This window comes from Streptococcus cristatus (assembly GCF_001588905.1).
In the GTDB taxonomy this organism is placed as follows: Bacteria; Bacillota; Bacilli; order Lactobacillales; family Streptococcaceae; genus Streptococcus; species Streptococcus cristatus_N.
This window is the reverse complement of sequence record NZ_LAWH01000018.1, coordinates 1-51,505: the sequence shown is the minus strand read 5'-3', so window position 1 is coordinate 51,505 and position 51,505 is coordinate 1. Positions and strand designations below refer to the sequence as shown.

The following is a 51,505-nucleotide window of genomic DNA, read 5'->3' as shown; positions in this document are numbered from 1 at the left end:
ATTACCGATTTCTGTCCCACTCTCTTTCTGAGCGACTGATGATTAGATATTTACCAAAGGCGTTGCAGTATCAGGAGAAGTATCGAAGACCTGGAAATCATGCCCCACTGGCAAGTCAGCTTGAGCTAGTTGATTGACCATGGTCATATGAGCCAGCTCCTTAATATTATTTTCCTTGCTCAAATGCCCCAGATAGATGCGCTTAGTGCGATTGCCAAGTGTGCGAATCATGGTTTCCGCACCATCTTCATTGGATAAGTGTCCCAAGTCAGACAGGATGCGCTGTTTCAGGCTCCACGGGTAGGCACCGCTCCGAAGAATCTCGATATCATGGTTGCTCTCGATCAAATAAGCATCCGCATTCTCAATCACTCCAGCCATGCGATCGCTGACATAGCCCGTATCCGTCAGCATGACAAAGCTCTTTCCATCCTTCATAAAGCGATAAAACTGGGGAGCAGCCGCATCGTGGCTAACTCCAAAACTTTCGACATCTAAATCGCCAAAAGTCTTCATCTTACCCATTTCAAAGATATGCTTCTGACTGGCATCCAACTTGCCCAAGTCCTTTTCCATCGCTCGCCAGGTTGCTTCGTTGGCATAAATGTCTAGATTGTACTTACGCGCCAAAACCCCTACACCATGGATGTGATCCTTGTGCTCATGGGTGACTAAAATAGCATCTAAATCCTCTGGTTTGCGATCTATTTCACTTAAAAGGCTCGTAATTTTTTTCCCTGATAGACCAGCATCGACAAGCAGGCGTTTTTGGTCTGTTTCCAGATAAAAGCAATTGCCGCTCGAGCCTGATGCCAGAATACTATATTGAAATCCCTTAGTCATGTTCACTTTCTACATTCTCTTCATTTTCCCAGTCATCTACACGGACAGCATCGTTATCATATGGAAGAACAATGGTAAAGGTAGAACCCTTTCCGTACTCGCTCTTGGCCCAGATAAAGCCATGATGCTGCTTGATAATTTCTTTAGCAATAGCCAGACCCAAGCCCGTTCCTCCCTGGGCTCGACTGCGGGCCTTATCCACCCGATAGAAACGATCAAAAATCTTTGGCAGATCCTGCTTGGGAATGCCCAAACCTTCATCCGAAATTGAAAGAATCAACTGAACATCTGTTGTTCTCACAGAAACTGTAATCGTCCCACCATCAGGCGAATACTTGATGGCATTGTTCATGATATTATCAATCACCTGGGTCATCTTATCCGTATCAATCTCTACCCAAATCGGCGTAATTGAATAATCTCTGATAATCTCATATTTTTTGGTCTCATCCTGATTTTTAATCTTATCAAAACGGTTGAGGATATAGGTGATAAAGGCTGTAAAATTGGTCAGCTCAACGTCCAGATGGCTGGTATTATTATCAATCCGCGATAAGCTAAGCAAGTCCGTCACCATCCGCATCATTCGGTTTGTCTCGGTTAGTGAAACCTTGACAAATTCCGGTGCAACAGGCTCTGACAGAGCACCATCATCCAAGGCTTCCAGATAGGATTTTACACTGGTTAGAGGCGTCCGCAATTCATGGCTAACATTGGAAACGAAAAGCCGACGCTCCCGTTCTTCCTTGTCCTGCTCCGTTGTATCATGTAGCACTGCTACCAGCCCTGATATAAAGCCTGACTCCCGTCTGATCAAGGCAAATCGAACCCGCAGGCTTACATATTCACCATTTTCATCTTGAGAATCAATGGTCAATTCTGGAACCTTGGTGATCAATTCGCGTAGATCGTACTCATCAGCAATATCCAGCAAATCTAAAATACTGGTATTAAGGACATCATCACGTTTGACACCCAATTGCTTGGTTGCCATGTCATTGATGGTAATAATCTGCCCTCGACGATTGGTCGCAAGCACCCCATCCGTCATATAAGACAAAATACTGGATAGACGCTTGGTTTCTTGCTCCAAATTTTCATGCGTCAGGCGGATGACTTCAGAGAGATCATTGATGGAATTGGTCATGTCCGTGATTTCAGGACTGCCCTGCATATCTAAAACTTCTGAATAATCTCCTGCAATCAATCCCTTGATCTTTTGGTTTAACTGCACCAGCTTTTGAGTATCTCGTCGATTTTCCAGTAGCAAAAGAGCCACGACGATGATAAAGCCGACAACAATCAGTGAAAAGACAAAGTCAGGAGAAAGCACGAATTCTTTTAGTGTTTCAATCATTATTTCTTATGTAATAACCGACACCGCGGCGAGTCAGGATATACTCCGGACGGCTTGGAGTATCTTCGATTTTTTCGCGCAGACGGCGAATGGTCACATCGACTGTCCGCACATCTCCAAAGTAATCATAGCCCCAGACGGTTTCCAGCAAGTGCTCACGCGTCATAACCTGACCAACATGGGTCGCCAAATGGTGCAAGAGTTCAAATTCACGATGGGTTAATTCCAATTCTTTCCCATGTTTTTTCACCACAAAAGCATCTGGAAGAATCTGCAAATCCCCAATAAACAGTTCCTTTGGACTGCTCTCATCTACATGACTATCTGGAATTAATTCAGAACGGCGCAACAAGGCCTTGACCCGAGCCAGCAATTCACGATTTGAAAAGGGCTTGGTCACATAGTCGTCTGCTCCGATTTCCAGACCAATTACCTTATCAAATTCACTATCTTTGGCCGAAAGTACAATAATCGGTACATTGCTGGTCTTGCGAATGGTCCGAGCAACATCCAGTCCGTCCACTTCTGGCAACATCAAATCCAGAATCAAGATATCCGGCTGCTCTGCTTCAAACATTTCTAGAGCTTCCTTACCATCAAAGGCTGTCAGTACTTCATAGCCTTCCTTAGCCATGTTAAACTTTATAATGTCCGAGATTGGTTTCTCGTCATCTACAACTAATATTTTTTTCATTTTTTACCTTCATATCTATACAATTTTTAAGCTTAGACATCTATTGTTTTTGTATCTGTCCTACTGCTTCATAAGCACTATTATATCAAATTTTCCTTAAAAAATACTATTTTCGCACACTATATTCCAACATTCTTATAGAAATTTCAACTCAACTCTCTTTCTCCCAAAAATCTCAGTCAAGGATGAGGAATCCTCACTAAAATCCTTGATTTTTTTCACTTTTTCTGCAAAAATAGAGGCATAGAAAGAAGGTTGAACTATGACAAAAATCAATCAAATCATCACTTATCTTGAAAATGAAAAGCAGGATGTGGCTGTAATCTCCGATCCTGTAACCATTCATTACCTGACAGGCTTTTACAGCGATCCACATGAACGCCAAATGTTCCTATTCGTCTACACTGACCATGAGCCACTCCTTTTCGTACCAGCACTGGAGGTTGAGCGTGCTTCTTCTACCGTAGACTTTCAGGTTGTAGGCTATGTCGATTCTGAAAACCCTTGGGAAAAGATCAAGGCTTCCCTACCATCTCAAACCTTCAAGCAAGTAGCGGTCGAGTTTGATAATCTGATTTTGACTAAGTATCACGGCCTGCGTACTGTTTTTAATGGGGCTGAATTTGTCAATCTGACCCCTTACATTAACCGCCTGCGCTTGATCAAGTCGGCTGATGAAATCCAGAAAATGCTAGTAGCCGGCCAATATGCTGACAAGGCTGTCAATATCGGTTTTGACAATATTTTACTAGAAAATACTGAAACAGACATCATCGCTCAAATCGACTTTGCCATCAAGCGAGAAGGCTACGAAATGAGCTTTGAAACTATGGTTCTGACAGGCAACAACGCAGCCAATCCGCACGGCATTCCCGGAGCCAATAAAATCGAAAACAATGCCCTTCTTCTCTTTGACCTTGGCTGCATGGTCAATGGCTACGCCAGCGATATGACACGGACCGTCGCTGTCGGCCAGCCAGATCAGTTCAAAAAAGATATCTACTATCTGACTCTGGAAGCCCAACAAGCTGCACTTGATTTTATCAAACCAGGCGTCACAGCTCATGAAGTAGACCGCGCTGCTCGTGAGGTCATCGAAAAAGCTGGCTATGGCGAATATTTCAACCACCGCCTCGGCCACGGTATCGGTATGGATGTCCACGAATTTCCATCTATCATGGAGGGCAACGATATGGTCATCGAAGAAGGCATGTGCTTCTCTGTCGAGCCTGGCATTTACATCCCTGGCAAGGTCGGCGTCCGCATCGAGGACTGCGGCTATGTTACCAAGAATGGCTTTGAACTTTTCACTGAGACCAGCAAGGACTTGCTGTATTTTGATTAGAATAACAGAAAAGCACCGAACGGTGCTTTTTTAGTCTATCAATAGTTTAAAATAGCCATCCTCTTGTTTTCTCCCCCGCCTCTAGTTTCAACAGGAAGGCTTTTTTATCAAGGCCACCGGCATAACCGGTCAGTTTGCCGTCGCTTCCGACAATCCGGTGACAGGGAATCAGAAGGGAAATGGGATTATGGCCAATGGCACCACCGACTGCTCTTGCAGAGCCAATTTTCCCATACTCAGCCTGCAATTCCCGCAAAATATCTGAATAGGTAGCCGTTTGTCCATAGGGAATCTTCTGCAGTACTGTCAGAACCTTGCTTCTGAACTCCGTCACTTGAGGTGCCAATGGAATTTCATTTATTGCGGGATTTTCTCCCTTAAAATAAGCATCCAGCCAAGCAGAGACGCGTCGGCTGACTTCTGTCTCTTCCTCCTGTGCTTGCTCCAAATCGTAGCCTGCTCCAAAATATTTCTGGCCCTCAAACCAAAGTCCCAACAAGGCATTTGCGTCTGTCAAGATAAGAATCCGGCCAATCGGTGATGCATAATAAGTCTTGTACATATTTTTTCTTTCTTTTAGCTTATTGATATGCCTTATTATACCACTCTTGTCTTAACTTTTGCCACAATCCCATCTGGGTCTGTGACTTCTAGCTCTTGGGAGCTAATCCATCGGGCTGGTGCCTGCAAGTCCAGAGCATTTTCATAAATAGCTACTAAGTCTTCTTTTCCTTCTACTTGCGCTTCAAAATAGGCTAGTCCCATTTGCTTCGGTTGGCGATGATTCAAGTGAGAACCTCCCCATTCATTGACCGCTAAATGATGATGGTAGTTTCCGGATGCCAGCCAGCTAGCAGAAGGTACAGAAAATTTATCCTCTAAGCCTAGAAGCTTTTGGTAAAAATGACTGGCTGCTCTGCTATTTTTCACAGACAGGTGGACATGGCCCATACGAGTGCCTTCAGCAATACTAAACGGCTTGACTTCCTGACCCAGTTCATAGATTTCTTGAGCCGCTAGCGCTTCCGTCACTCCGATAATGCGGCCATCTTCACGAATATCCCAATCAGCCTGAGGCTTGTCCCGATAAAGCTCAATGCCATTGCCTTCTGGGTCCTCCAGATAAATGGCTTCACTATAACCGTGATCCGCTCCTCCAACCATAGGAACTTTATTTTCTGATAAATGCTTAAGGATATCTGCCAAAGCTTGACGACTTGGAAGCAAAAGCGCCAAATGATAAAGACCGTAAGCCGACTTGACGGGCTGTCGGTCACTGGTTGCTAAAAGCCTCACCAGCACTTGTCCGCCCCTGCCCAAAGCCACTTGTCCGTCCTGCTCTTCCAAAAGTTCCAAGCCTAAAACACGCTGATAAAAATCCCTTTGTCTTGCTAGGTCAGCCACATAAAGCGCCACCTCTCCTAGATAAATCTTGCTTTGATATTCAAAAGTCATGTACTTTCTCCTCTCTTAAATTTAAAATTTCAGCAGTGCTCCTGCTCAATCTTTTTTATTTTCCCAACACAGAGAGAGGTTCCTTGATTCGGTTTTCCACATCTCTATTTGCCCCGAAAGCTTATTTTATATTGTAATTATTTATATTACATCTATTACTATAGCACATCCTAATGTAATGTAAATAATTACATCTTGAAAAATTCTTAACAAAAAAAACAATCCGCTCACTAGGAAACAGATTGTTCTTTAATTTCTTTCTCGGTCGCTGCGACAACTTCATCGAGGCTGGTTTGAGCCAACTCAGCTTCCATGGCTGCCTGAATAGCTTCCAAGCGGTCATCCAAAACATTGTGAATGTTCTTGCCGATAGGACAGTCTGGATTGGGCTTGTCATGAAAACTAAAGAGCTGACCGCTCTTGCCCAGACATTCAACGGCACTATAGACGTCCAAAAGGCTAATGTCTTTCAAATCTTTGGCAATCCCTGCTCCTCCAGTCCCACGAGCAACGGTAATCATCCCGGCATTCTTGAGCTGGGACAGGGTCTTGCGGATAATGACCGGGTTGACGCCCACACTGCCAGCAAGGATATCACTTGTCAGTTTTCGTTTTTCCCCCTCCAAAGCCAGGACAATCAGCATATGAGTGGCAATGGTAAAACGGCTAGAAATCTGCATTTTTTCTCCTCCCTCATCATCTTCTCTCACTATTATATATCAAAAATGGTGTAACTTCAAGAGTTACGACTAGATTTTAAGAAAGCTGCAATCTCATCTGCATAGCCTTCCCGCTCACTGATTTCTCGCAGCAGGTCGTGATTGTGGGTATGGTGGATACCATTGACCAAACTTTCTCGATAAATCTCATAGTAAGGCAAGTGGAGCTCCCGAGCCAATCTCAGCTCCTGCTCCACATCATAAGCCACGCGCCGAAGGTCGACATCAGCCAGACCCGTCTCATCTATCTCTAAAATGGCATACTGGGCTCGCAAGTCCTGACGCAAAGCTGAATCAAGAAAGAATGGCTGACCAATAGATCCTGGATTGATAATCAGCTGGCCCTTAGTCCCATAACGGAGAAACTGTTGGTGAATATGACCATAAACAGCGACAGCGCAGTCATTTCCTTCAAAAAGTCGGTCGAAATCGCTCTGCTCGCCAATATGAATCAGCTCCCGTCCCCAATTCTTATCTGGCAGATGGTGGCTGACCGCAATCTTCAATCCCTCTACTTCTGTCAAGATTTGCAGAGGAAGTTCTTGCATGCGGTCAATCTCTTCAGGACGGATTTCCTCTAGGACAAAATGACAGAGCCGGGTCAGGTAGAGATGGCTAGGACGATCCAAATCCAGCTTTTGATGCAGGGCATGCCAGAGACTGTCTTCCCAATTCCCTCTAACCTGAAGGCTGATGGGCAGCTGCTCCATCCTATCTAGGATATTTCTGCGACCGGTTCCTGGCAGGAGCAAGTCCCCCAAAAACCAATAATCTGTCACCTGCTGGCTTTCCGCATCCGCCAGTACTGCTTCCAAGGCTGTGCTATTTCCATGCACATCGGATAATAAGGCAATTTTTCGTGTCATCGTATATCTTTCTCTTTCTTTACAAGGAATATTATATCAAAGTTCAAAAAAACTTCCACCCATCAAGTGAGTGAAAGTTTTGAAATGTTTTTATAAATTAATCAACAGATTTGAGTGCTTCCAGCATATCCACCCGTCTGAGGCGGTAGTTGACAAAGAAGCCAAGCAAGGTCAGGATAAGAGTCACTGCTGTTAGAGGAAACAGATAGACTGAGGGACTTACTTGAGGGGTTAAGCTGATAATGCTAGGCGCAACATTCTCAATCAAAAAACGATGCAGGAAGAAACCACCTAAAAGCCCAACTGCCATCCCAATCACTGAAAGAATAATGGTCTCTCGATAGATATAGAGGGTTACTTCTTTATTATGGAAGCCCAAAACCTTGATAGTGGACAGCTCGCGAATCCGCTCGGCCACATTGATATTTGTCAAATTATAGAGAATGACGACTGCTAAAAGAATGGAAATCAGGACTAAAATCATCATCGTATTATTAAGAGAATTAGCTAAAACATTGAACTGCTCCACCATGCTAGCATTTTGGGAGACACTCTTGACAACCTTGAGGCTCATGAATTCATTGGCCTTGTCCACAATATTTTTGCTGGAAGAGTCCTTGAGCCGCACTAGATAAGCATTTTTCTCTGGCTTTTTCCCGTAAATCTTCTGGTAGTCAGTTGCCTTCATAAAGGCAAAATGGCCAAAATGATTCTCATTGACTGCTGTGAGCTTGACAGACTTGCCACCCAGCTCTATACTGCCACTGGGGCTAGCTCCAGCTATACGGGCCAATTTATCCGAAACAACTACACCGTCCTTGAGACTCAGCTTTTGCTGGTTGTCAGGACTTTCCAGAGAAATAAAATGTTCAAAATTTTCCTTGTCCGTAACCATTAAAGTGACTGACTCTGTCTCTTTTTTCCCTTTGTATTCCTCTGTCAAGGTTTCACTATAGATCTCCTGATAATCAGCAATCGAGTCATCTGCCAACATCTTTTTCAGCTTGTCTTGCTCAGCTTGATTCTCCCCAGGATTGACAGCAACAATCAAGTCGTATCGCAGAATCTCCTCAAACTGACGTTTGGGAATACCACCAATAGAAGATTGGAGTCCTAGACCGGCAAAGAGCAGGGCAACAGACCCCGCCACACCAAAGATGGTCATGAACATCCGCTGCTTATAGCGAAAGATATTGCGTGCTGTGACCTTCTGAGTAAAGCTAAGACGTCGCCAGATAAAGGGCAGTTTTTCCAAGAAAATCTTGGAGCCCTTGACCGGTGGCTTGGGCAAAAGCAAGTGGGCTGCTTCTTCTGTTAGCTCCCGTCTTGCTACCAAATAGGCAGGGAGAACGCTAGAAAGAAGGGAAAGCCCAAGAGCCAGCAAACTATAGGAAACGTAAAAATAAGCATGATTGCTGGAAATCACCATCCCTCTGGTAATGATAGAAGAAATCACTCCAGACAAGAAATAATGTCCCAGCAGAATCCCTATGAGGGTACCTAGACTCCCCGCCACCAAACCGTAAAGGGCAAACTTGCGAATGATATCTCGGCTATGATAGCCTAGAGCCTTGAAGACGCCTGCATTTGTTCGCTCCTCATCGACAAAGCGAGTCATGGTGGTAAAGGTCACCATAGCTGCCACCAAATAGAGCACCACTGGGAAGATATTACCAATCGACGCAATACTATTCATGGAGTTTTTATACATATGATAGCCATTCCCACCTGGCAGGGACTTGCGGTCATAACTATGATAGGCCGGCTCTTTCAAACGACTCAGGTTTGCCTTAGCGTCAGCTAGCTTGTCCTTGCTAGCTGATAAGTCTTTCTCTGCCTTTGCTAGCTCTGCTTTTTTCTGATTGAGCTGGGACTCAGCTTCCTGGATCTGCTGCTGGCTCTGGCTGAGCTGGGCAGGAGGGAGGATAGAAGCGGCTTGGGCTGCTTCTAGCTAGTTTTTTTGCTGGTCCAGCTGACTCTGAGCTTGCTCTAATTGTTTTTTACCTTGGGTCAGCTCACTCTCAGCCTGGCCAATCTTATCTTGGCCCTCCTGAATGGTGCTTTTGGCATCTGCCTCTAAGCGCTTAAACCGGGCTGCTCCATTATCCGCTAAGCTCTTGTCCAAAGCAGTTTGGTGCTGCTCCAAACGCTCCTGATAGCTTGCAGAGAAAGGATCCAGCTTTTCTAAATCATGATAGCGCAAGCGGGCAATACTGTACACATCTGTTTTAAAGGCTTTGGGGCTGACTACAGCATAGGCTGATAAAGCCCCGCTGCCACTAGTCGCATTGCCCAGATTTCTATCAGACCAGAGCTCTGCTGAGTTGACAAATCCCACGACCTTATAGGTCTTGTTTTTCAGAACTGACCGACTGCCTGCTTTTTCGGTCAGATGGATCTCCTGACCAAGCTTATATTTCTTAGACCAAAAGCTAGCCAAGGCAATTTCTTGCTCTTTCTTGGGAAGACGACCAGAGGTCACTTGAAAGTTTGAAATATCTTTGGTATCTGAGAATACTCGGAGAGCCTCTTCGTCTACGGTGACATCTGTCAGATAGCCAAATTCGATATCCGCTCCTTTGATATCTGCCAGCTCTTTCTGATCCTCCGCATCCAATCCATAATCCGCCATAACGGCCAAGTCCATGGTTCGCTGCTCTTTCAAGTAATCTGTTGCTGTTCTGCGCATATTGGGAGGAGCGACCTTGAGCCCCACAAGGGCTAAAGAGCCCAGCATCATGAGGATTAAAATAGATAGGAAACGTCCTTTAGAGCTAGTGAAGGAGCGCAGAATATCTTTCCAATAAATCTTTCTCTTCATATCAATACTCCAATGTACTTATATCCTGTGGCTCTTCATTGACTGTAATACTTTTGACTCTCGCGTCGTGCATACGGATGACCCGGTCAGAAATGGGAGCCAAGGCAGCATTGTGGGTCACGATAATCACTGTCGCTCCTTGATTGCGAGACATGTCCTGTAAGATTTGCAGCACTTGCTTGACAGTATTGTAGTCCAGAGCCCCTGTCGGCTCATCGCAGAGCAAAATTTTGGGATTTTTTGCCACCGCCCTAGCGATAGACACCCGCTGCTGCTCCCCGCCTGATAACTGCGCAGGAAAGTTATTGAGGCGATTTTCCATACCAACCGCAGTTAGAACGGTCACTGGATCTTGAGCATCCTTGACAATTTCAGAAGCTAATTCCACATTTTCCTTGGCCGTCAGATTGGGCACCAAATTGTAAAATTGAAAGACAAAGCCCACATCATTACGACGATAGTCCGTCAGCTGGTGGGAATTGTAGTCAGCAATATTCTGACCGTCTATCAGAATGTCTCCCTCATCATTGGTATCCATACCTCCGAGGATATTGAGCACCGTAGATTTGCCTGCACCAGAAGCACCTAGGATAATGACCAGTTCCCCCTTTTCAATCTCAAAAGAAATATCATGATTAGCGACAATTTCTGCCTCACCTACCTGATAACGTTTAAAGCTATGTTTCATTTCAATGTAAGCCATATCGTTTCTTTCCTTTTCAAAGCTCTTTCCCTTAAATCAACAATGTGTTGATTCTAAATCACAGATATTATATAATGAGCTTAGACAAAAAGCAATAATCAAAAATCAACAAAGTGTTGATTTAAGTGAAAAGGAAGAAAAAATGGTCCAGAAACGAAAAACTAGTACCAAGGAAGACATCAAAGAAGCCTTGATTCAGCTACTATCTGAGGAAAGGTTTGATACTATCTCCATCAGCAAACTCTGCAAGCGGGCTGGGATTAACCGCGGCACCTTCTACCTCCACTACCAAGATAAATATCAGATGGTTGATAGTCTCAAAAAAGAAATTATTTCCCAACTTTCTAGTTATAGCATGTTTGAAGCGGAGAACGAATATCCCAAAAAATTAATGATAGCCAAATTTCATATACTGCGTGCTAATGAACGTCTGATCAATGCCCTGACCAGAAGCCATTATATTGACTTTCGCGGGGCTATTCGGGAATTCATAACCACTATCATTCTGAGCGACAAGCAAAAAGCTGCTACCCAGCGTTTTTTAGAGGAGAACTTCCACATTCCTCAGAAATACGCCTTGGAAATCTTCCTATCCAGTGTCGAGGGGATTATTTCTCTTTGGATAGCCGGCGGAGCTCAGGAAGAACCCGAAGAAATTACGCAAATGATCCTAGCTACCTACAATTATGATTATTGGAAGTCATAACCAGCACTCCACTTTTATAGATGAAAACTCAAAAAGGCGCAGAGTAATCTGTGCCTTTTCTTAAAACATTTCTGGTGAGCAAATGGCTTTTTAAGGATGCCCACTTAGATAGAGGCAGCAAAATCCTGTCCTATTTCACCATGTCTGGATCGTAATCATAAAATCCTGAATCGAGGAAGCGATTCTTCGGATGCAATTTGTGAAGTAGCTCATCTAGCAAGAAAGCTTGGTCATGGCTAAATTCACCTTTTTCAATCAGATCTCTTGCCTGAACAAAGAGCTTAGCAATCTCAACAAAATTCTGGCCAGGAGTATAGAGACCTTCCAACTTCCAATGAGTAAAGCCGTGGTCAACCAATTCTGTCAACTTGGTCATCAAGTCCAAGTCATTATTAGCAAAAATGTGAGTCCCATGCTTGTCCTCAAAGATCGAATAATGGCTCTGAGGATCGCTCGGTTCCGCAAGAAAGAGATCCCTCTCTCTTGATTTTTCATCATCGATGTGTGTAAAGTTATAATAATTTTGCAAAAGCGGACGTTTAGAGTGGTGGATAACGCTCGCACCATAAACTAGGACTTCTGCTGGAATTTCAAGAATTTCTGGCATTTTAAAGAGTTCTGCCGATGGAATTTCCCGCGCTAAAACAGCTTCCGACACCCCAGCATTCTTGCCCCAAAAATTAATCTGGCGGCTGCTGGTAACCATGGTCGAAGCATCATAAATCGTTTTTAGCTTATAGCCATCCCGCTGCAAGACGTAGAATACACCTGCATCCCCAACGGTGATATAGTCTACCTCAATCTCCTGTAGAAAATCCAAATAAGGCTTGATCTGGTCCATCATGTCCTGATGCATCAAAGCATTGACGGCAACGGTCATTTCTTTTCCTGCCTGATGAACCATTTGAGAAATACGATTTAATTCGTCATAAGTGAAGTTATGCGGTAAACGAAGACCGTATTTTTCCTCACCGACATAAATACGATCTACTCCTGCTTCCAATAAGGCTTGAACTTGTTCTATACTTTCAGCTGTTGCTGTAATAATTATCTTTTTCATATCATTATTATACCAAAAAATTAGGAATTATGATTTCTTAATTCGATTTTATTCGTTTTGTAACTATCTTGTAATATATCTAATCATAGAAACATGATAGAATGATAAGGTACTACTAGGAGAGAGACAATGGCTGTAAGAGATTTTAAACAGTTTGAATCAGCGCCCCTGCATGATTCGACAGAACAAACTAAGGAAATATCCTATCAAGAATACCTGCCCCAAGCAGAATCGGCATCACAATTACGTGAGCTATTTTTCTTTATAAATATTGCTTTATTCTGTATTTTGACAGTCTTTTTTAGCTTTATTTTTTTGTCTGCAAAATTGAGCACCTTTCTATCTTTCTCACTTGCTATTGTCCTAAGTCTTATGATTATTCAAGGATATCGCACTGTTCGAAGAAAGAAACATTGATTGTCTACGAATTAAATCAAACGAGATCGAAAGATCTCGTTTTTCTTTTCTTTACCAAGCGTAATTTGGTTCCTGACAAGCACACATAGCTGCCAACAATTCTTCTGGAGTTACCTTTTTTAGCCCTCCATAGACTGGATCCTGAACGGTGTAGGACGGATCAATGTAATAAACTGCAAGGACATCACTGCCGTCTGCTGATAATTCATAGCCTGTCCCCACAACATTGTGTTCACCCTTGTGACCTGGGTAGATGGAGGCATTATCAATCGTATAGTAGAGCGGATAGCCATCATCAATATTCTTGCGCAGGCGCTCCTTAAAAAGACGCATATCCTCAGAATTCGGGGCGCTACTAGTCACTGTAGCAAGATGATAGCCTGCTTGGCCTGCTGGCACTTCCGCATAACCAAATAAATATTGATTTAAGACACGGATAGCATTGACATTATGGGTGCCGAAAGTCTCATCGGTCCCCATCGCTCGTGCCAATTCTTCCTGACTAGCCTGAACGCCCCTGTATGCTAAAATCATACTGACAGAGGTCGGTGCGCAAGTATTCCAAGCTCGCTGGATCTGCATAGGAACTTCCAGGCGCTTTCTGATTGGAGAAGACGTTTCTTTGCTAGAAGGCTGCGTCTCCTCCTCTCTGACCTTTTCACTGGTCTGACTGGAACTTTCCGACTCCGCAGAAGCAGAACTCTGACTCGGGCTAGATTGATTAGCACTAGCTTGACTACTGCTAGCTGTTTTCGAGCGGGCTTGACTCGTGCTCGAAGCTTTAGAAGAGTCAGTGCTTCCAGACTGAGGGGACTCTGAAGCTTTCTGCCGAGAACAGGCTAGTAAGCAGCAGCATAAACCAAGCAAGGCAAGTACTTTTAGATTTTTCATACCAACCCCCCCTTTTATTTATATGATAACGCTTTCTTTGCCAAAAATCAAGTTGGCCGAGGAGAAACTAAATAGTAGTAATTTTTGCTTCCTATACCACTGCAGCAAAGCTCCAATTCGAACAAAAAATGAGGCTTGGACTCTTTTGTCCCAGCCTCATCTTGTATATCTAGTTTGAATTTACTTATCTTCTAAATCAATGATGATTTCTTCTGAAGGGGCTTTTTCTCCTTCTTCCACCACGATATCTGAAATTTCTTCTTCAAGAATTTCCTCTTCTTTTTCAAACTTTTCTTTGATTTCTTGGAATTTATCCTGCGAATAGTCTACTACTGACTTGGTCGTATCCTTAACAGACTCCAATACTGTTTCAGCAGTAATTTCGCCATTTTCAACCTTTTCCTTGGTTTGGTTGATGGCCTTGACAGCCTGATCTGAAAAGTCCTTTACTGATTGGACAACGGCTTCGTGAGTCTTATCTGGATCTTCACGATAGTCAACAACAAAATCTTGAACTTTTTCAGTAATTTCTTTGCCTTTTTTGCTGGTTAGAAAGTACGCTGCAGCTGCACCAGACACAGCACCTAATAAAAGTGATGAAATTTTTCCCATAGTAAACCTACTTTCTTATTTTTTGAATAATTTTGTAAACAAACGAAGGGCCGTTAGACCTGCTGTTGTTTTGGCTGTCGTGCTTCCTGCTGCGACTGCTTTTTTTCCTAAAACACGCGCCTGATCGTTTAAATCAGATACTGATTCGGATAGGTCTGCCACCGCATTGAAAAGCGGATCAATCGTTGCTACTTTGTGGTTGATATCATCTGTCAACACATTGACTTTGGCAATCAAATCATTGGTTTGATGTAGGGTGACATTAACATCAGAAGTCAACACTTTGATCGTATTTTCTGTCTCATCCAGCATTTTTGCAGCCTTATCACCGAGAGTTTTGACGGTGAGGGTCATGTAGATTAGAAAGACAATCAAAGCGACAGCAACTAAAGTATAAGCAATTTCAAGCATAATATTCTCCTCTCATTCTTGATAATAGGGGGCTTGTTTTTTTCTTTGGTAAACCATAATGCCGATGCCGAGTAAAATCAGAGCTGCAGACAGCCACTGAGATACACGCACACCCAAGAACATGAGACTGTCGGTCCGCATACCCTCGATAATCATCCGGCCAAAACCGTACCAAATCAGGTAAAAGGCTGCCAATTCTCCCTGACGGAAGAATTTAGGGCGGCGGCGTAAAATCAGCAGTAGGGCAAAGCCAAGTAAATTCCAAAGGGATTCGTATAAGAAAGTTGGCTGGCGATAAGCACCATCTATGTACATATTATTGCGGATGAAGGACGGCAGATAATTAAGATTTTTGACCACCGCTCCATAGGCTTCTTGGTTAAAGAAATTACCCCAACGGCCGATGCTCTGAGCGATCAAGACGCTAGGTGCTGCAATATCCAAGAAATCAACAGGATTGATTAGCCTTCTCTGAGAAAAGAAATAAAGGACAAGGGCTCCAGTAATCAAACCACCGTAAATGGCTAAACCACCATTCCATATCTGAAAAATCTCAATCAGAGAATGCTTGCCATAATAAGACCATTCAAAAATCACATAGTAGAGTCGCGCTCCAAGGATGGCCAAGGGAAAGGCAATCAGAATGAAATCAAGAATATCATCTGGAATCATCTTTTTGCGTGGCGCTTCCTTCATAGCCAAGTAAACGGCTAAAATCAAGCCAGTGACAATGCAGATCGCATACCAACGAATACTAAAGGGACCGACTGAAAAAGCTACTGGATCAAGCATCTTTCACCTCATTCTGGCTAATCAGATTAGTCAGTCGTTCTTCAAAAATCTTGGTGGCATCAAAGCCCATTTCCTTAGCACGATAGTTCATAGCTGCAGCTTCGATCACCACAGAGATGTTGCGTCCTGTCTTAACTGGGATACGAATCCGAGGAATTCTGACACCGGAAACTTCCAGTTCTTCTGCATTATTGCCCAGACGGTCAAAGGTCTTATTGGTATCATAATTTTCCAGATAGACGGCAATCTGTACCTGTGAAGAATCCTTAACCGCACTAGCTCCGTAAAGGCTCATCACATCGATAATGCCGACACCGCGAATTTCCAATAGATGACGAAGAATCTCAGCAGGCTCTCCCCAGAGAGTCATTTCATCCTTGGCAAAGATATCAACCCGGTCATCCGCCACTAACCGATGGCCACGCTTGACTAACTCAAGACCAGTTTCACTTTTACCAATACCACTGTCTCCTTGAATCAGCACGCCCATTCCGTAGATATCCATCAATACGCCATGGACACTGGTTCTGACCGCCAAACGCGAGTCAAGGAAACTAGAAATTTCCCCTGATAAACGGCTGGTTGATGTGCGGCTGGTAAGAATCGCGATTTGCTTTTCTTCAGCTGCTCGCCGCATTTCTTCAGGAATCTCTAGTTCACGCGCCACAATGACAACTGGCGTTTCTGGTTGAAACATTTTCAGAAGGACTTGATGACGGTTGTGAGACGTCATCTTCATCAGATAAGACCACTCCTTCATCCCAATCAGCTGAATCCGTTCTGGCGTGTAGTAGTCAAAATAGCCGGTCATTTCAAGGCCCGGCCGCGAAATATCCGATGTCGAAATCTCCTTTTCTAAGAGGTCATCGCTGCCGTAAACGATGCGTAAACGGACTTTTTCAATCAAATCTTTGACCTTTACAGACATTCCCTGCTCCCTTCAAATTTATCTTTCTCTATTATAGCAAATTTTTACCCTAAAAGAGTTTTTAAGATTGGAAATTAAGCAGGATTTTTCCCTAGATGCTTGTGAAAACATCTCCCAACCAGCAAAAAGGCCAGTCAAAACAACTAGCCTATCCATCTTTGGAGAATTCTTTTTTGATTTTGAAAGCAAGGATGGCTCTCGATAAAGACTGGTATTTCACTTAGAGGTAGCCAGAGATGGGCATCGGTTTCGCCTACCTGATAGCGGACTTGACTCTTGTCCCCAGACACTACCGCTTCATAGAAGTCAAAGTGGCACTGGTCTTCAACAGAGCACACCTGCTCCAACAGTCTCATACTGTCGGGAACCAAGCCTGTTTCTTCTTCTAATTCACGTAGTGCAGCTGTCTGGCTATCTTCTCCAGCCAATACACTGCCTCCTGCTCCAAACTCGTAGTAGCCAGGATAGAGACTTTTATTTGCTGACCGCCGCATAATGAGAATTTCGCCATCCTGATGGCGAACCAAGACATTGACACAGAGATGAAACTGCCCTTCAGGAATCTTTTCTCCTCGAACCAGGAGATGGGGGAGCTGATTTCGATTCGAGTCATAGGCATTCCAAACTTCTGTCATATTTCCTCCTTGGATAGGTCATTCGTATTTCGGCATCAGCTTCCAGATTCCGTCAGCTGTGCTTCCCTAGATTCTCTCTTTTCGTTTCTTCTACATCTAGCAAAAATTCGGGAACACTCCCCGAATTTCTCTATTTTATAATTACCAAAACCAGCCGTCATTGTCATTGATTGGCTCGGCATCTTTCATTTTGCGAGGGCCCGTTCCATACATTTCCGCTTCCACATCTTCCTTGTAAGGCATCACGACAGCCAACAAAATATAAATCAAAATGCCCAAACCAAAATTAAAAACTGTAAAGATGATGAATAAAAAGCGTAACAGGCCAAGATCAAAGTTAAATTTATCAGCCAATCCCGACAAAACTCCTGAAATCACTCGGTTTCTTCTTAATTTATAAAACTTAGTTTTCATGATGATGACCTCAACTCTCATTCTTTCTTCCATTTTATCATAGCGAGAGAACAAAAAAATCAGCCCGAAGGCTGATTCTGCATCTATTCGTTTTTAGTTCGCTGAGCCTCTGTTCGTTTTCTCTTGTAGGAAGGATAGTTTTCCTCTACAACGACCGCAACGATATTTTTGAAGATTGACCCTGCGTCTGCGACGAATAAGTGCTCCACAGCTCAAGCATTCATAAATGAGAAAGGATTGCGAGTCGGACAAGGATGGAGCATAGCGCAGACCGTCAACTTGCTTAAGGAGGTCTTTAAAATCTCTATCTCCATGGCGGTAACCTTTGCCCTGATAATAGAGATGATAGTGGACCAACTCATGGCGGACAATTTTTCGAAAAGTTTCAAGTCCAAAAGTTTCATAAATTTTCGGATTGAAATCTAGATGACCATCTTTTGGAAAGAAGCGTCCTCCAGTCGTCCGGAGACGCTTGTTCCAATAAGCCTGGTGGTGAAATTCCCAGCCAAAATCTTCCAGCGAAACCTGCTTGACGTAGTTAGTTAGATTCATCTGGTGCTATCAGAGAGAGGTTGACCTTCTCCCGCTCCACATCTAGCTTATCCACCCAAACAGTAACTAAATCGCCAACAGACAGGACTTGACTTGGATGCTTGATAAAGTTTTTACTGATTTTAGAAATATGGATAAGTCCGTCTTCGTGGATACCGATATCCACAAAGGCTCCGAAATCGACGACATTTCGGACGACACCTTCCAGCTTTTGACCGATGCGCAGGTCCTTGATATCCAAGACATCCTGCCGCAGAACTGGCGCGTCAAAGGAATCACGCAAATCCCGGCCAGGCTTGAGCAGATCCGCAATAATGTCTTTGAGGGTTTCTTCTCCCAAGCCTAGCTCTGTAGCCAAACTAGCAGTCTGAACAGCCTTTAATTTAGCTTGAGCTGCTTCATCCAAACTACTGATTTCCAGACGCTTAAAGAGCTCCTCCACCGCCTTATAGGACTCTGGGTGAACGCCAGTATTATCTAGCAAGTTATCACTTTCAGGAATTCGCAGGAAGCCAGCTGCCTGTTCAAAGGCTTTTGCACCCAGACGCGGCACTTTCTTGATGGCCTCGCGAGACCGAATCAAACCTTCGGTTTCCCGGTATTTGACTATATTTTCCGAAATCGTTTTATTGAGACCAGCTACATGGGCCAGCAGGGCAGGACTGGCGGTGTTGATATTGACTCCGACTTGGTTAACCACGGTATCCACGACAAAGTCCAGACTTTCAGACAGTTTTTTCTGGCTGACATCATGCTGGTACTGACCAACTCCGATAGACTTAGGATCTATCTTGACCAGCTCTGCCAATGGATCTTGCAGACGGCGGGCGATGGAAATAGCTGAGCGCTTTTCAACAGTTAAATCTGGAAATTCATGACGAGCCAGTTCACTAGCAGAGTAGACAGATGCTCCGCTCTCATTGACGATGACATAGCTGACATTTGGATGAGATTTCAAAACTTCTGCTACAAAGGCTTCGCTTTCTCGGCTAGCCGTTCCGTTTCCGATGGCAATGATTTCCACACCGAACCGCTCAATCAGCTCTGACAGTTCCTTCTTGGAAGCTTCAATCTGAGCTGGCTTTGCTGGCGCTACTGGATAGATGACATGAGTCGTCAGCATTTTTCCTGTCGCATCGACAACAGCTAGCTTGGCTCCTGTCCGAAAGGCTGGGTCAAAGCCCAGTACTACGCGACCTTTGAGAGGAGCAATCAGGAGGAGATGACGGAGATTATCTGAGAAGAGCTGAATCGCTCCATCCTCAGCAACCTCTGTCAGCTCGGTCCGAATACGGCGCTCCATGGCTGGAATGATTTTCTTTTTGACCGCTTGCTGGATAGCTTCAAGAATATAGGTATTTTTCACCTTGAAACGTACTTCAAAGAAGCGCAGGATTTTCTCAAGATTATGTTCAAAACCAACCTTGAGAATACCTAGCTTCTCACCACGGTTAAGAGCCAGAGTACGGTAGCCTTGCATAGTCGCTACTTTTTCGGAAAAATCATAATAAATCTGGAAGACCTGCCTTTCATCCAAATCACCGTCTTTGAGACTGGATACGATAGAAGAATTGGTCTGCATCTCATGGTAGGTCCAAGCCCGCAGCTTGGTATCTTCGGAAATCGCCTCAGTCAGAATATCCACTGCTCCAGCCAGAGCAGCTTCTGCTGTCGGAAAGGCTTCACTAGTCAGTTTCTCAGCTTCTTCCTGCAAATTAGCCGCATCCTGTAAGATGAGGCGGGCCAAAGGAAAGAGACCTGCTTCACGGGCAATAGTAGCCTTGGTGCGGCGCTTCTCCTTATAAGGCAGATAAAGTTCTTCCACATCGGCCAGCTTTTCAGCAGCCTCAATCTCAGAGCGAAGCGCATCCGTTAGTTTACCCTGCTCCTCAATCTTGGCTAAGACCGTCGATTTACGCTCTGCCAAGGCAGTCATGCTTTTATCCAGGTCAATGATTTCCTTAATTTCGACCTCATCTAGATTTCCTGTCATTTCCTTACGGTAACGAGCAATAAAAGGAATGGTATTTCCCTCAGCGGTCAGTTCTAAGACCTGTGATACTTGTTTTTCTTTAAGGCCCAATTTCTGGGCAATTTTTTCAATATTTATATTTTCCATAACGCTTCTATTATATCATAATATGAAGCTGAAAAATCTATAAAGACTAGTTTAATCCATCTTTTTCTTGCTAGGATGAGTCTGCTGTCTCTGGTCAATCATGGCTGAAAATATCATTTTTTTTCTTTTGGTAGTATAATAGAATTATTATTTTAGAAATGAGGTGCTTTTATGGCTGTTAAATTTACCAAAACAGACGATTTAGACAAGATGTTCGAGGAGTTTGCCACTCTGCCCAAGCTTGAAAAAGTAGAATTTCCAGATGACAAAAAGAAAAAAGAAGCGCAAGAAAAGGCTAAAAAAGCATGAGCTTCTTTTCTAACCTTCCTTCCAGCGTCTTACAGGCTGGAGCCATCTTTCTCTCCATTATCATTGAGGCCCTGCCTTTTGTCCTGATCGGAAGTATTATTTCCGGCTTTATCGAGGTGTATCTCACGCCAGACAGGGTTTATCACTTCCTGCCCAAGAACAAATGGGCTCGGATTTTCTTTGGAAGCTTGATCGGCGTCGTCTTTCCCTCCTGTGAGTGCGGAATTGTTCCTATTATTAACCGCTTCTTGGAAAAGAAAGTTCCCAGTTACACAGCTGTGCCTTTTCTGGTCACAGCTCCAGTCATCAACCCTATCGTGCTCTTTGCGACCTACTCAGCCTTTGGTAATTCCTTCCGAATGGCTCTGCTGCGTGCTTTAGGTTCTATGATAGTAGCCATTATTTTAGGGATTTTTCTGGGCTTCTTTGCAGAAAGTAATATTCAAAAAGAAAATCGCAAGGCTGTTCATGAGCATGACTTTTCACATCTCAGCAAAGGACAAAAGGTTTTTCAGGTCTTTGTGCAGGCCATTGACGAATTTTTCGATACAGGCCGCTATCTGGTCTTTGGCTGTCTCTTTGCTAGCCTAGTCCAAGTCCATGTGCCAACTAGAATCCTGACTTCTATCAGCTCGACACCGGCTGTTGCCATTCTCCTGCTCATGCTGCTGTCCTTCCTGCTCTCGCTTTGCAGCGAAGCTGATGCTTTCATCGGCAGCTCCTTGATTGCAAGCTTCGGCTTAGCACCAGTCTTAGCTTTCTTGGTCATTGGGCCTATGCTAGATGTCAAGAATCTGCTGATGATGAAAAACTACTTTAAGACACGCTTTATCTGGCAATTTATCAGCCTGGTTACCGTCGTCGTCTTTCTTTACTCTTGGCTTGTGGGGGTGGTGCTATGATTCGATTTTTAATCTTAGTCGGCTACTTTGAGATCACCATGTATCTGCAGCTGACGGGCAAGCTCAACCAATACATCAATCTCCACTATTCCTATCTGGCCTATCTATCTATGATTCTATCCTTTATCTTGGCAGTCGTGCAGCTCATTATTTGGATGAAGAAGATGGAGGTCCACAGTCATTTAAGTACTCGCTGGGCTAAGTTAGGCAGCGTGCTGCTCCTTGTCATTCCGCTCTTTGTGGGAATTTTCTTTCCAACCGTTACCTTGGATTCGACAACAGTTTCTGCTAAAGGTTTTCATTTCCCGCTGGCTGAGGGAAATTCAACTGCTATTCAGCAGGACGAAGGCACAACCAGCCAATACCTGAAGCCAGACACCAGCACCTACTTTACCAAAGGGGCTTACGAAAAAGAAATGCGGGCAGCCGCCAAGAAATATGTCAAGCAAGATACCATTCAGGTCACAACCGAAAATTACATGGAGGTCATGGAGGTCATCTATGACTATCCCGACGAGTTTGTGGGCAAGACGCTGGAGTTCACTGGCTTTGTCTACAACGACCCCAGCGACCAGAAGAGTCAATTTCTCTTTCGCTTCGGTATCATCCATTGTATCGCCGACTCAGGTGTCTATGGCCTCTTGACGACTGGAAATACCCAGCGTTTCGAGAATAATACCTGGATTCATGCCAAGGGGAAACTTGCCATGCACTACCATAAAAGTCTGGGGCAAAGCCTACCAACTTTAGAAGTTGAAAGCTTTGATAAGGTGGAAAAACCGGACAATCCTTACGTTTATCGAGTCTTTTAGAGCCAAGCACCTATGAAAATCCATTTTCATGGGTGTTTCTTTTATCTGCCATTCTCTACCCTTTACTCAGTTGCTCTGACCGACTTTTCTAAATTAGAAGAGACTTGATGAAGCTCGCTCTCTAATTTTTTCTCTCTTATCTTGGAAAATCATGCTACAATAATACTATCTCATTTGAAAAGGAGTTCTTTTTATGAATCAAGAAAAAGTAAGGAAACGAGATTTGCTTTCTATTCTAGCTGTAGCCTTAATCACCTTTGCTGGAATTCTTTCAGAGACTAGTATGAATGTGACCTTTCCCCACCTGAGTCAGGTCTTTGGCCTGAGCCTAGGGGTACTACAATGGATTACCACTGGCTATCTACTGGCTGCCGCTATTACCATAACTTTAGGCGCAACTCTGTCCCACAACTGGACGGAACGCCGTATCCTCTTTACCTCGCTTTCCATCTTTACCCTTGGAAATCTGCTTTCTATGATTGCCCCAGACTTTACTTTCCTTATGCTGGGGCGGATCCTTCAGGGCGGAGCGACTGGGATTGCCATTCCACTTATGTTTAATCTCATCGTGGAGCGGGTCCCTCGGCAGAAAATCGGGTTTTATATGGGGCTGAGCGGCCTAGTCATCAGCATAGCACCAGCCATCGGACCGACCTACGGAGGATTCATGATCGGCTCCTTCGACTGGCATATGATTTACAGCTTTATCATGCCCGTTCCCATTCTCTCTTTTTTACTGGCTTATGTTAACTTGGAAAATTCGGCAGGAAAAAGCAAGCGCCCTTTTGATGTGCTGGGCTTTCTCTCGCTCGCAACAGCTCTTTCCTTTTCTCTAATGACCATCTCCAGTTTAGAAGGTGGTGATAGTGTCAATTGGCTTTATCTAGTCATTTTCTTCCTTTCCTTTGCCTTTTTCATTTGGCGGAGTCTGACTGTTCAAGATCCGTTTCTGGACATCCGTATCTTGAAAGAACCAACAATTTTCTTTGGAATTCTACCCTTTTTAATCTTCCAATTCTCCAATCTATCCAGCAACTTTCTCATTCCCAACTTTCTCGTACTGGTCAAAAAAGTCTCTACTGCCCAAGCTGGTTTTTCCCTCCTTCCTGGGACCATGATCGGGGCTTTCATGTCTCCTTTTCTGGGAAAATTGTACGATAGCAAAGGCCCTAAGCTATCTCTGCTGGGCGGCAATTCCCTAGTCTTTCTGGTCATGATTGTCTTTAGCTTCTTTACAAGCTGGCTCAATCTGCCTTTAATCTTAGGATTTTATATCCTCTTTACTCTGGGCCGCAACATGGCCTTCAACAATACTATGGCTTTATCAGCTTCTCAAGTCAGCAGAGAAAAGACAGCGGATGTAACTGCCCTCTTTCAACTAGCACAAACCTTTGCTGGTGCCTTGGGAACGGCAATTGCAGCTGTCCTGCTTAATCAAGCACCTGACACGACAAGCGGCGTCCACAATGTATTCAGCCTCCTGCTCCTTCTCGCAATAGGAAACTTTATTTTCTACTATTTTCTGTTTCGAGCGATTCATCAGAAGAAAGAAGCCTAATTTTCTATCCCGACTTCCCCTCGGGATATTTTCTTTGGTCAAATCCAGATTTTTCAAATACAATTTTTCTGAAAATTGTGATAAAATAGAGACAATCACATTTAGATAGGTAATAAATATCATGTCTTCAAAAGTTATTATTACAATTTTCGGTGCCAGCGGAGACTTGGCTCAAAGAAAACTTTATCCTTCCCTCTTTCGACTTTATAAATCTGGCAATCTTTCGCAACATTTTGCCGTTATCGGAACTGCCCGCAGACCTTGGAGCAAGGAATATTTCGAGTCGGTCGTTGTCGAGTCCATCTCAGACCTAGCCGACAGTGCCGAGCAGGCTCAAGAGTTCGCCAGCCACTTTTATTATCAAAGCCATGATGTGCAAGATACCGAGCATTATATCGAATTGCGCAAGCTGCAAAACAAGCTCAACGAGCAATACCAGGCAGAAAATAATAAACTCTTCTTCCTTTCTATGGCGCCACAATTTTTCGGAACCATTGCTAAGCATCTCAAGTCTGAGCAAATCGTTGATGGAAAAGGATTTGAACGCCTAATTGTCGAAAAACCCTTTGGGACAGATTTGGCAACTGCCAGTAAACTTAACGAAGATCTACTGGCAACCTTTGACGAGGAACAGATTTTCCGTATCGACCACTATCTGGGCAAGGAAATGATTCAAAAGATTTTTGCCATCCGCTTTGCCAATCTGCTGTTTGAAAATGTCTGGAACCGCCAATACATTGATAATGTACAGATTACCTTTGCTGAAAAGTTGGGAGTTGAAGAACGCGGTGGCTACTATGATCAATCCGGTGCCCTCCGTGATATGGTGCAAAACCATACCTTACAACTCCTCTCCTTATTAGCCATGGATAAGCCAAAAAGCTTTACCAAAGACGATATCCGAGCAGAAAAGGCTAAGGTATTTGAGCGCCTCGTTCAGCCAAGCGAAGAAGATTTGAAACGTTTCTTCATTCGCGGCCAGTACAAGTCTGGCAAAATCAACGGTCGAAAATATATTTCTTACCGTAGTGAGCCCAATGTCAATCCTGAGTCTACTACTGAAACCTTTGCTTCTGGGGCTTTCTTCATTGATAGCGACCGCTTCCGTGACGTTCCTTTCTTCTTCCGAACAGGGAAGCGCCTCACCAAAAAAGGCACCCATGTCAATATCGTCTTCAAGCAAATGGACTCTATCTTTGGTGAGCCTCTCAAACCAAATGTTCTAACCATCTATATCCAGCCAACCGAGGGGATTTCACTCAGCCTCAATGGCAAGGAAGTTGGAGAACTCTTTAATCTAGCTCCTATCTCATTGGATTATCGGACAGATGCCACAGCGTCAGGAGCCTCTCCAGACCCTTATGAAAAATTAATTTTTGATGTCCTTAATAACGACTCAACTAATTTCAGTCATTGGGACGAAGTAAAAGCCAGCTGGGAGCTCATCGATCGCATCGAAGAACTCTGGAGTCAAAATCAAGTACCACTCCATGAATATCCTGTCGGATCTATGGGACCAGAAGCCTCCTTCGAGTTACTTGCCCAATTTGGAGCAAACTGGCAATGGCAACCTGATAAAGAATAATACATACAAAAAAGATTGGAAAATTTTCCAATCTTTTTTATTATTCTTAAACATCTGCTAGCCCTTCTATTACAGCCATTCCTTGTAACGCTTGATATAAAGGCCTTTCACAAGGGTTACACTAACCATATAAAGCACGATAATCAAGAAAAGGCAAAGGAAATAGGTGCCATTCAGCGGAGCTGTCTTCAGAACTGACGCAAAGAGGCTGTATGGCAAGGAAGTGACAAAGAGCGCTGCCACCATGGTCGTCACAATGACGGAAAGAGCAGGACGGCTTTGCACAAAAGGCAATTTAGGTGAGCGTAGCATGTAGATAACCATGGTCTGAGTCCACATAGACTCAATAAACCATCCTGTTTGGAAAAGAGTGATAAAGGTCACTGCCTGTTCAGTACCAGCTTGATAGCTGCCTCCTGTGATCATAGGCACGATGATAAAGTAAAGCACCAGATAGGTCAAAACATCAAAAACAGATGAGATTGGCCCAATCCAAGCCATAAAACGGGTAATGGAGCTAGCTGACCAAATATGAGGCTTCTTGAGAAATTCACTATCTACATTATCAAAGGGCAGAGCGATACAAGACAAATCATAAACCAGATTGAGGACAATCAGATGAACTGGTGCCATAGGCAGAAAAGGCAGAAAAATGCTGGCAAAAAGAAGAGAAAAGATATTTCCAAAGTTGGAACTGACCGTCATCTTGATATACTTGGTCATGTTGGCATAGACCTTGCGACCTTCTACCAGCCCTTTCTCCAGAACCATGAGGTCCTTGTCCAGCAAAATGACATCTGCTGTTTCCTTGGCTATATCGACTGCCGTATCAACAGAAATACCAACATCTGCTACTTTCATAGAAGGTGCATCATTGATACCATCACCCATGTAGCCAACCTTGTGGCCATTGGCCTTGAGTTGGAGAATGATCCGAGCTTTTTGGTCAGGTGAGAGCTTGGCAAAGACCGTTGTATTCTCTACCGCCTGACTCAATTCCTCATTAGATAAAGCATCTACCTCTACGCCTAGCAAGATATTGTCTACATCTAACCCAACCTTTTCACAGACTGCCTGGGTTACCTTATCATTATCGCCCGTCAAAATCTTAGTGGCAACACCATATTCGGCCAGAGTTTCAATAGCTGGAGCCGCAGATGACTTAGGTGGATCTAGAAAGGCTAGATAGCCCGTCAAGATCATATCGGACTCATCCTTTACTTCATACTCATAATCTTCTTCTAAGTCTGACTTGTAGCTAACACCAAGTACGCGCAGCCCTTGCTCATTAAGTTGAGCCACTTCCGCAAGGATTTCCTGACGAATCTCTTCAGTTAGTTCTGTAATGCGATTTTTATACTCTACATAGCTAGAGATGGCCAGCATTTCCTCCAAGGCCCCCTTGGTTACCATGCTGATGACATCCTCATCATCCTTGACAATGACGCTCATACGACGACGCTCAAAGTCAAAGGGCAGTTCATCAATTTTCTTAAAGGTTTGGTCCAAGTCACGAACAATCTCATGCTTTTCGGCTTCTTTCTCTGTTCGGTTGATAATGGCCCGATCCATGAGGTTTTTGAGTCCAGTTTGATAGTAGGAATTGAGAAAGGCCCGACGGAGTACTGCCAAGTCCAAATCACCATGAATATCCAGCGGGTATTCCAATACAATCTCATCTTGGGTCAGTGTGCCTGTCTTATCCGTACAAAGGATATCAATAGCTCCTAAGTCTTGGATGGCATTCAGCTTCTTAATCACGACCTTTTCCTGAGCCATGATAATAGAACCTTTAGCCAGACTCGCTGTGATAATCATTGGCAGCATTTCTGGAGTCAGGCCGACTCCAACGCTGAGGGCAAAGACACCTGCTTCCAGCCAGTCGCCGTCTGTCAAACCGTTGATGAAGAACACAACCGGCACCATGACCAGCATCAGACGAATCAAGAGCCAGGAAATACTATTCATCTCGCGCTCAAAAGAGGTCGGCTCATCGTATGTATTCAGTGTCTGCTCAATGGCTCCCATCATGGTCTCATCGCCAACCACCAGCACCAGAGCTGTAGCTCTTCCGGAAATAACGTTGGTTCCCATGAAGGCCAATGATTCTGTCTCTAAAAGGCTATCGAGATTTTGCCCATCCGCCTTGGTCAAACAGATCTTTTCTACTGCATCACTTTCCCCTGTCAGGCCGGACTGCTGAACAAAGAAATCACGCGAATCCAGCAACAGCACATCTGCAGGAATCATGTCTCCAGCACTAAGCTTGATAATGTCTCCTACAACAAGCTCATCAATTGGAAATTCCTGCTCTGTTCCTTCTCGAATGACCGTAGCTGTATTGACAATCAGCCGAGACAGATTGCTAGCAGCGCGGTCGCTCCGCAGTTCCTGAATAAAACGAATGCCTCCAGAAATCAGCACCAGAACGACAATAATAATGGAAGTCGTCGGATCTTCCTCACCAGGCTTGGCCAGCCAGACATTGGTCACTAAGGACACTAGGGCAATCACCAATAAGATGACTGTAAAGGGGTTAATGATAGACTCGTAAATCTTCTTAAAAATAGAGTCTTCCTGACCCTTTGTGATGATATTTTCACCATAGAGGTCACGATTTTCTTCGACCTGCTCTTCTGTCAGGCCGTGAAAGGAACTCTTGTAAAATGCCAGAGTTTCTTGCACAGGAAGCTGCAGAGCAGCAACTAATCTTTCTTTTACTGTTTTCATTGGTTTCTCCTTTATGTATGATTGATAAATTTCATACACAGGGACCAATCACTTTATGAGGACAGAACGACACAAATCAGCGATTGGCTGTGTATGTGCGGTTCCGGATGATCGTCAATTTGCATCGTACTTCTCCTTTCTTAGTTTATAAATGTAGTTAATAATCCCAAGATGCCTGCAAGACATCAAAAGTGGCATTCATCTTCTGGGTCCATTCTTGCAAGTCTGGAAAATTTTCTTTCAAAGAAAATCCAATGACTTCTTCACGTAAATTCCACCAATCTACAAGAGCAACTACTTGGATTGTTGCAATATTTAAAGAAAGTCCCTGCTCAGTAGCCAGTTTCTCTAATAAGGCCAAACTCCGGACATTTCTCTCTTCAATTTGCTGATGTCTGTCTTTCCACCAATGCTCTTTTTCATGAAAAATTTTTTCCGCAACCATCGGCATTGTGTTTTCCAAAATTCCTTCAGCAACGGACAGTATGTTTAAAACGTGCCACTTCTCCATTCCATTAGGAAAAAGCGGAGTTTCCTGACCTAGCTCGTCTAAATATTGGGAAATTAAATCACTACCATACAACCATTCTCCATTGGAAGCTTGAAAAGCAGGAATTCTACCCAAAGGATTATCTTGATTATGTGGTGAATTTTTGTCGAAAGCCACCTGAACCTTCTGAATATCCACTCGCTCCTCTAAATGATGATGTAAAATTGTAGCATAGACTTTACGCGCAAAAGGACTGGTACTGGAATACCAAAATTTCATCACTATTCCTCCTCCTTCTTTTTTCTTAAGAGGCAGGCAATCAACTATTTGTACTCTTGAAATATTTTCAGCAAAAAAGAAGACCCTGCCAATTCTAGGCAGGGTTGTTTGCATGTCAGGTTATTCGCTTCATTGTTTTAAACACAGATAAAACAAGCATTCACCGTTCAAGCTTTAACTCCATAAGGCGATGAAATGAGCTTAGTCTTGACCTTTGCGATCAGGACTGTTGACCAACGAGTAGTGTCTCCACTGCTTTGCGGTAGTCATCCGTATCCTTATGGTAGCCTCACCTACCGATTGACACTATTACTATACTCCTCTTTAGAAAGATTGTCAATAAAGAGAGCTATTTTTATTTTATTTTGCCAAAACTTCCGCAATCCGTCGACAAATCTCTTTGATCATAGTCTTCGGCGCAGCTGTATTGAGACGAGCATGTCCTTTGCCTTCTTGACCAAAATCACTTCCTCTATTCAGGACAACCTTAGCCTCTTCTCGAAGCAAGTGGAAGAGCTGATCATCTGTCAGTCCATAATCTGAAAAGTCCAGCCAAACCAGATAAGTCCCTTGAGGCTTCATGACCCGCAGACGTGGCGCTTCCTTAGCAAAATAATCGACTACAAAATCAATATTTTCTTCTAAGACAGCCTTGAGCTCCGTCAACCAAGCTTTACCATAACGATAGGCAGCTTCTGTCGCTAGAAAACCAAGACCCGAAATTTCATGCTGGTTATTGGCCAGTTGGCGCTTTTGAAACTTTTGTCGCAAACTAGGATTCTCAATCACTGCATAGGAATTTTTTGTCCCAGCGATATTAAATGTCTTGGTCGCACTGGCTAGAATCAGGCTAAAGTCCTTAAAGTCAGGTGAAACAGTATTGAAAGACTGGTGTTTATGTCCAAACAGCGTCAAATCTTGGTGAATCTCATCTGAAACTACGAGAACGCCGTACTTTTGGCAGAGACGACCAATTTTCTCTAACACTTCCCGTTCCCAAACTCGACCTCCGGGATTATGCGGATTGCACAGCACGTAAATCTTGACTTCATTGTCTACGATGTCCCGCTCCAGCTGATTAAAGTCAACCTGAAAGAGACCGTCCTGTTCTATCAAGGAATTAGTAATCAACCGACGATTATTTAGCTTGACACTGCGAGCAAAAGGCGGGTAAACAGGAGTATTGATCAGAACGGCATCGCCTTCATCGGTAAAGGCTTGGATAGCCGTCGAAATCGCAGGAACAACTCCCTCGATAAAGACCAAGGCTTCCTTGTCAAATGTGTAGCCATGCTCATCCTGCTCCCAAGATAGAACAGCATTGATCAACTCCTCACTAGCATAGGTATAGCCATAGACTAACTGATCAGCGTAATCATGCACTGTTTGCTTGATTTCAGGCAAGACTTCAAAATCCATGTCCGCAATCCAGGCTGGCAGGACTTGACTGTCTTTCTCCGCCTCTTTCCATTTATAAGTATGCTTGCCAATCCGATTGGGTGCTGTTTCAAAGTTATAACTTCCCATATTAGTCCTCCAAGGCTGCTTGTAAATCGTCTACCAAATCTCGACTATCTTCGATCCCAATTGACAGGCGCAGCAAATCATCAGTCAAGCCATAAGAATGGCGCACTGCAACAGGAATATCTGCATGAGTCTGGGTCGTTGGATAGGTAATCAAACTCTCTACTCCACCCAAACTTTCTGCAAAGGTAAAGACTTTCAGGCTATTTAAGAGATGAGGAATCTTGCTTTCATCAACAACTTTAAAGGAAATCATGCCTCCCTTACCTGGATAGAGAACTTCTTTTACTGCAGGAGATGACTTCAGAAATGCAACGACTTCTTGCGCATTCTGAGTAGAGCGCTCCATGCGGAGAGCCAAGGTCTTGAGACCACGCAAAAGCAGATAGCTGTCAAATGGAGACAGGACTGCTCCAGTTGTATTGAGATTATAGAACAGCTTGTCATAAATGGCAGTATCATTGGTCATGATAGCTCCAGCCAAGACATCATTGTGTCCGCCCAGATACTTAGTCGCAGAGTGCAAGACAAGGTCAGCTCCATCCTCCAGCGGTCTTTGGTAAATAGGACTGTAGAAGGTATTGTCCACAATGACAGTTACTCCTCGCTCATGAGCCGCTTGGGAAATGCGGGCAATGTCAAACTCTACCATAAGAGGATTGGTCGGTGTCTCGATATAGACAATATCTATATCCTCTGTTAGCTTGTTCAGGAGTTCTTCTTCCGTATTAGCATAGGTAAAGCTAAAGCGTCCTTCCGCTTCGACCTGAGCAAACCAGCGGAAAGAGCCACCATAGAGATCTCGAACAGCCAAAACCTTACTGCCAACTGGAAAGGCGCTAAAGGCTAGCACAATAGCCGACATACCAGAGCTAGTTGCTAGGGCATAATCTGCACTTTCGATAGCAGCTAGAGTCTCTTCCAAGCTAGCCCGTGTAGGGTTCTTGGTTCGAGTATAGTCATAACCTGTGGACTGGCCAAACTCAGGGTGCTGGTAGGTCGTTGAAAAATGCAGGGGTGTTGTTAAGGCACCCGTTGTTGTGTCTGTTTTTACTCCCGCTTGAGCCAACAAGGTATTTAATTTCCGCTCTCTCTCCATTTAACCGTTCCTCTTTTTTAAAAATATTCTACCTTTCTATTGTAACATCTTAAGAAAGTCTTGAGCTTTTTTCTTTTCAAGAGCTAGCTATAGTCTGAAACTATAGAGTAACAATCCATAAAAAAAGAGTCGCTGAACGACTCTTCGTTTCTTATTTCATTCTTAATCGTTGGCGTAAACTATCTGCCTTTTGTCCGATAAAACGGTCTATGAGCCGAACCTTGAGAGACAGTACGATATAGACAAGCATTCCGACTCCTCCAACGGCAGCGACATAGATAAAGCTGTACATCCGATCAGTTGGTTGGAAGATGAAGCTTAGTAGATACTCGACAAGCAGAACCAAGATCACCATGGCAATTGTGAGAATCATACTCAACAGCAGACGCTTCAAGAGGTTCTTAGGATTCAAACCAACAACCTTGCGAATTTCTCTAAACATGAAGAAGATTGGCAGTAAAAGACCGACGGTCGTTGAAATCAAGGGACCATAAGCATGGAAGAGATTGATCATCGGCACCTGCAGACTGAGCTTGACAAGAACCCCATAAAAGAAGTAGAGAATGGCTTTCTTGTTTTGGAACAAAGCTTGAATCATCGGAGCGAGAACTGTATAGGCACTGAGAATGATCGTCTGCAGCATAGCGCAGATGAAGAGCCCTAGTGCTAGACTATCTGGCTTACCATAGAAAACGGTATAGAGCGGGCTAGCCACCAGAACTGCTCCCACTGTTGACGGAAAGATAAAGAAGAGCAACATACTAAGATTATCTTGCACTAGGCGGGCAGCCGAGCGAAAGTCACCCTTGACATAATTCTCGGTCAAGAGAGGAATACCGACACCACCGATAGAAGTTGCCACCGCAATTAAAATCATGGTGATTTTATTCGGATTAGCTGAAAAATAGGCGAATTGTACTAGGAGCTCTGATTTCGTATAATCGCTAATCTGGGTCATAATGTTGATAAAGGTCGCCTGGTCAATAATCTGGAAAAGCTGAATAGCAGAGCCTGTAATGATAAAGGGAATGGCTTCTCGTATCGTATCCCAGAGAAGGGAGCGACCACTAATTCCCGCAGACTTTTTAGGCTTTCTCAGGATAGAGCGCAGCATACCCGTTTTTGCTAGATAGAAAAGCAAAACAAGCATACTTGCTAGCATCCCGACAAAGGCGGCAAAGGTAGACTGGGTCACGGCTTCAACATAGTCACCTGAACCGATTTTCATAATGAAATAAGCCGTCAGTAGCATCCAGATAACCCGAATCACCTGCTCCGAAATCTGGCTAATCGCATACGGTTTCAGATTATTAAATCCTTGGAAAAAGCCCCGAATGACACTCATAGACGGAAAAATGAGCACAGCCCAAGACAAACTCTGCATGACTGGAATCAGGTCAGCCCCGCCACCAGACATTGAGGCAAAAACCGGTGCCATCAAGTACATGATGATTGCAAAGATCAGTCCCAATCCCAGCATGAACTTGAGGAACTCTCGAATGAGAGCAAAGCTGTATTCCTCCTTGTCAATCGTATTATACTTAGCAACTTGCTTGGCAACAGCTACCGGTACTCCTGCTGTGGAAACCAAAAGGAACCAAGCATATATATTATAGCCCATAGTAAAGAGACCATTGGCCTCTGCTCCGTGCTGGCCCATCCAGATGTACCAAGGAATGATATAGACAGCCCCGAGAAGGCGGCTGATAAAATTACTAGCAGTCAGCCAGGCAGTCCCTCTTAGCATTTTCTGCTGCTGGCTCGTTGTTTCTTGGCTCATAGAAAACCTCTTCTATTTGTTCTTCTTTTATTATAAACTTTTCCTTGCCTCTTGTAAAACATAGCCTTTCGGTTTACAATAGAGATATGATAAAAATTGAAACAATACTAGATATTTTAAAAAAAGACCAAAATTTTCGTGAAATCATCGCTGATGGAGACTACTACTTCAACTATCAGGGCTTGACCTTTGACAAGATTAGCTATGATAGTCGCAAGGCAGATAGCAAAACTCTCTTTTTTGTCAAGGGCGAGCATTTCAAGCGGGAATTTTTAGAGAAGGCTGTAGCAGCTGGACTAGAGTTTTACCTGAGTGAGACTGACCTCGAAGTCGGAATTCCAGTGCTTCTGGTCAATGATATTAAACAAGCCATGAGTCTCATTTCTATGGAATTTTACGGTCACCCAGAGCAAAAACTCAAACTTTTGGCCTTCACTGGTACCAAGGGCAAGACCACATCGGCTTATTTCGCTTATAATATTTTAAAACAAAGCCATAAACCAGCCCTGCTTTCTACTATGAATACCACTCTGGACGGCGAAACTTTCTTTAAATCAACCCTGACCACTCCTGAAAGTTTAGACCTCTTTGAGATGATGGCCCAGGCTGTAGCCAATGGTCGTACCCATCTCATCATGGAAGTATCCAGTCAAGCCTATCTTAAAAAGCGGGTCTATGGCCTGACCTTTGATGTGGGCGTCTTTCTCAATATCAGCCCTGACCATATCGGCCCTATTGAGCATCCGACTTTTGAAGACTACTTCTACCACAAGCGACTCTTGATGGACAATAGCCGAGCTGTTGTCGTCAATAGTGGCATGGATCATTTTCAAGTTGTGGCTGAGCAAGTGGCCAACTATGACCACGACTTCTATGGACCAGACTCCGCCAATAGCATCCAGCAATCGCAAGCCTTCTCCTTTGAAGCGCAAGGGAAGTTGGCTGGTTCCTACGATATCCAGCTGATTGGTCGCTTTAATCAAGAAAATGCCATTGCTGCTGGTCTAGCCTGCCTACGACTCGGAGCTTCTATGGAAGATATTCAAGCTGGTATTGCCCAGACACGAGTGCCGGGACGCATGGAGGTCTTGACCCAGTCAAACGGTGCCAAGGTCTTCGTGGACTATGCCCACAATGGCGACAGTTTGGCTAAATTGCTGTCCGTCGTACAAGAACATCAAAAAGGGCAGACCGTTCTTGTCCTAGGAGCTACTGGCAATAAGGGAGAAAGTCGACGCAAGGACTTTGGCCTCCTACTCAACCAACACCCTGAAATCAAAGTCATTTTAACCGCAGATGATCCAAATCGTGAAGATCCGATTGCTATCGCAAAAGAAATTGCTAGCTACATCTCCTTTGAGGTGGAGATGATCGCTGATCGCGAAGAAGCTATCAAAAAAGCCCTCAGCCTGACTAGTGCTGAAGGTGATGCAGTCATTCTAGCTGGCAAGGGAGCAGATGCCTACCAAATCATCAATGACCAAAAGGTTCCCTATCCTGGTGATTATGCACTGGCAGAAAAATACATATAAAAAGGACTTGAAAGTCCTTTTTTATTATCCATTCCACATCACTAAGACGTAGAGCAAGCTGCTGCCTACCATATCAGCAAAGGCGTGTGCCAAAAAGAAAGGCAGCAAGTTTTTAACCTTGTATTTGTAAAAGAAATAATAGAACAGACCGAAGACCACGCCAATCAGAAAAGCAGAGACTAGCCCCTGATAGGTATGGACAGAAAAGCGAACCAGCGTTGAAAAGCCTAAAACCCACCATTTGCTCTCTTCTTTCACCGATGTGAGCAAGCCTAAGAAAAAGAATTCCTCATAAACACCATTGAAGAGAGAATAAAGAATAACGACAGGTCCCAGCGCAGCTAGTTTTCGAAAAACTTCGACAAAGGTCCAGTCGATATGCTGCAAGATTTCTAAGTCAAAATAATTATAGGAACCGACTAAAGCTGCTATCACATCAGAAGTCAGGCCGACAACCGCAAAAATCAAGGGCGCCCAAAGAATAGACCAAGACAAGCGTAGTTTCAGCTGTTTAAAATCATAATGGCGGATGCCTAGATAGATCAGTGCCAACACCAGCAGAAAAACTTGCAATTTCAAATTGCTCAGCAAGGCAAAATTTTCATCCTCTGGTCTGGGCACGATTGCTTGTCCTACAGAGCTGGACATCGTAAGCCAATTTATTGTTGAGGAATAAATAAATTGGCCAAACATAATAATTGCTAAAATCAGCATATCAAACCATCTGAGGTTCTCCAGTGGCTGCTCGGGATAGATTTTTTTCAACATTGTCATTCTAATTCCTTTCCCAAATTCTATATACTACTATAGCACAGAATATAGCAAAATGACAGGTGGGTCTGTCTAATTTTTCCCTCATTCTAAAAACTATCAGTCCAATTGGAACATTAGGCGTTCCTTGTCAAAGCTAGCCTGCAACTCATACTTACCAGCTTCATTCTGACGAATGTAACCTAGAATCACCAGACTATCGACAAAAATGTCTCGACGCTTCTGCAGGAGCTCATCCTTACGGGCATACTTGAGGAGGAAAGTCGTCATATACTTGAGGGCATACTCTAGATTCACATCTCCCAAAATAGCGTAAAGGGGCTTCTGCTCCTCAGACAGCGGATACTGTCGCTGCATTTTATAAAAATAATTGGACAAGGTCAGTTTATCTCTCTGAAAATCGGTATTTTCCAGCAGAATAGCCGCATTAGTCTGATTAGCAAGCTGAGTCTCAAAGCTCAAATTCAACAATTCCTGATAGATCGGACTATCATCTCGAATAAAGATTTCCTGATCCAAAGATAGATTTTCTAGTTTCTCCAAAAGCGGGACTTGCTGATAATAGCGCTTATTCTCCCGCCGAATATAGCCCGCCTTGATACATTCCTCCATGAAGCGATCTAGATTGGGAAAGCCCGCAAATTCACGTTTGATTTCTCTTAAAATCACATCATCCTGCTGATCCAGATAATTGATTAGTTTTTCAAATAAGGGCTGTCGTGTCAGCCGAGTCGGATTGAGAATTTTAATCATGGAGCTCTCCTTTATAGATAAGCTTGGCTGATTGAGCCAACTGACTGGGATTGGTTCCAGGCTGTCCTATAGGCACTGCTAAGCCCAAGTCCTCATAGTAAACTTGCCAAAAATTAGAAATCAGGTTTTCCTCATCTCCAAACTGCATGGGAATGGTCTCAAAAATTGGCAAAATCTGAGCAATATATTCCGAACAGTAAAATCCCTCGCTCTCAGCACAAAAACTAGCATTATAGGACTTGCCCAGATGGGATTTGGCTTCTTTAAAGACGCTGGTCGCATCTATCTCAGGATAAGCAAAGACATGATAGATGTCCCCTTCCTCCAAAAGCTGGCTCAAGGGCTGATGGGCCACTCCCTTTTCCAGCGTTGCATGGTAAATCTCACCATCAAAAAAGATACCCACATGGCTATAGGAGCCCGTTGCTGTCCGAATCGCTGCTGCCATCTCGGATTGACCGACTGTGAACAGCAGGTCACCATTTTGTAAATCTTGAATCTTCATTTCTCTCGTCTATCAAAAAAGGAGCCGAAACTCCTTTACATGTGCGGAAAACCAGTGTTTCCTATTTTGAGCTGCCACTCAGGAAATTAAGCGTTAAAGCTTTCAGTCAACTGAGGCACCACTTGTTTCTTACGCGAAACAGCACCAGCCAAGAAGGCATGGTTATTTTCAAGCTTGAAGTTGAAAGCTGCTTCTACCTTGTCCATGTTTGCGCCAATTGCAAGGATTTCTGAGTTTGAGTTTACGATATCTGTAATCATCAAAACAAAGTCAGAATAACCATTTGCTGCAATAGCCGCTTGCATTGCTGCCTCGATTTCTGCTTGGCGTTCCAAGACTTCAGCAATATCAACAGTGTTGACTTGCGCTACACGGACATTGTTTCCGTTCAATTCAAAAGTCTTAGCATCAATGTCAATCAATTCTTCTGCAGACTTGCTTGCCAAATTTGTACCAGCCTTCAGCATAGCGAGACCGTATTCTTCCAAGTTCACACCTGCTAACTCAGCCAACTCAGGAGCAATATCCTTATCACTTGGGTGTGTCGTTGGAGATTTCAAGAGAAGTGTATCTGAAATCAAACCAGATAACATCAAACCAGCAAGCTCTTTAGGGACTGCCACACCGTGTTCTTTAAACATACGATAAACGATAGAAGACGCTGACCCAACAGGTTCCAAACGCATGTAAAGTGGGCTTGCAGTTTCAAAGTTAGCTACACGGTGATGATCCACAACGCCATAAACTTCCACTTCAGCAATATCTGAAACAGATTGTTGGAATTCATTATGGTCAGTCAAGATGACTTGCTCTGCACCTTCTGCTTTAGCTGATGTGATGACGCGTGGTGCTTCTACACCAAAATAGTTCAATACAAAGGCTGTTTCTTCATTTGGAGTCCCAAGAGCTACTGCTTCTGTATCCAAACCGTAAGCTGTCTTTGCAAGATAAGCAAAGGCTACAGATGACCCGATGGCATCTGAGTCTGGATTTTGGTGACCAAATACTAGAATCTTAGACATGATAATACCTCTTTGTTTTTAATAATATTTATTCCACTTATTTTACCACAATTATAGGTATTTCACAAAAGGAGAAGGATATTTTCTTGAGAAAAATTGTAGCTTTGCAATAGAGGTCTGAGCTGAACCTTCAAAATAATCATCCAACTTTAACCGTCGATACAAGTATCATCTCTGATGAAAGTCCCCCAGAAGAAACGCTTGCTTTATCATTTTTATTTCCTGTGAAAGGATTGTTTCCTAAAAAACAGCCCTATCATAAGATAGGACTGAAAAATTTATCAATTTAGCGATAGAGGCGTTTGTCACTACTATTTAAGTGACTGTCTCTTCTCCCGTTTAGCCAAGAGAGGTAAGATGACGCCTAAACTAATCAAGACAATCGGTGTCAAGATATTTGTCATCAGAGAGAAGCGCCAACCAGCTGGATCAACTGCATAATCTACTTTGGGAACCATACCTAAAATACAAGCAAAAGCTGTGAAAAGGAAGCACCAAGCTCCGATGATAAAGCCAAATTTTGGATTTTTAGTAAGTTTGTATTCCGCATCCTTGTATTTCTTCCAAGCTTTATTGAGCAACATATAAGCTACGAATACCCAAAGATAACGCATCGGCATAACGATTGAGTTAAGATTAGTCATCCATTTAACCAGACCATCAATTTCCTTGATTCCAAAGATTGGTAGGACAATCAGGAAGCTTACCAAAATCCCTGTCAGAATATAACCGTTAATCAATACACCTTTTGATGTCCGCTTACGTAGCCAGCTTGGAACAAATTCTTCGTCTGCATTATTGAGCAAGATTTGTAGAGGCGCGTCAATAGAGAAAGCCAAGGCCGCAATCTGTCCAACCATATTGGTCAGGGCATAGATAACTACCAGTACATTACCTACACCCCAGTAGTTACCCAGCATTTGGAAGGCTTGATAAGCACCGTTACGCATCAAATCTTCAGGAATATTGCTACCGTCAAAGAGCATACCCATGGCCAGAGAACCTAAAATCGCAGAGGCTCCAACCATGATGGCCATGATGATCATCCCTTTTGGAAATTCCTTAGCTGGATTGCGAGTTTGGTTAACGTAAGGCGAAATTTTCTCAGCCCCACCGACCGCAAAGACCAAGAGCGAGATAGTCGTAAAATATGAAAAATCAAAATTAGGAATATAAGTACTGAGCTTGTCCATATTAGCCGTTGCGAACTGCATATCCGGCTTGATAAAAGGCGCACCGACCGCTAATAGAACAAAAAGGAAGGACATAATCAGCATCGCACTTCCAGCCAAGCCCCCAATCACTTTAAGTGTGGACAGCCCCTTGGTGGATAAGTAGAGAAAGGCACCGAAAATCAGCAAACTAAGAATAACAATCCAGTGAATATCAAGACTGCTCAAAAAATCGCCATTTCCTTGGATAGCCCATCCTAAAGGAATCAGAACTCCCTGTGGCTTTTGAGCCAAGTAGGGAATATGCACCACCCAGTAAGTCCAAGCCGCAAAATAAGCCAAGCGCTTGGTAGAAGTCTTCTCCACCCAGTCGCTGACACCACCTCCGCTTTCCTTGAAAGTCGAGCCTAGCTGCCCCACGATGAGGGCATAGGGAATAAAGTAAATGGCCAGGATAAGAATCCAAGAAACAACGACTGAAATCCCTTGTTGGGAGTAGTTGTTAACCACATTTCCCAGACCCCAAACCATATTAAAGGCAATCAGGGACACCATCAGCCAAGTCAGCTGGTTCTGATCTTTTTTCATCATTCATCTCCTTTGAATATAAAATAAATAGCTCCATAAAATTATACCATATTTTTATATTTTTGTAACCGTCTTCAGCATATTTTGTCCAAAAAAAGAGCTACCCATAGGTAGCTCAAATTCAATTCTTAAAGTGAGTTCACGTCAACCTTGATACCAACACCTTGAGTAGTTGTGATAGTCAAGTTTGTTACGTAAGTTCCTTTAGCTGTAGCTGGTTTTGCTTTTTGGATTGTTTCGTTGAACGCTTTGAAGTTTTCAACCAACTTGTCAGCTTCAAATGAAACTTTACCAATGATAGCTTGAACGTTACCTGCACGGTCAGCACGGTAAGTGATCTTACCACCTTTAGACTCTTCAACTGCTTTAGCAACATCCATTGTTACAGTACCAGTTTTAGGGTTTGGCATCAAGTTACGTGGTCCAAGGACACGTCCAAGACGTCCAACAAGAGCCATCATGTCAGGTGTAGCGATAACTACGTCAAAGTCCAACCAACCGTCGTTGATTTTCGCAACAAGGTCATCTTCACCAACGAAGTCTGCACCAGCAGCTTTTGCTTCTTCAGCTTTTGCACCACGCGCGAAAACAAGAACGCGTGAAGTTTTACCAGTACCGTTTGGCAATACCATTGCGCCACGGATTTGTTGGTCAGCTTTTTTAACGTCGATATTCAAGTTGTAAGCAACTTCTACAGTTGCGTCAAATTTTGCAAAGTTAGTTTCTTTTGCAAGTGCTACAGCTTCTTCTACACTGTATGCTTTTGTGCTGTCGATTTTCTCAAGAGCAGCACGAAGTTGTTTGCTTTTTTTAGCCATTTTCTATTCTCCTTGTAAGTGGTTCAATCGATTTTCATCTCCCACGTCACTCCTCGAAATGATGAAGTCTTGCGGGTTATATTGGGGGTGTTATTGATTAGTCAACAACAGTGAATCCCATAGAACGAGCAGTACCTTCGATCATACGCATTGCAGACTCAATGTTTGCTGCGTTCAAATCTGGCATCTTAGTTTCTGCAATTTCTTGTACTTGTGCACGAGTAACTGTAGCAACTTTCGTTTTGTTAGGTGTACCTGATCCTTTTTCAACACCTGCAGCTTTTTTCAAAAGAACAGCAGCTGGTGGTGTCTTTGTAACGAAAGTAAATGATTTGTCTTCGTATACTGAGATAACAACTGGAATGATCATACCAGCTTGGTCAGCTGTACGAGCGTTGAACTCTTTTGTGAATCCCATGATGTTGATACCGGCTTGACCAAGAGCAGGTCCAACTGGTGGAGCTGGAGTAGCTTTACCAGCAGGGATTTGCAATTTTACAAGTTTTTCGACTTTTTTAGCCATTTTTAAATCCTCCTTTGTGGTTTTGGCGGTAATTAGAGATTTTTACCTCCCACAAGTATGCTTTTTGCATACTTTTCTATTATACACTAATCTTTTCAAAATGCAAGAAAAATTCTTATATTTTCTCATTTTTATGGTAAAATAGTTACATGGTATTATTAAAAATTGCTTCTGTATTATTTATCTTTTTAACACTTATCTTATCGATTATCGCGGTGAAGGTCTTCAGGCTAAGAAAATTTGGCTTGAATTTTGCAGATTTGGCTTTCCCTTTTTTTGCTATAGAGTTGTATATCATTTCAGACAAGGCCTTCTATCACAGTCTTTTACCCCACCTATTATTAGTATTGTCTGGCCTAGCTATCGCCATCACAGCTTATTTTCTTAGGAAAAAACGGACTTTCTACTATCCCAAGTTCTTTAAATTCTTCTGGCGGGCTGGTTTTATCTTGACCTTCTTTATGTATCTAGCCATGGTCATCGCTCTCTTTTTATAAATGTAAAACACAACCCATCGGTCTGTACTGACCGATGGGCTTTTCATACGCGCATCTTATGAGTCATTCTTCTGTTGAGAAACAAAGCCCTCCGATTCTCCTAGTTTTATTCATGAATCTCTAGAGGCAGGCCATCCGGATCAAAGAAGAAAGCCATCTTACGGCCGTCAAAGTCGTCATAGCGCAGCTCGGTATGGGGAATCTCCAATCGGTCAAACTCCACTAGCGTTTCTTCGACATCAGTCACTCGGAAAGCCAGATGCCGCAGGCCTGTATGTTCTGGATCAGGCAAAGCAGGCCTTTTGGGTGCTTCTTCCTTGATAAAAATTTCCAAAGTTAGACTCCCCTTGCGGACATTAAAGAGAATGTCCTGCTTGTCGGGCCGATGGTGCTCATCCAGCATGTCAAAGCCCAGCTTATCCACATAAAAAGTCTTAGTTTTGGCATAATCATGGCCAATAATCGCAATATGGTGAATGCTATCCAGTTTCATAGCTTTTTTCCTTTCATTCTTCAGTAGAGAAAATCTGCCGGCTAACTGCTGGCAGATTTGTATTACAGGATATTATTCTTGTTAAGCAACTGCTCGGAAAAATGTTTAACTCGTCTGCAAAACCTTTCTCGGCTTGGTTCCTTCGGCTGGTCCGATAACGCCTGCCGCTTCCAGTTCTTCCATAAGACGGGTGGCGCGGTTAAAACCGACCGAGAGTCGCCGCTGAATCATCGAAGCGCTGGCTTTCTGGGTCTCGATAACCAAGGCCTTGGCTTCCTCAAAGAGAGGATCGCCTTCATCATCGCCCCCGCCAGTATCCAAATCACTTTCAGATACTTCGCCTGGATCAAAACTGTCGTCATAGTCAGCTTCAGCTTGATTCTTGACAAAAGCTACGATGCGCTCCACGTCCTCATCTGAGATGAAGGAGCCCTGCAAACGAACTGGATGATTTTCATCAATCGGCTTAAAGAGCATGTCTCCACGACCCAAGAGCTTTTCCGCCCCATTCTCATCCAGAATGGTCCGACTGTCTGTCCCGCTGGAGACTGCAAAAGCAATTCGAGACGGCACATTGGCCTTAATCAGCCCCGAGATAACATCTACAGATGGCCGCTGGGTAGCCAGAATCATGTGAATCCCAGCCGCACGCGCTTTTTGTCCCAGACGTATAATAGCGTCTTCCACTTCCTTGCTGGCCACCATCATGAGGTCAGCCAGCTCATCCACGATGACGACGATTAGAGGCAGGGGAACCCGCTTGTACTCCGATTGGGCATTGTACTCAGCAACCTTGGCATTGTAGCCAGCAATGTTACGAGCACCGACCTTGGAAAAGAGTTCATAGCGGTTTTCCATCTCGTCTACGACTTTCTGCAATGCACGGCTGGCCTTGCGAGGATTGGTCACGACAGGGATGAGCAAGTGGGGAATGTCGTTATAAACGGACAGCTCCACCATCTTAGGATCCACCATCATAAACTTGACTTCATCCGGTCTGGCCTTCATGAGAATGCTGGCGATAATGCCGTTGACGGCCACAGATTTACCAGAGCCAGTAGAGCCCGCCACCAAGAGGTGAGGCATCTTAGCCAAGTCAAAGGAGCGGACAGAGCCGTTGACAGCCTTCCCAAGTGGGATTTCTAAGAGCTTGCTAGCATCTGTCTTGGACTGCTCCCAGAGTTCTCGGAAAGTCACAGTCGCAATTTCAGAGTTAGGTACCTCAATCCCGACCAGGGATTTCCCAGGAATGGGTGCCTCGATCCGCACATCCTTAGCAGCTAAGGCTAAAGCCAGGTCATCAGCCAGATTGGAGATCCGATTGACCCGAACGCCGACAGCTGGCTTAACCTCGTACTTAGTGACAGAAGGCCCGATTTCAGCTCGCTCGACAGTAACCTTAATCCCAAAGCTAGCAAATGTTTCTTCCAAAATCTTGATATTTTCACGGACAATCCGCTTTTCTTTGGACTGATTTTTGGGCTTATCAGGCGCAAAGAGATTGATAGTCGGTAGTTTATAGTCTAGATTTTCTTTAGCTGTAAAATCCACTTCTACATCTGTATCTGCTTCTGCTTCTTCTATTTCCTCTTCGTGGTCAAAGTCCAGGGGCTCATGAGGATCATACTCTCCCGATTCAGCATAGTCCACCTCATCAAAGTCCATAGGCGAGTAAGACAAATCCTCACCATCTAAAATCTCCCCCGTTTCAGGATCCACTTCAGTCTCTGCCTGCTCTACCTCAATGGCTTGCATAGCTGCCTGTGCAGCTTTCTCCTCCTGCTCAAGGAAACGAAGCTGACGTTTTTCTTCCTCTTTTTCTCTCCAGTTTTGGAAAGCCACGCTAAATTTCTCAGCAAGATCATAAAGCGACCATGGACTCATGAGCAGAGCCCCTAGAAAAATCAGGAGCAGGCCGATAAAATAAGAGCCGATATTTGAAAAAAGAAAAGAAATCGGAGCATAAAGAGCCGCCCCAATCAGCCCGCCACCAGCAAATGAGGCCACTTTAAAGGCCATCAAATCTGTCAGGACTCGCGTAAGCGTTGTAGATAAAACCTGTCCTTTCAAATGCAAAACATGAACAAAATAGGCTTGAAAAATTAAGCTGAGTCCTAAGAAAAAGCTGATAAAGCCTGAAATTTTCCCCTCATGTTTGTGCAGCCACTTAAAGAAAAAGAGATAAAACAAGGCAGCTAGAATCGCCACATAAGCCAGGCTCCCTACCAGAACACGAATTAAATTATAAATGGTGACTCCAAAAGCCCCCAGCTTCAAAGCAGCAAACAACAAAGCGATAGCCAAAACAAAGGTGACTATCATTCGTCGAATCGCTTTTTGTCTTTCTAATTCCGCTTTTGTCGGCCGTCTCGTAGTCCGACCGTTTTTTGTATTTTTCTTATTTGCCATAACTTCCATTATACCATATTTTAAGATCTTCTAAACAGAAAACTAGCTGCCTTTTGCAACTAGTTTCTGCCTTATTCTTCTGGCAAAATCACCCAGAAAATGAGGTAGGGAAGAAGTCCGATCCCATAAGCAAAAAAGGAAACTCCCCAGAAAACACGGATGATGACTGGATCTATATTAAAATACCGAGCTAGCCCGGAGCAAACTCCCTTCAGATACATTACAAGTTTTTGTTAGATTAAACGAATGATTCTTATCCTATTCTACCATAATTTTCCCTAAAATAATTTTCAAAATTTCATCATCATCCTCAAAATCTTCGGCTTTTTTACTAGGGAAAGCTTTCTGGATACGCCCTAGTATAAAAGACGAGAATGAGCCAACCAGGAGAAAGTTAAAGGAAACAGCCATTACAAGATTTGTTCCCCGAGCTCCCAAATAACATTCCATTTACAAGGATGCGCCCTAATATTTTGTCAGCACTTATGATGAACTTTCAAAAAACGAATGGCCAGTTCTTTGGTCAATGGCTCTACTAAAAAAGCCGTTATATATAAAAGCAGATGAACAAGATAGCTTCCTTAAAATTTATAGGCATAAGCAATCCATTTCTGAAGTATAACATTCATTCTAACATGTATATTTTTTCTAACAAGCAGAAATCTCAAGAAAATGTTTCTATCACTCAGATTGGTAATCTTTAGCTATTTTTGCTAGACTATTTAGAAGAAAACAGCGGAAAGGAGAATCGTATGCGAGCAGGTGTGATTGTCTACAATCCTTTCTTGGACAAGATTTTGCTCATTCACCGCTGGAAGAATGGGCAAGAGTATTTGGTAATTCCCGGTGGAACTATCGAACTTGGAGAAGGGCCTTTAGAAGCTGCCTTACGGGAAATGAAAGAAGAAGTCAATCTTAGTTTTTCTGCTGACCAGCTACACACAGCTTTTTCCCTGAACAATCAGGGAAAAGAGGAGTATTATTTCTACACCATTCTAAGTACGGCTGAGACTCCCCTCATGCAAGGCGAAGAGCTCGAGCGCAGTAGTCTCCAAAACATTTACCAGCCCGAATGGATCAGCTTGCAAGAACTTTACAACCACAATCTGCGTCCAAAAAGCCTCAAATCCCTGCTCTTGGAATTTCTGACGCAGGAAAGTTTGAAAAACTAAAGCACTTATAGTAAAATAGCAATAGTTCATAAACTTATGCATAGAAAGGTTATTTATGAAAAAAATCATTCTTTTTAGTCTTTTATCTGCACTTGCTCTGACAGGCTGCTCCACTAAAGAAGATTCTACTACCAACTCCTCCAGCGCTCCTAAGCAGTCTTCTGCTACCGATACCAGCTCTGAGGCAGCTGAAGCTCAAAAACTCCGTGAACAATACAAGGATGCCATGACCAATGAAAATGCCAACTTCCCACAACTATCTACAGAAGTTGCCGAAGATGAGGCTGAAGTCAAGATTATCACAACACAAGGAGATATTCGCCTCAAGCTGTTTCCTAAATACGCTCCTTTAGCTGTCGAAAATTTTCTGACACATGCAAAGGAAGGCTATTATGACGGTGTGATTTTCCACCGCGTTATCAATGATTTCATGATTCAGACCGGCGATCCTAAAGGAGATGGCACGGGTGGCGAATCCATTTGGAAAGGCAAGAATGAGTCTATTGACTCAGGAAATGGCTTCAAGAATGAATATTCTCCTTACCTCTACAACTTGCGCGGTGCACTAGCCATGGCTAATGCTGGAAAAGACACCAACGGCAGTCAATTTTTCATCAACCAAAGCAAGAAAGACTTATCCAAACAATTACCGACCGACACCTTCCCAGCTAAAATCATTGAAGCTTACAAAAACGGCGGAAATCCAAGCCTTGACGGCGGCTATACTGTCTTTGGTCAAGTCATTGAAGGCATGGACGTAGTAGACAAAATTGCTGCCACAGAAACTGGCGATAAAGATAAACCCAAAACAGATATTAAAATCGAAAAGATTGAAATTATAAAAGAATAGGAAAAAGTCAACTCGAGTTCTCTCATCTTATGAGTTAGGTCTTAGTGTCAATAAAACAAAAAACCAGTCCCAAAAAAACGAGGACTGGTTTTACTATGCATTTTTCTAATCATCCAGCAGTTCAACTCCACTTTTAAAGTGAGATATGTAGCTTCTAACTTTTGAGAATAAGATAGATGCTGAGTCTACAATTAGATTTTACTGGACATAATTACCACCTGTAAAATGATAATACTCTTCCAGTGTGAGACCAGATTCGGAAATTTCCTTGGCCTCTTTTCCTACATAGCGTAGATGCCAACTTTCAGGCACATATCCAGTAGAAGCCTCCTTGCCAACAGGATAGCGTACTACAAAACCATATTTATAGGCATTGTCCAAGAGCCACTGACTAGCTCCCGCTTCTTCAACCAGATTGCCGCTACTATCAATCAAATCAAATGCTAAACCAGTTTGGTGCTCGCTGTAGCCTGGTCTTGCCGAATAACGATCAGCCGCAGCTTGTCCATCTCGATTCACATAACTTTGATAAAGGCCGACCTGAGTTTGATAGCTACGAAAACCGCTATATTGGTTGCTGATAGGATAACCTTTGGACTGCATATCTGCGATTAACTTAAGTAGTTCTGCTTTAGCCGTCGGATCCTCACCTGGATTGTAATCAGCTGATAATGGATAGTGTTTATTGGCGATGACTATTTCGTCATATTTCCCTTGAACGCTATAATAGCTTCCGTTGTAAGAAACATTTTTATCAACAGTTACGTCCTGTTTCTGCTCCTTCTTAGACTCCGTACCATCCGATTCACTCCTTGTATCTTGGCTAGATGCCTGGTCTTTTTCAGTCTCTTTCTTTTCAACAGATACCTTTGAGCTACTAGTCTGCTTGTTTGTACTACTTTCAGTCTTGTCTTTGGCTGCTGAACAAGCACTTAAAACCAAGACTGACATTGCTAGAAAAATAAGTTTATTATATTTCATTGTATTCCACTAACTTTCTGAAACTTCAATATTGTAGATTGCAAAGGAATTTCCAGTCGGCTTCAAATAGTAAGTTTTATTTTTTCGATTGACACTATTTGGAGTACTATCAATATAGTGAACTGTATAGTCTTCATAAGTCGTCACAATATAGGAGCCGTTCTCCTCTCTCACCTCACGGATATCCAAAGCTCCTGGATCGTAATAATCAATTTTCGCCTTCTTGACACCACCACCTGTAGTCCACTCAACCATCTCTTTGTATGCTGGACTAGAAGTGTCATAATATTGAGCATAATAATTGGAACGATTAGAGACCGATCTGAAAACAGCTGTGCGATATTCGCTAAGGAAATTGGTAATTTTTGTCTTGTTAGCTTCTACCTTTTTAGCTTCTTCGTCCTTTTCTTTGATCTTATCTGTCACTTCTTTAGGTAAAGATAAAGCAACATCAAGCGTGTCTCCTTTGACAACAATGCTCTCCTTGTTGGTTACAAAAGTGTTATCAGCAACAACAAACTTAGCATAAACTTCCAGTTCTTGATGTGGTACAACTTGAATATCTGTTTCCAAGCTACTACCAATTTCCTTGCCATTTACAACAATTTTAAGGTCTGTTGCATTTGAAGCTTCTGCTGGCATAGTAACCTTTAATCGTTTCTTTTCCGATTTAAGATCCAATTTAATTTCATTATTCTTAGCAGTTGCTAAATCAAGCTGGATCTTACTCTCAATCTCTCCAACTTCCGTCTTCCCTTTCAGGGTAAATTCCTGCTTGATAAAATGATATTTGCCAATATTCGTCTCAGCATTCTTACTCAAAGGAAGGCTTTTCTTATCTCCGGCTTTGATGCTCGCATTGTCTAAGTTCGTGTTAACCTTCACCTCTACTGGATAGGCCACTATTTGATATTCCTGAAAAATCCCAAATTTCTTGCTTTTTTCAGTTACACCTAAAAGTTTATTCTGATTGTCATCAATATAGGCTGATTTACCCTTTGACTTAGCAATGTTGTCCAACTCGGTCTCAATATTGATTTCTTGACTCTCTAAGTGCTCGACCAAAGCCCTCGCGTCTGCACGTGTCCACTTATCTGAGTTAGAAGAAAGTAGGTTTGCGATTCCATCATAATCCTTTTTAGTAACCGCTTTTGCAAAATCATCCGTAACAACTTTAACACCTGTCACTGAGCTTAAATAAAGAAAGGCTGCCACCAAAACAGAAAGTAGAATAAGAGGAAAAGCAATCATCACGACCTTCTTCTTCGACCTTCTTTTTTGTATTGGTTTTTGAGGCAATTCCGATTCCAGTAATTCAGAGCGAATAGGCAAATTAGCAAAACCTTGATTTCGTGCTTCTAAAAATTCCTCTTTAGTAGGCTTTCTACCAATATTCATCTCGAAAGCTTGCAGCCAACTCTCCCGTTGCTCTTGGTATTGATCCGTTTTTGAAAACTCTTGCTTTTCTTCTTTAAGAGGCTCCACAACAGATTCTTCTTTGAAAAACTCTAGGGATGGCTCCTCTTGCCCCCAATTTTTTTCCTGAGTCACCGAGCTTTGCTTCTCTTCAGCTGGCCCATCGTTACTTTGTCCTGCTGGAGCCGCAATAGAAATAATCTTTCTGGGATCAAAATCAGAACGTTTTCCTTCTAAAAACTCATCTGCGGTTGGCTTTCTACCAATCACTTGCTCAAAAAGCTCAACCCACTTTTCTTTCGTTGCCATAAATCACCTCCAAGAACTTTACATCATCATAAGACTCATCAGTAACGAGAAAGCGATGAAAGTAAAGATAAATGTAATCACACCATTGACAATAATTGCCAGTAAATATTTATAAAAAGGATCCATTGATGTGCTAGATTTTGAATAAATCAAAGCAAAGGTTACTCCGACCCCAATTAACACTAAGCCGATCCATGCTAGGAAGAGGGAGACAGACATAATCCCAAGAAAACTAAATAAGGCAGAAAAAGCTACAAAAGGTAAGGCAATCGCATAGAGTCGTCCATACCAGTCAAATGCCTTATTAAAGCTAAAGCTTCCATCCTTATAGACCATGCGTTTTACAGCAAAGCCTCCTAAAATAATGGAGAAAAGAACGAGGGCTGCCGCTATCAGTGAGACCAAGAAAAGTCTAAAATCAAAAGTCGGACCACTGTAAAAGCCAAAACTCACCGAATGAATAAGATTATAAAAATTATAATTCACCACAATAGCCGCAAAGAAAACAGTCAATCCTAGAGAAAGATAGCCATTTAATTTGCTACTTTCAACTTCTGAAGTTGGCGACTTCCAAGCAGAAACAAGCCAAGCCCAGAAACCTTTCATTGTTTTAGAAAATTCACTTGGTTGCGCCGGCTGTTGCTGACTGTAGTAGGCCTGTGGTCCTTGCTGGAAATTCTGCCCATTAAACTGGCCTTGCGGATTGATTTGATAAGCTTGCTGATTGAAGCCTTGCGGACCAGAAGATTGAGTCTGAGCAACAAACTGGTTAGGTTGCCCACCATTTGGTTGTTGATAAGGATATCCCTGTTGAGCAAATGATTGTGCTTGATTAGCAAACTGGTTTTGGTTAGGCTGTTGCTGAGGAAGCTCTTGATATTGTTGCCCAGTTGGCTGAGTGAACGGAGTTTGCCCATTCTGTTCCTGAAAACTATTTTGCTGCTGAGCATAATATTCACCGTTTGAAGCTCCTCCTTGTGCTGTGCTGGAACAGAGTCTGATATGATTGAGCCAGTTTCACTTCCAACTTGGTTCGTACTTGTCACCTCAGGTTCCACAAATTCACCAGCCAGCAAAGCTTGAGTAATTTCCGCATCCGTTGCTGAACGGCCATTCACAGCTTCAAAATACTCGAGCCAATCTTGCTTTAACATATAAAAATCTCCCATCGATAAATGATTATCCTCATATTAGTATACAAAAAATCAGATAAAAATTCAATCAAGGCAATAGGCACGCATAAATAGGAAAAAATATGAAGTAAGCCAAATACTTTAATCAAAAAGTAAAAAGACCACATCCTATATGGATACTATCTAATTTACGAAAACTTATAAATTATAGAGACATTATGGAAAAGCAAAAAACCAGAACCCATAAAATATAAAAAAAAACAGCATATAGCCGTTGTCTTTTATGAATTAGCATATCGGGAAGACAGGATTCGAACCTGCGACACCTTGGTCCCAAACCAAGTACTCTACCAAGCTGAGCTACTTCCCGATCATAAGTAAAAACGGAGTCATATGACCTCGTTTCCCTTCATGCACCCTAGAGGAGTCGAACCTCTAACCGCCTGATTCGTAGTCAGGTACTCTATCCAGTTGAGCTAAGGGTGCCCTGTCGCATATCCGCTATGCCGAGGACCGGAATCGAACCGGTACGATCGTTACCAATCGCAGGATTTTAAGTCCTGTGCGTCTGCCAGTTCCGCCACCCCGGCCTCAAAGCGAACGACGGGATTCGAACCCGCGACCCCCACCTTGGCAAGGTGGTGTTCTACCACTGAACTACGTTCGCATCTCTATCTAAAAAAAATGCCGGCTACATGACTTGAACACGCGACCCTCTGATTACAAATCAGATGCTCTACCAACTGAGCTAAGCCGGCTCATTTATATTTCTATGCGGGTTAAGGGACTTGAACCCCCACGCCCTAAAGCGCCAGATCCTAAATCTGGTGCGTCTGCCAATTCCGCCAAACCCGCGCTTATGACCCGTACTGGGCTCGAACCAGTGACCCTTTGATTAAAAGTCAAATGCTCTACCAACTGAGCTAACGAGTCTTTCTTCTTGAAACTGTCTAACAATTTCAACGGTCCCGACGGGAATCGAACCCGCGATCTTCGCCGTGACAGGGCGACGTGATAACCGCTACACTACGGGACCTATATGGGAGTTAACGGGATCGAACCGCTGACCCTCTGCTTGTAAGGCAGATGCTCTCCCAGCTGAGCTAAACTCCCAAAAAGGAAGTACTCCGACTTCCTATCCTGCTAAGCGACT

General features: G+C 43.4%; 50 protein-coding genes, 9 tRNA genes, 1 pseudogene and 1 riboswitch. Of the genes and pseudogenes, 12 read left to right on the top strand and 48 right to left on the bottom strand.

Features of this window, described 5'->3' with window-relative positions; genetic code table 11:
• Window positions 1–42: 42 nt before the first annotated feature.
• Genes walJ through yycF form a run of 3 tightly spaced genes read right to left on the bottom strand, consistent with a single transcriptional unit; the run spans window position 43 to window position 2,894 of the window.
• Window positions 43–843 (bottom strand): exodeoxyribonuclease WalJ, encoded by an 801-nt coding sequence (gene walJ, locus A0765_RS03710; RefSeq protein ID WP_037586201.1) that lies wholly within the window; start codon window positions 841–843, stop codon window positions 43–45.
• Window positions 836–2,200: a cell wall metabolism sensor histidine kinase VicK gene (gene vicK, locus A0765_RS03705; RefSeq protein WP_005589490.1), complete on the bottom strand. Its 1,365-nt coding sequence runs from the start codon at window positions 2,198–2,200 to the stop codon at window positions 836–838. Before vicK ends, walJ begins: the two co-directional genes overlap by 8 nt.
• Window positions 2,193–2,894, bottom strand: coding sequence for a response regulator YycF (gene yycF / locus A0765_RS03700; protein ID WP_005589489.1), 702 nt, complete (start codon window positions 2,892–2,894; stop codon window positions 2,193–2,195). Before yycF ends, vicK begins: the two co-directional genes overlap by 8 nt.
• A gap of 262 nt (window positions 2,895–3,156) precedes the next feature.
• On the opposite strand from yycF, the gene A0765_RS03695 reads away from it, so the two are divergent.
• Window positions 3,157–4,239, top strand: a complete 1,083-nt coding sequence (locus A0765_RS03695) for a M24 family metallopeptidase (protein ID WP_062004700.1) — start codon at window positions 3,157–3,159, stop codon at window positions 4,237–4,239.
• 46 nt (window positions 4,240–4,285) lie between these two features.
• On the opposite strand, the gene A0765_RS03690 is transcribed toward A0765_RS03695, so the two are convergent.
• The 6 genes and pseudogenes from A0765_RS03690 to A0765_RS03665 form a co-directional block, all read right to left on the bottom strand.
• The gene (locus A0765_RS03690) at window positions 4,286–4,801 is read right to left on the bottom strand and encodes a methylated-DNA--[protein]-cysteine S-methyltransferase (protein ID WP_062004698.1); all 516 of its coding nucleotides are present in this window, start codon (window positions 4,799–4,801) and stop codon (window positions 4,286–4,288) included.
• Window positions 4,802–4,836: 35 nt separating this feature from the next.
• Entirely contained in the window at window positions 4,837–5,694 is an 858-nt protein-coding gene (locus A0765_RS03685; protein WP_062004696.1) for a VOC family protein, read from the bottom strand.
• Window positions 5,695–5,924: 230 nt separating this feature from the next.
• Entirely contained in the window at window positions 5,925–6,374 is a 450-nt protein-coding gene (locus A0765_RS03680; RefSeq protein WP_062004694.1) for an Rrf2 family transcriptional regulator, read from the bottom strand.
• Between the two features lie 56 nt (window positions 6,375–6,430).
• Window positions 6,431–7,279 carry a metallophosphoesterase family protein gene (locus tag A0765_RS03675; protein ID WP_046165858.1) on the bottom strand — a complete coding sequence of 283 codons (849 nt, stop codon included), beginning with the start codon at window positions 7,277–7,279 and terminating at the stop codon, window positions 6,431–6,433.
• Window positions 7,280–7,376: 97 nt separating this feature from the next.
• Window positions 7,377–10,100, bottom strand: a pseudogene (locus A0765_RS03670) (FtsX-like permease family protein).
• 1 nt (window position 10,101) lies between these two features.
• Window positions 10,102–10,803, bottom strand: coding sequence for an ABC transporter ATP-binding protein (locus tag A0765_RS03665; RefSeq protein WP_062004692.1), 702 nt, complete (start codon window positions 10,801–10,803; stop codon window positions 10,102–10,104).
• Window positions 10,804–10,945: 142 nt separating this feature from the next.
• Here A0765_RS03665 and A0765_RS03660 point away from each other — a divergent pair, with 142 nt between their 5' ends.
• The gene (locus A0765_RS03660; protein ID WP_062004690.1) at window positions 10,946–11,509 is read left to right on the top strand and encodes a TetR/AcrR family transcriptional regulator; all 564 of its coding nucleotides are present in this window, start codon (window positions 10,946–10,948) and stop codon (window positions 11,507–11,509) included.
• Window positions 11,510–11,639: 130 nt separating this feature from the next.
• Here A0765_RS03660 and A0765_RS03655 read toward each other — a convergent pair whose 3' ends face one another.
• The gene (locus A0765_RS03655) at window positions 11,640–12,569 is read right to left on the bottom strand and encodes a peptidase U32 family protein (protein WP_062004687.1); all 930 of its coding nucleotides are present in this window, start codon (window positions 12,567–12,569) and stop codon (window positions 11,640–11,642) included.
• Window positions 12,570–12,698: 129 nt separating this feature from the next.
• On the opposite strand from A0765_RS03655, the gene A0765_RS03650 reads away from it, so the two are divergent.
• On the top strand, window positions 12,699–12,986 hold the full coding sequence (locus tag A0765_RS03650) for a DUF3270 family protein (RefSeq protein WP_062004685.1): 288 nt from the start codon (window positions 12,699–12,701) through the stop codon (window positions 12,984–12,986).
• A gap of 51 nt (window positions 12,987–13,037) precedes the next feature.
• On the opposite strand, the gene A0765_RS03645 is transcribed toward A0765_RS03650, so the two are convergent.
• The 9 genes from A0765_RS03645 to A0765_RS03605 all read right to left on the bottom strand — a co-directional run bounded on the left by A0765_RS03645 (window position 13,038) and on the right by A0765_RS03605 (window position 20,340).
• Window positions 13,038–13,877, bottom strand: a complete 840-nt coding sequence (locus tag A0765_RS03645; RefSeq protein WP_062004684.1) for a C39 family peptidase — start codon at window positions 13,875–13,877, stop codon at window positions 13,038–13,040.
• 180 nt (window positions 13,878–14,057) lie between these two features.
• Window positions 14,058–14,489 (bottom strand): YtxH domain-containing protein, encoded by a 432-nt coding sequence (locus A0765_RS03640; protein ID WP_005589465.1) that lies wholly within the window; start codon window positions 14,487–14,489, stop codon window positions 14,058–14,060.
• 15 nt (window positions 14,490–14,504) lie between these two features.
• A complete protein-coding gene (locus tag A0765_RS03635) occupies window positions 14,505–14,900 on the bottom strand; it encodes a DUF948 domain-containing protein (protein ID WP_061910099.1) in 396 nt (131 codons plus the stop codon).
• Window positions 14,901–14,912: 12 nt separating this feature from the next.
• Window positions 14,913–15,692, bottom strand: a complete 780-nt coding sequence (gene lgt / locus A0765_RS03630; RefSeq protein ID WP_062004682.1) for a prolipoprotein diacylglyceryl transferase — start codon at window positions 15,690–15,692, stop codon at window positions 14,913–14,915.
• Window positions 15,685–16,620: an HPr(Ser) kinase/phosphatase gene (hprK, locus tag A0765_RS03625; protein WP_062004680.1), complete on the bottom strand. Its 936-nt coding sequence runs from the start codon at window positions 16,618–16,620 to the stop codon at window positions 15,685–15,687. The genes lgt and hprK overlap by 8 nt, the downstream gene beginning before the upstream one ends.
• A gap of 143 nt (window positions 16,621–16,763) precedes the next feature.
• Window positions 16,764–17,255, bottom strand: coding sequence for an NUDIX hydrolase (locus tag A0765_RS03620; protein ID WP_062004679.1), 492 nt, complete (start codon window positions 17,253–17,255; stop codon window positions 16,764–16,766).
• Between the two features lie 141 nt (window positions 17,256–17,396).
• Window positions 17,397–17,669 (bottom strand): PspC domain-containing protein, encoded by a 273-nt coding sequence (locus tag A0765_RS03615; protein WP_015605217.1) that lies wholly within the window; start codon window positions 17,667–17,669, stop codon window positions 17,397–17,399.
• 93 nt (window positions 17,670–17,762) lie between these two features.
• A complete protein-coding gene (locus tag A0765_RS03610; RefSeq protein ID WP_062004677.1) occupies window positions 17,763–18,221 on the bottom strand; it encodes a SprT family protein in 459 nt (152 codons plus the stop codon).
• Window positions 18,208–20,340, bottom strand: a complete 2,133-nt coding sequence (locus A0765_RS03605) for a Tex family protein (RefSeq protein ID WP_062004676.1) — start codon at window positions 20,338–20,340, stop codon at window positions 18,208–18,210. The genes A0765_RS03610 and A0765_RS03605 overlap by 14 nt, the downstream gene beginning before the upstream one ends.
• A 171-nt stretch (window positions 20,341–20,511) precedes the next feature.
• Here A0765_RS03605 and A0765_RS10210 point away from each other — a divergent pair, with 171 nt between their 5' ends.
• From A0765_RS10210 to zwf, 5 genes are all read left to right on the top strand, one after another.
• Window positions 20,512–20,649: an SPJ_0845 family protein gene (locus tag A0765_RS10210; protein ID WP_125388326.1), complete on the top strand. Its 138-nt coding sequence runs from the start codon at window positions 20,512–20,514 to the stop codon at window positions 20,647–20,649.
• Window positions 20,646–21,551, top strand: coding sequence for a permease (locus tag A0765_RS03600; protein WP_062004674.1), 906 nt, complete (start codon window positions 20,646–20,648; stop codon window positions 21,549–21,551). The genes A0765_RS10210 and A0765_RS03600 overlap by 4 nt, the downstream gene beginning before the upstream one ends.
• Window positions 21,548–22,363: a TIGR03943 family putative permease subunit gene (locus tag A0765_RS03595; protein WP_062004672.1), complete on the top strand. Its 816-nt coding sequence runs from the start codon at window positions 21,548–21,550 to the stop codon at window positions 22,361–22,363. Before A0765_RS03600 ends, A0765_RS03595 begins: the two co-directional genes overlap by 4 nt.
• A 193-nt stretch (window positions 22,364–22,556) precedes the next feature.
• Entirely contained in the window at window positions 22,557–23,921 is a 1,365-nt protein-coding gene (locus tag A0765_RS03590; RefSeq protein WP_062004670.1) for an MFS transporter, read from the top strand.
• A 121-nt stretch (window positions 23,922–24,042) separates the two neighbouring features.
• Window positions 24,043–25,506, top strand: coding sequence for a glucose-6-phosphate dehydrogenase (zwf, locus tag A0765_RS03585; protein ID WP_048763339.1), 1,464 nt, complete (start codon window positions 24,043–24,045; stop codon window positions 25,504–25,506).
• Window positions 25,507–25,575: 69 nt separating this feature from the next.
• On the opposite strand, the gene mgtA is transcribed toward zwf, so the two are convergent.
• The 5 genes from mgtA to A0765_RS03560 all read right to left on the bottom strand — a co-directional run bounded on the left by mgtA (window position 25,576) and on the right by A0765_RS03560 (window position 33,408).
• A complete protein-coding gene (gene mgtA, locus A0765_RS03580; protein ID WP_062004668.1) occupies window positions 25,576–28,236 on the bottom strand; it encodes a magnesium-translocating P-type ATPase in 2,661 nt (886 codons plus the stop codon).
• Window positions 28,237–28,393: 157 nt separating this feature from the next.
• Window positions 28,394–29,005 (bottom strand): glutathione S-transferase family protein, encoded by a 612-nt coding sequence (locus A0765_RS03575; protein ID WP_048763342.1) that lies wholly within the window; start codon window positions 29,003–29,005, stop codon window positions 28,394–28,396.
• A 152-nt stretch (window positions 29,006–29,157) separates the two neighbouring features.
• Window positions 29,158–29,313: riboswitch (M-box (ykoK) riboswitch) on the bottom strand.
• A 52-nt stretch (window positions 29,314–29,365) separates the two neighbouring features.
• Window positions 29,366–30,532 (bottom strand): MalY/PatB family protein, encoded by a 1,167-nt coding sequence (locus A0765_RS03570; RefSeq protein ID WP_062004666.1) that lies wholly within the window; start codon window positions 30,530–30,532, stop codon window positions 29,366–29,368.
• A gap of 1 nt (window position 30,533) precedes the next feature.
• On the bottom strand, window positions 30,534–31,628 hold the full coding sequence (locus tag A0765_RS03565) for a cystathionine gamma-synthase (protein ID WP_062004664.1): 1,095 nt from the start codon (window positions 31,626–31,628) through the stop codon (window positions 30,534–30,536).
• Between the two features lie 151 nt (window positions 31,629–31,779).
• Window positions 31,780–33,408: a putative polysaccharide biosynthesis protein gene (locus tag A0765_RS03560; protein ID WP_062004663.1), complete on the bottom strand. Its 1,629-nt coding sequence runs from the start codon at window positions 33,406–33,408 to the stop codon at window positions 31,780–31,782.
• Between the two features lie 86 nt (window positions 33,409–33,494).
• Here A0765_RS03560 and A0765_RS03555 point away from each other — a divergent pair, with 86 nt between their 5' ends.
• A complete protein-coding gene (locus tag A0765_RS03555) occupies window positions 33,495–34,940 on the top strand; it encodes a UDP-N-acetylmuramoyl-L-alanyl-D-glutamate--L-lysine ligase (RefSeq protein ID WP_062004661.1) in 1,446 nt (481 codons plus the stop codon).
• A gap of 24 nt (window positions 34,941–34,964) precedes the next feature.
• On the opposite strand, the gene A0765_RS03550 is transcribed toward A0765_RS03555, so the two are convergent.
• The 7 genes from A0765_RS03550 to rplK all read right to left on the bottom strand — a co-directional run bounded on the left by A0765_RS03550 (window position 34,965) and on the right by rplK (window position 41,092).
• Window positions 34,965–35,714: a CPBP family intramembrane glutamic endopeptidase gene (locus tag A0765_RS03550; protein WP_062004660.1), complete on the bottom strand. Its 750-nt coding sequence runs from the start codon at window positions 35,712–35,714 to the stop codon at window positions 34,965–34,967.
• A 96-nt stretch (window positions 35,715–35,810) separates the two neighbouring features.
• Window positions 35,811–36,464, bottom strand: a complete 654-nt coding sequence (locus tag A0765_RS03545) for a DUF1803 domain-containing protein (protein ID WP_062004658.1) — start codon at window positions 36,462–36,464, stop codon at window positions 35,811–35,813.
• On the bottom strand, window positions 36,457–36,969 hold the full coding sequence (locus A0765_RS03540; RefSeq protein WP_062004656.1) for a YiiX/YebB-like N1pC/P60 family cysteine hydrolase: 513 nt from the start codon (window positions 36,967–36,969) through the stop codon (window positions 36,457–36,459). The genes A0765_RS03545 and A0765_RS03540 overlap by 8 nt, the downstream gene beginning before the upstream one ends.
• 86 nt (window positions 36,970–37,055) lie before the next feature.
• Window positions 37,056–37,991, bottom strand: a complete 936-nt coding sequence (locus A0765_RS03535; protein ID WP_062004654.1) for a manganese-dependent inorganic pyrophosphatase — start codon at window positions 37,989–37,991, stop codon at window positions 37,056–37,058.
• Window positions 37,992–38,302: 311 nt separating this feature from the next.
• Entirely contained in the window at window positions 38,303–39,751 is a 1,449-nt protein-coding gene (locus tag A0765_RS03530; protein WP_061910139.1) for an APC family permease, read from the bottom strand.
• 128 nt (window positions 39,752–39,879) lie between these two features.
• Window positions 39,880–40,569 (bottom strand): 50S ribosomal protein L1, encoded by a 690-nt coding sequence (gene rplA / locus A0765_RS03525; protein WP_049511650.1) that lies wholly within the window; start codon window positions 40,567–40,569, stop codon window positions 39,880–39,882.
• Window positions 40,570–40,666: 97 nt separating this feature from the next.
• The gene (gene rplK / locus A0765_RS03520) at window positions 40,667–41,092 is read right to left on the bottom strand and encodes a 50S ribosomal protein L11 (protein WP_001085808.1); all 426 of its coding nucleotides are present in this window, start codon (window positions 41,090–41,092) and stop codon (window positions 40,667–40,669) included.
• 149 nt (window positions 41,093–41,241) lie between these two features.
• Here rplK and A0765_RS03515 point away from each other — a divergent pair, with 149 nt between their 5' ends.
• Complete coding sequence (locus A0765_RS03515) at window positions 41,242–41,589, top strand: DUF3397 family protein (RefSeq protein ID WP_005589256.1); 348 nt, start codon at window positions 41,242–41,244, stop codon at window positions 41,587–41,589.
• 106 nt (window positions 41,590–41,695) lie between these two features.
• On the opposite strand, the gene gloA2 is transcribed toward A0765_RS03515, so the two are convergent.
• From gloA2 to A0765_RS10450, 4 genes are all read right to left on the bottom strand, one after another.
• Window positions 41,696–42,082, bottom strand: a complete 387-nt coding sequence (gloA2, locus tag A0765_RS03510; RefSeq protein ID WP_062004652.1) for an SMU1112c/YaeR family gloxylase I-like metalloprotein — start codon at window positions 42,080–42,082, stop codon at window positions 41,696–41,698.
• Between the two features lie 105 nt (window positions 42,083–42,187).
• A complete protein-coding gene (locus A0765_RS03505) occupies window positions 42,188–44,491 on the bottom strand; it encodes a DNA translocase FtsK (RefSeq protein WP_062004650.1) in 2,304 nt (767 codons plus the stop codon).
• Between the two features lie 71 nt (window positions 44,492–44,562).
• Entirely contained in the window at window positions 44,563–44,712 is a 150-nt protein-coding gene (locus A0765_RS03500; protein ID WP_061911566.1) for a PspC domain-containing protein, read from the bottom strand.
• A gap of 37 nt (window positions 44,713–44,749) precedes the next feature.
• Complete coding sequence (locus A0765_RS10450; RefSeq protein WP_179856143.1) at window positions 44,750–44,902, bottom strand: hypothetical protein; 153 nt, start codon at window positions 44,900–44,902, stop codon at window positions 44,750–44,752.
• Window positions 44,903–45,243: 341 nt separating this feature from the next.
• Between A0765_RS10450 and A0765_RS03490 the strand changes: the two genes are divergently transcribed.
• Window positions 45,244–45,663, top strand: coding sequence for an NUDIX hydrolase (locus tag A0765_RS03490; protein ID WP_062004646.1), 420 nt, complete (start codon window positions 45,244–45,246; stop codon window positions 45,661–45,663).
• Between the two features lie 55 nt (window positions 45,664–45,718).
• A complete protein-coding gene (locus tag A0765_RS03485) occupies window positions 45,719–46,513 on the top strand; it encodes a peptidylprolyl isomerase (RefSeq protein WP_062004644.1) in 795 nt (264 codons plus the stop codon).
• Between the two features lie 198 nt (window positions 46,514–46,711).
• On the opposite strand, the gene ldcB is transcribed toward A0765_RS03485, so the two are convergent.
• The 13 genes from ldcB to A0765_RS03420 form a co-directional block, all read right to left on the bottom strand.
• Window positions 46,712–47,494 (bottom strand): LD-carboxypeptidase LdcB/DacB, encoded by a 783-nt coding sequence (gene ldcB / locus A0765_RS03480; protein ID WP_062004642.1) that lies wholly within the window; start codon window positions 47,492–47,494, stop codon window positions 46,712–46,714.
• Window positions 47,495–47,503: 9 nt separating this feature from the next.
• On the bottom strand, window positions 47,504–49,219 hold the full coding sequence (locus A0765_RS03475) for a TcaA second domain-containing protein (protein ID WP_062004640.1): 1,716 nt from the start codon (window positions 49,217–49,219) through the stop codon (window positions 47,504–47,506).
• 18 nt (window positions 49,220–49,237) lie between these two features.
• Entirely contained in the window at window positions 49,238–49,825 is a 588-nt protein-coding gene (locus tag A0765_RS10740; protein WP_062004638.1) for a DUF6574 domain-containing protein, read from the bottom strand.
• A complete protein-coding gene (locus A0765_RS10735) occupies window positions 49,822–50,373 on the bottom strand; it encodes a hypothetical protein (RefSeq protein ID WP_371259502.1) in 552 nt (183 codons plus the stop codon). Before A0765_RS10735 ends, A0765_RS10740 begins: the two co-directional genes overlap by 4 nt.
• 275 nt (window positions 50,374–50,648) lie before the next feature.
• Window positions 50,649–50,722: transfer RNA gene (locus tag A0765_RS03460), tRNA-Pro, on the bottom strand.
• A 42-nt stretch (window positions 50,723–50,764) separates the two neighbouring features.
• Window positions 50,765–50,838, bottom strand: a tRNA-Arg gene (locus tag A0765_RS03455).
• Between the two features lie 18 nt (window positions 50,839–50,856).
• Window positions 50,857–50,942, bottom strand: a tRNA-Leu gene (locus A0765_RS03450).
• A gap of 5 nt (window positions 50,943–50,947) precedes the next feature.
• Window positions 50,948–51,019, bottom strand: a tRNA-Gly gene (locus A0765_RS03445).
• Between the two features lie 18 nt (window positions 51,020–51,037).
• Window positions 51,038–51,110, bottom strand: a tRNA-Thr gene (locus A0765_RS03440).
• Window positions 51,111–51,125: 15 nt separating this feature from the next.
• A tRNA-Leu gene (locus A0765_RS03435) sits at window positions 51,126–51,207 on the bottom strand.
• A gap of 5 nt (window positions 51,208–51,212) precedes the next feature.
• A tRNA-Lys gene (locus A0765_RS03430) sits at window positions 51,213–51,285 on the bottom strand.
• A gap of 30 nt (window positions 51,286–51,315) precedes the next feature.
• Window positions 51,316–51,388 (bottom strand) — tRNA-Asp (locus A0765_RS03425).
• Between the two features lie 4 nt (window positions 51,389–51,392).
• Window positions 51,393–51,465, bottom strand: a tRNA-Val gene (locus tag A0765_RS03420).
• Between the last annotated feature and the right edge of the window lie 40 nt (window positions 51,466–51,505).

What these genes read in the sequence shown, in the direction of transcription:
- walJ (WP_037586201.1), bottom strand. Translation starts at nt 843, where the DNA reads ATGACTAAGGGATTTCAATATAGTATTCTGGCATCAGGCTCGAGCGGC.
- vicK (WP_005589490.1), bottom strand. Translation starts at nt 2,200, where the DNA reads ATGATTGAAACACTAAAAGAATTCGTGCTTTCTCCTGACTTTGTCTTT.
- yycF (WP_005589489.1), bottom strand. Translation starts at nt 2,894, where the DNA reads ATGAAAAAAATATTAGTTGTAGATGACGAGAAACCAATCTCGGACATT.
- A0765_RS03695 (WP_062004700.1), top strand. Translation starts at nt 3,157, where the DNA reads ATGACAAAAATCAATCAAATCATCACTTATCTTGAAAATGAAAAGCAG.
- A0765_RS03690 (WP_062004698.1), bottom strand. Translation starts at nt 4,801, where the DNA reads ATGTACAAGACTTATTATGCATCACCGATTGGCCGGATTCTTATCTTG.
- A0765_RS03685 (WP_062004696.1), bottom strand. Translation starts at nt 5,694, where the DNA reads ATGACTTTTGAATATCAAAGCAAGATTTATCTAGGAGAGGTGGCGCTT.
- A0765_RS03680 (WP_062004694.1), bottom strand. Translation starts at nt 6,374, where the DNA reads ATGCAGATTTCTAGCCGTTTTACCATTGCCACTCATATGCTGATTGTC.
- A0765_RS03675 (WP_046165858.1), bottom strand. Translation starts at nt 7,279, where the DNA reads ATGACACGAAAAATTGCCTTATTATCCGATGTGCATGGAAATAGCACA.
- A0765_RS03665 (WP_062004692.1), bottom strand. Translation starts at nt 10,803, where the DNA reads ATGGCTTACATTGAAATGAAACATAGCTTTAAACGTTATCAGGTAGGT.
- A0765_RS03660 (WP_062004690.1), top strand. Translation starts at nt 10,946, where the DNA reads ATGGTCCAGAAACGAAAAACTAGTACCAAGGAAGACATCAAAGAAGCC.
- A0765_RS03655 (WP_062004687.1), bottom strand. Translation starts at nt 12,569, where the DNA reads ATGAAAAAGATAATTATTACAGCAACAGCTGAAAGTATAGAACAAGTT.
- A0765_RS03650 (WP_062004685.1), top strand. Translation starts at nt 12,699, where the DNA reads ATGGCTGTAAGAGATTTTAAACAGTTTGAATCAGCGCCCCTGCATGAT.
- A0765_RS03645 (WP_062004684.1), bottom strand. Translation starts at nt 13,877, where the DNA reads ATGAAAAATCTAAAAGTACTTGCCTTGCTTGGTTTATGCTGCTGCTTA.
- A0765_RS03640 (WP_005589465.1), bottom strand. Translation starts at nt 14,489, where the DNA reads ATGGGAAAAATTTCATCACTTTTATTAGGTGCTGTGTCTGGTGCAGCT.
- A0765_RS03635 (WP_061910099.1), bottom strand. Translation starts at nt 14,900, where the DNA reads ATGCTTGAAATTGCTTATACTTTAGTTGCTGTCGCTTTGATTGTCTTT.
- lgt (WP_062004682.1), bottom strand. Translation starts at nt 15,692, where the DNA reads ATGCTTGATCCAGTAGCTTTTTCAGTCGGTCCCTTTAGTATTCGTTGG.
- hprK (WP_062004680.1), bottom strand. Translation starts at nt 16,620, where the DNA reads ATGTCTGTAAAGGTCAAAGATTTGATTGAAAAAGTCCGTTTACGCATC.
- A0765_RS03620 (WP_062004679.1), bottom strand. Translation starts at nt 17,255, where the DNA reads ATGACAGAAGTTTGGAATGCCTATGACTCGAATCGAAATCAGCTCCCC.
- A0765_RS03615 (WP_015605217.1), bottom strand. Translation starts at nt 17,669, where the DNA reads ATGAAAACTAAGTTTTATAAATTAAGAAGAAACCGAGTGATTTCAGGA.
- A0765_RS03610 (WP_062004677.1), bottom strand. Translation starts at nt 18,221, where the DNA reads ATGAATCTAACTAACTACGTCAAGCAGGTTTCGCTGGAAGATTTTGGC.
- A0765_RS03605 (WP_062004676.1), bottom strand. Translation starts at nt 20,340, where the DNA reads ATGGAAAATATAAATATTGAAAAAATTGCCCAGAAATTGGGCCTTAAA.
- A0765_RS10210 (WP_125388326.1), top strand. Translation starts at nt 20,512, where the DNA reads ATGGCTGTTAAATTTACCAAAACAGACGATTTAGACAAGATGTTCGAG.
- A0765_RS03600 (WP_062004674.1), top strand. Translation starts at nt 20,646, where the DNA reads ATGAGCTTCTTTTCTAACCTTCCTTCCAGCGTCTTACAGGCTGGAGCC.
- A0765_RS03595 (WP_062004672.1), top strand. Translation starts at nt 21,548, where the DNA reads ATGATTCGATTTTTAATCTTAGTCGGCTACTTTGAGATCACCATGTAT.
- A0765_RS03590 (WP_062004670.1), top strand. Translation starts at nt 22,557, where the DNA reads ATGAATCAAGAAAAAGTAAGGAAACGAGATTTGCTTTCTATTCTAGCT.
- zwf (WP_048763339.1), top strand. Translation starts at nt 24,043, where the DNA reads ATGTCTTCAAAAGTTATTATTACAATTTTCGGTGCCAGCGGAGACTTG.
- mgtA (WP_062004668.1), bottom strand. Translation starts at nt 28,236, where the DNA reads ATGAAAACAGTAAAAGAAAGATTAGTTGCTGCTCTGCAGCTTCCTGTG.
- A0765_RS03575 (WP_048763342.1), bottom strand. Translation starts at nt 29,005, where the DNA reads ATGAAATTTTGGTATTCCAGTACCAGTCCTTTTGCGCGTAAAGTCTAT.
- A0765_RS03570 (WP_062004666.1), bottom strand. Translation starts at nt 30,532, where the DNA reads ATGGGAAGTTATAACTTTGAAACAGCACCCAATCGGATTGGCAAGCAT.
- A0765_RS03565 (WP_062004664.1), bottom strand. Translation starts at nt 31,628, where the DNA reads ATGGAGAGAGAGCGGAAATTAAATACCTTGTTGGCTCAAGCGGGAGTA.
- A0765_RS03560 (WP_062004663.1), bottom strand. Translation starts at nt 33,408, where the DNA reads ATGAGCCAAGAAACAACGAGCCAGCAGCAGAAAATGCTAAGAGGGACT.
- A0765_RS03555 (WP_062004661.1), top strand. Translation starts at nt 33,495, where the DNA reads ATGATAAAAATTGAAACAATACTAGATATTTTAAAAAAAGACCAAAAT.
- A0765_RS03550 (WP_062004660.1), bottom strand. Translation starts at nt 35,714, where the DNA reads ATGACAATGTTGAAAAAAATCTATCCCGAGCAGCCACTGGAGAACCTC.
- A0765_RS03545 (WP_062004658.1), bottom strand. Translation starts at nt 36,464, where the DNA reads ATGATTAAAATTCTCAATCCGACTCGGCTGACACGACAGCCCTTATTT.
- A0765_RS03540 (WP_062004656.1), bottom strand. Translation starts at nt 36,969, where the DNA reads ATGAAGATTCAAGATTTACAAAATGGTGACCTGCTGTTCACAGTCGGT.
- A0765_RS03535 (WP_062004654.1), bottom strand. Translation starts at nt 37,991, where the DNA reads ATGTCTAAGATTCTAGTATTTGGTCACCAAAATCCAGACTCAGATGCC.
- A0765_RS03530 (WP_061910139.1), bottom strand. Translation starts at nt 39,751, where the DNA reads ATGAAAAAAGATCAGAACCAGCTGACTTGGCTGATGGTGTCCCTGATT.
- rplA (WP_049511650.1), bottom strand. Translation starts at nt 40,569, where the DNA reads ATGGCTAAAAAAAGCAAACAACTTCGTGCTGCTCTTGAGAAAATCGAC.
- rplK (WP_001085808.1), bottom strand. Translation starts at nt 41,092, where the DNA reads ATGGCTAAAAAAGTCGAAAAACTTGTAAAATTGCAAATCCCTGCTGGT.
- A0765_RS03515 (WP_005589256.1), top strand. Translation starts at nt 41,242, where the DNA reads ATGGTATTATTAAAAATTGCTTCTGTATTATTTATCTTTTTAACACTT.
- gloA2 (WP_062004652.1), bottom strand. Translation starts at nt 42,082, where the DNA reads ATGAAACTGGATAGCATTCACCATATTGCGATTATTGGCCATGATTAT.
- A0765_RS03505 (WP_062004650.1), bottom strand. Translation starts at nt 44,491, where the DNA reads ATGGCAAATAAGAAAAATACAAAAAACGGTCGGACTACGAGACGGCCG.
- A0765_RS03500 (WP_061911566.1), bottom strand. Translation starts at nt 44,712, where the DNA reads ATGTATCTGAAGGGAGTTTGCTCCGGGCTAGCTCGGTATTTTAATATA.
- A0765_RS10450 (WP_179856143.1), bottom strand. Translation starts at nt 44,902, where the DNA reads ATGGCTGTTTCCTTTAACTTTCTCCTGGTTGGCTCATTCTCGTCTTTT.
- A0765_RS03490 (WP_062004646.1), top strand. Translation starts at nt 45,244, where the DNA reads ATGCGAGCAGGTGTGATTGTCTACAATCCTTTCTTGGACAAGATTTTG.
- A0765_RS03485 (WP_062004644.1), top strand. Translation starts at nt 45,719, where the DNA reads ATGAAAAAAATCATTCTTTTTAGTCTTTTATCTGCACTTGCTCTGACA.
- ldcB (WP_062004642.1), bottom strand. Translation starts at nt 47,494, where the DNA reads ATGAAATATAATAAACTTATTTTTCTAGCAATGTCAGTCTTGGTTTTA.
- A0765_RS03475 (WP_062004640.1), bottom strand. Translation starts at nt 49,219, where the DNA reads ATGGCAACGAAAGAAAAGTGGGTTGAGCTTTTTGAGCAAGTGATTGGT.
- A0765_RS10740 (WP_062004638.1), bottom strand. Translation starts at nt 49,825, where the DNA reads ATGAAAGGTTTCTGGGCTTGGCTTGTTTCTGCTTGGAAGTCGCCAACT.
- A0765_RS10735 (WP_371259502.1), bottom strand. Translation starts at nt 50,373, where the DNA reads ATGTTAAAGCAAGATTGGCTCGAGTATTTTGAAGCTGTGAATGGCCGT.